The 52672-nt window shown below is 61.4% G+C and carries 48 protein-coding genes; 26 read left to right on the forward strand and 22 right to left on the reverse strand.

Features of this window, described 5'->3' with window-relative positions; all coding sequences use genetic code 11:
* Positions 1-142: 142 nt before the first annotated feature.
* From mpl to AC0IXA_RS19770, 3 genes are read left to right on the forward strand one after another with little or no spacing between them, the layout of a single operon-like run.
* Positions 143-1492, forward strand: coding sequence for a UDP-N-acetylmuramate:L-alanyl-gamma-D-glutamyl-meso-diaminopimelate ligase (mpl, locus tag AC0IXA_RS19760; RefSeq protein WP_016773007.1), 1350 nt, complete (start codon positions 143-145; stop codon positions 1490-1492).
* Positions 1489-2136: a flavin prenyltransferase UbiX gene (gene ubiX / locus AC0IXA_RS19765; RefSeq protein ID WP_016773008.1), complete on the forward strand. Its 648-nt coding sequence runs from the start codon at positions 1489-1491 to the stop codon at positions 2134-2136. Before mpl ends, ubiX begins: the two co-directional genes overlap by 4 nt.
* Entirely contained in the window at positions 2129-2413 is a 285-nt protein-coding gene (locus AC0IXA_RS19770; RefSeq protein ID WP_024014461.1) for a YceK/YidQ family lipoprotein, read from the forward strand. The genes ubiX and AC0IXA_RS19770 overlap by 8 nt, the downstream gene beginning before the upstream one ends.
* 134 nt (positions 2414-2547) lie before the next feature.
* On the opposite strand, the gene AC0IXA_RS19775 is transcribed toward AC0IXA_RS19770, so the two are convergent.
* The 3 genes from AC0IXA_RS19775 to AC0IXA_RS19785 all read right to left on the reverse strand — a co-directional run bounded on the left by AC0IXA_RS19775 (position 2548) and on the right by AC0IXA_RS19785 (position 5502).
* Positions 2548-3189 (reverse strand): oxidoreductase, encoded by a 642-nt coding sequence (locus AC0IXA_RS19775; protein WP_341639260.1) that lies wholly within the window; start codon positions 3187-3189, stop codon positions 2548-2550.
* Between the two features lie 27 nt (positions 3190-3216).
* Entirely contained in the window at positions 3217-4944 is a 1728-nt protein-coding gene (locus AC0IXA_RS19780) for a C13 family peptidase (RefSeq protein ID WP_071173707.1), read from the reverse strand.
* Between the two features lie 102 nt (positions 4945-5046).
* On the reverse strand, positions 5047-5502 hold the full coding sequence (locus tag AC0IXA_RS19785) for a MaoC family dehydratase (protein ID WP_016773011.1): 456 nt from the start codon (positions 5500-5502) through the stop codon (positions 5047-5049).
* Positions 5503-5696: 194 nt separating this feature from the next.
* Between AC0IXA_RS19785 and AC0IXA_RS19790 the strand changes: the two genes are divergently transcribed.
* The 3 genes from AC0IXA_RS19790 to AC0IXA_RS19800 are packed head-to-tail and all read left to right on the forward strand — an operon-like array spanning position 5697 to position 7376.
* Positions 5697-6059, forward strand: coding sequence for a CidA/LrgA family protein (locus AC0IXA_RS19790; RefSeq protein WP_016773012.1), 363 nt, complete (start codon positions 5697-5699; stop codon positions 6057-6059).
* Positions 6059-6775, forward strand: coding sequence for an LrgB family protein (locus AC0IXA_RS19795; protein WP_016773013.1), 717 nt, complete (start codon positions 6059-6061; stop codon positions 6773-6775). Before AC0IXA_RS19790 ends, AC0IXA_RS19795 begins: the two co-directional genes overlap by 1 nt.
* Positions 6776-6785: 10 nt before the next feature.
* Positions 6786-7376, forward strand: coding sequence for an LON peptidase substrate-binding domain-containing protein (locus AC0IXA_RS19800; RefSeq protein WP_071173706.1), 591 nt, complete (start codon positions 6786-6788; stop codon positions 7374-7376).
* Between the two features lie 87 nt (positions 7377-7463).
* On the opposite strand, the gene AC0IXA_RS19805 is transcribed toward AC0IXA_RS19800, so the two are convergent.
* The 4 genes from AC0IXA_RS19805 to AC0IXA_RS19820 form a co-directional block, all read right to left on the reverse strand.
* Positions 7464-10814 (reverse strand): calcium-binding protein, encoded by a 3351-nt coding sequence (locus tag AC0IXA_RS19805; RefSeq protein WP_471814364.1) that lies wholly within the window; start codon positions 10812-10814, stop codon positions 7464-7466.
* Between the two features lie 181 nt (positions 10815-10995).
* Positions 10996-12888: a hypothetical protein gene (locus tag AC0IXA_RS19810; RefSeq protein WP_471814365.1), complete on the reverse strand. Its 1893-nt coding sequence runs from the start codon at positions 12886-12888 to the stop codon at positions 10996-10998.
* A 402-nt stretch (positions 12889-13290) separates the two neighbouring features.
* Positions 13291-14607 carry a bifunctional DedA family/phosphatase PAP2 family protein gene (locus AC0IXA_RS19815; protein ID WP_016773020.1) on the reverse strand — a complete coding sequence of 439 codons (1317 nt, stop codon included), beginning with the start codon at positions 14605-14607 and terminating at the stop codon, positions 13291-13293.
* 126 nt (positions 14608-14733) lie between these two features.
* Positions 14734-15429 (reverse strand): DNA-3-methyladenine glycosylase, encoded by a 696-nt coding sequence (locus AC0IXA_RS19820; protein WP_471814366.1) that lies wholly within the window; start codon positions 15427-15429, stop codon positions 14734-14736.
* A 177-nt stretch (positions 15430-15606) separates the two neighbouring features.
* Between AC0IXA_RS19820 and AC0IXA_RS19825 the strand changes: the two genes are divergently transcribed.
* From AC0IXA_RS19825 to AC0IXA_RS19885, 13 genes are all read left to right on the forward strand, one after another.
* Entirely contained in the window at positions 15607-16878 is a 1272-nt protein-coding gene (locus AC0IXA_RS19825) for a glutamate-5-semialdehyde dehydrogenase (protein WP_471814367.1), read from the forward strand.
* Entirely contained in the window at positions 16847-17569 is a 723-nt protein-coding gene (nadD, locus tag AC0IXA_RS19830) for a nicotinate-nucleotide adenylyltransferase (protein WP_122506627.1), read from the forward strand. The genes AC0IXA_RS19825 and nadD overlap by 32 nt, the downstream gene beginning before the upstream one ends.
* Before the next feature lie 72 nt (positions 17570-17641).
* Positions 17642-18136, forward strand: coding sequence for a ribosome silencing factor (gene rsfS / locus AC0IXA_RS19835; RefSeq protein ID WP_016773024.1), 495 nt, complete (start codon positions 17642-17644; stop codon positions 18134-18136).
* A 9-nt stretch (positions 18137-18145) separates the two neighbouring features.
* Positions 18146-18613 carry a 23S rRNA (pseudouridine(1915)-N(3))-methyltransferase RlmH gene (gene rlmH / locus AC0IXA_RS19840; protein ID WP_011063671.1) on the forward strand — a complete coding sequence of 156 codons (468 nt, stop codon included), beginning with the start codon at positions 18146-18148 and terminating at the stop codon, positions 18611-18613.
* Between the two features lie 10 nt (positions 18614-18623).
* Entirely contained in the window at positions 18624-20519 is a 1896-nt protein-coding gene (gene mrdA, locus AC0IXA_RS19845) for a penicillin-binding protein 2 (RefSeq protein ID WP_071173699.1), read from the forward strand.
* A 31-nt stretch (positions 20520-20550) separates the two neighbouring features.
* Positions 20551-21654 (forward strand): rod shape-determining protein RodA, encoded by a 1104-nt coding sequence (gene rodA, locus AC0IXA_RS19850; RefSeq protein WP_051600793.1) that lies wholly within the window; start codon positions 20551-20553, stop codon positions 21652-21654.
* A gap of 17 nt (positions 21655-21671) precedes the next feature.
* Positions 21672-22682 (forward strand): lytic murein transglycosylase B, encoded by a 1011-nt coding sequence (gene mltB / locus AC0IXA_RS19855; RefSeq protein ID WP_471814368.1) that lies wholly within the window; start codon positions 21672-21674, stop codon positions 22680-22682.
* Entirely contained in the window at positions 22682-23692 is a 1011-nt protein-coding gene (locus AC0IXA_RS19860; RefSeq protein WP_471814369.1) for a septal ring lytic transglycosylase RlpA family protein, read from the forward strand. The genes mltB and AC0IXA_RS19860 overlap by 1 nt, the downstream gene beginning before the upstream one ends.
* A 187-nt stretch (positions 23693-23879) precedes the next feature.
* Positions 23880-25037 carry a D-alanyl-D-alanine carboxypeptidase family protein gene (locus AC0IXA_RS19865; protein ID WP_016773028.1) on the forward strand — a complete coding sequence of 386 codons (1158 nt, stop codon included), beginning with the start codon at positions 23880-23882 and terminating at the stop codon, positions 25035-25037.
* Between the two features lie 86 nt (positions 25038-25123).
* Complete coding sequence (locus AC0IXA_RS19870; RefSeq protein WP_076564274.1) at positions 25124-25399, forward strand: DUF493 domain-containing protein; 276 nt, start codon at positions 25124-25126, stop codon at positions 25397-25399.
* Positions 25399-26046, forward strand: coding sequence for a lipoyl(octanoyl) transferase LipB (lipB, locus tag AC0IXA_RS19875; protein WP_024014445.1), 648 nt, complete (start codon positions 25399-25401; stop codon positions 26044-26046). The genes AC0IXA_RS19870 and lipB overlap by 1 nt, the downstream gene beginning before the upstream one ends.
* 25 nt (positions 26047-26071) lie before the next feature.
* Positions 26072-27070, forward strand: coding sequence for a lipoyl synthase (lipA, locus tag AC0IXA_RS19880; protein ID WP_160768663.1), 999 nt, complete (start codon positions 26072-26074; stop codon positions 27068-27070).
* Between the two features lie 132 nt (positions 27071-27202).
* Positions 27203-28153, forward strand: coding sequence for a S66 peptidase family protein (locus AC0IXA_RS19885; RefSeq protein ID WP_471814370.1), 951 nt, complete (start codon positions 27203-27205; stop codon positions 28151-28153).
* 118 nt (positions 28154-28271) lie between these two features.
* Here AC0IXA_RS19885 and AC0IXA_RS19890 read toward each other — a convergent pair whose 3' ends face one another.
* The 5 genes from AC0IXA_RS19890 to leuS all read right to left on the reverse strand — a co-directional run bounded on the left by AC0IXA_RS19890 (position 28272) and on the right by leuS (position 34378).
* Positions 28272-29594: a lytic murein transglycosylase gene (locus AC0IXA_RS19890; protein ID WP_016773034.1), complete on the reverse strand. Its 1323-nt coding sequence runs from the start codon at positions 29592-29594 to the stop codon at positions 28272-28274.
* Positions 29595-29654: 60 nt separating this feature from the next.
* Positions 29655-29819, reverse strand: a complete 165-nt coding sequence (gene arfA / locus AC0IXA_RS19895; protein WP_341639254.1) for an alternative ribosome rescue factor ArfA — start codon at positions 29817-29819, stop codon at positions 29655-29657.
* Between the two features lie 181 nt (positions 29820-30000).
* A complete protein-coding gene (gene holA, locus AC0IXA_RS19900) occupies positions 30001-31038 on the reverse strand; it encodes a DNA polymerase III subunit delta (RefSeq protein ID WP_041477726.1) in 1038 nt (345 codons plus the stop codon).
* A 39-nt stretch (positions 31039-31077) separates the two neighbouring features.
* Positions 31078-31683: an LPS-assembly lipoprotein LptE gene (locus AC0IXA_RS19905; protein ID WP_341639253.1), complete on the reverse strand. Its 606-nt coding sequence runs from the start codon at positions 31681-31683 to the stop codon at positions 31078-31080.
* Between the two features lie 88 nt (positions 31684-31771).
* The gene (leuS, locus tag AC0IXA_RS19910; RefSeq protein WP_471814371.1) at positions 31772-34378 is read right to left on the reverse strand and encodes a leucine--tRNA ligase; all 2607 of its coding nucleotides are present in this window, start codon (positions 34376-34378) and stop codon (positions 31772-31774) included.
* Between the two features lie 255 nt (positions 34379-34633).
* Between leuS and AC0IXA_RS19915 the strand changes: the two genes are divergently transcribed.
* Both AC0IXA_RS19915 and AC0IXA_RS19920 read left to right on the forward strand, forming a co-directional pair.
* Positions 34634-34957, forward strand: a complete 324-nt coding sequence (locus tag AC0IXA_RS19915; protein ID WP_024014441.1) for a hypothetical protein — start codon at positions 34634-34636, stop codon at positions 34955-34957.
* 104 nt (positions 34958-35061) lie between these two features.
* A complete protein-coding gene (locus AC0IXA_RS19920; RefSeq protein ID WP_122610972.1) occupies positions 35062-35823 on the forward strand; it encodes a YdcF family protein in 762 nt (253 codons plus the stop codon).
* 116 nt (positions 35824-35939) lie between these two features.
* Here the strand turns inward: AC0IXA_RS19920 and lnt are convergent, their stop codons facing one another.
* From lnt to miaB, 5 genes are all read right to left on the reverse strand, one after another.
* Positions 35940-37463 carry an apolipoprotein N-acyltransferase gene (gene lnt, locus AC0IXA_RS19925; RefSeq protein ID WP_341639251.1) on the reverse strand — a complete coding sequence of 508 codons (1524 nt, stop codon included), beginning with the start codon at positions 37461-37463 and terminating at the stop codon, positions 35940-35942.
* Positions 37464-37477: 14 nt separating this feature from the next.
* Positions 37478-38317: an HlyC/CorC family transporter gene (locus tag AC0IXA_RS19930; RefSeq protein ID WP_007909641.1), complete on the reverse strand. Its 840-nt coding sequence runs from the start codon at positions 38315-38317 to the stop codon at positions 37478-37480.
* A gap of 5 nt (positions 38318-38322) precedes the next feature.
* On the reverse strand, positions 38323-38817 hold the full coding sequence (ybeY, locus tag AC0IXA_RS19935) for an rRNA maturation RNase YbeY (protein WP_016773042.1): 495 nt from the start codon (positions 38815-38817) through the stop codon (positions 38323-38325).
* The gene (locus AC0IXA_RS19940) at positions 38810-39802 is read right to left on the reverse strand and encodes a PhoH family protein (protein ID WP_016773043.1); all 993 of its coding nucleotides are present in this window, start codon (positions 39800-39802) and stop codon (positions 38810-38812) included. Before AC0IXA_RS19940 ends, ybeY begins: the two co-directional genes overlap by 8 nt.
* Before the next feature lie 181 nt (positions 39803-39983).
* Positions 39984-41312: a tRNA (N6-isopentenyl adenosine(37)-C2)-methylthiotransferase MiaB gene (gene miaB / locus AC0IXA_RS19945; protein ID WP_041477732.1), complete on the reverse strand. Its 1329-nt coding sequence runs from the start codon at positions 41310-41312 to the stop codon at positions 39984-39986.
* Positions 41313-41444: 132 nt separating this feature from the next.
* Between miaB and AC0IXA_RS19950 the strand changes: the two genes are divergently transcribed.
* Positions 41445-41774: a DUF1820 family protein gene (locus tag AC0IXA_RS19950; protein ID WP_016773045.1), complete on the forward strand. Its 330-nt coding sequence runs from the start codon at positions 41445-41447 to the stop codon at positions 41772-41774.
* Between the two features lie 190 nt (positions 41775-41964).
* Here the strand turns inward: AC0IXA_RS19950 and AC0IXA_RS19955 are convergent, their stop codons facing one another.
* From AC0IXA_RS19955 to AC0IXA_RS19970, 4 genes are all read right to left on the reverse strand, one after another.
* On the reverse strand, positions 41965-42519 hold the full coding sequence (locus AC0IXA_RS19955; protein ID WP_016773046.1) for a tetratricopeptide repeat protein: 555 nt from the start codon (positions 42517-42519) through the stop codon (positions 41965-41967).
* Positions 42520-42743: 224 nt separating this feature from the next.
* On the reverse strand, positions 42744-44027 hold the full coding sequence (hemL, locus tag AC0IXA_RS19960; protein WP_016773047.1) for a glutamate-1-semialdehyde 2,1-aminomutase: 1284 nt from the start codon (positions 44025-44027) through the stop codon (positions 42744-42746).
* Between the two features lie 15 nt (positions 44028-44042).
* A complete protein-coding gene (gene thiE, locus AC0IXA_RS19965) occupies positions 44043-44666 on the reverse strand; it encodes a thiamine phosphate synthase (RefSeq protein WP_024014437.1) in 624 nt (207 codons plus the stop codon).
* Positions 44667-44684: 18 nt separating this feature from the next.
* Positions 44685-45482, reverse strand: coding sequence for a hydroxymethylpyrimidine/phosphomethylpyrimidine kinase (locus AC0IXA_RS19970; RefSeq protein ID WP_122705986.1), 798 nt, complete (start codon positions 45480-45482; stop codon positions 44685-44687).
* A gap of 301 nt (positions 45483-45783) precedes the next feature.
* Between AC0IXA_RS19970 and AC0IXA_RS19975 the strand changes: the two genes are divergently transcribed.
* The 4 genes from AC0IXA_RS19975 to AC0IXA_RS19990 all read left to right on the forward strand — a co-directional run bounded on the left by AC0IXA_RS19975 (position 45784) and on the right by AC0IXA_RS19990 (position 52280).
* Entirely contained in the window at positions 45784-48135 is a 2352-nt protein-coding gene (locus AC0IXA_RS19975) for a 7TM diverse intracellular signaling domain-containing protein (RefSeq protein WP_471814372.1), read from the forward strand.
* Positions 48136-48230: 95 nt separating this feature from the next.
* Complete coding sequence (locus tag AC0IXA_RS19980; RefSeq protein ID WP_471814373.1) at positions 48231-49880, forward strand: acyl-CoA dehydrogenase family protein; 1650 nt, start codon at positions 48231-48233, stop codon at positions 49878-49880.
* A 192-nt stretch (positions 49881-50072) separates the two neighbouring features.
* Positions 50073-51572: an AMP nucleosidase gene (gene amn / locus AC0IXA_RS19985; protein WP_016773051.1), complete on the forward strand. Its 1500-nt coding sequence runs from the start codon at positions 50073-50075 to the stop codon at positions 51570-51572.
* Positions 51573-51644: 72 nt separating this feature from the next.
* Positions 51645-52280, forward strand: coding sequence for a pseudouridine synthase (locus AC0IXA_RS19990; protein WP_016773052.1), 636 nt, complete (start codon positions 51645-51647; stop codon positions 52278-52280).
* Here AC0IXA_RS19990 and AC0IXA_RS19995 read toward each other — a convergent pair.
* Positions 52275-52484 (reverse strand): DUF2788 domain-containing protein, encoded by a 210-nt coding sequence (locus AC0IXA_RS19995; RefSeq protein WP_341639246.1) that lies wholly within the window; start codon positions 52482-52484, stop codon positions 52275-52277. The two genes, AC0IXA_RS19990 and AC0IXA_RS19995, sit on opposite strands and share 6 nt — an antisense overlap.
* Between the last annotated feature and the right edge of the window lie 188 nt (positions 52485-52672).

Genomic DNA, 52672 nt, shown 5'->3' on the forward strand with positions numbered 1-52672 from the left:
CGCTTTGGGACGCAGAACGTCCCGTGCTGCATTCCCATGCAGAGCGTGGGAACGATCAGGTCGAACAGGCCCGCCCCTCAGCTAAAGAGTGCCATTTCCCCCTCCCTACGCTAACCTGCGGCCATGTTTTACGAGGTCGACTATGCACATTCATATTCTGGGTATCTGCGGGACTTTCATGGGCTCGATGGCGGTGTTGGCCAAAGAGCTGGGCCATCACGTCACGGGCTCCGACGCCAACGTCTATCCGCCGATGAGCACGCAGCTCGAGGCCCAGGGCATTCAGCTGACGCAGGGTTATGACCCGGCACAGCTCGATCCGGCGCCGGATCTGGTGGTGATCGGTAATGCCATGTCCCGTGGCAACCCGGCGGTGGAATATGTGCTGAACAAAGGCCTGCCGTATGTCTCCGGCCCGCAGTGGCTGGCCGATCACGTGCTGCAAGGGCGCTGGGTATTGGCCGTGGCCGGTACCCACGGCAAGACCACCACCAGCAGCATGCTCGCCTGGGTGCTGGAGCATGCCGGCATGAGCCCGGGTTTCCTCATCGGCGGCGTGCCGCAGAATTTCTCGGTGTCGGCGCGTCTGGGCGGTACGCCGTTCTTTGTCATTGAGGCTGACGAATACGACAGCGCCTTCTTCGACAAGCGCTCGAAGTTCGTCCACTACCGTCCACGCACCGCAATTCTGAACAACCTTGAATTCGATCACGCCGACATCTTCCCCGATCTGCCAGCGATCGAACGTCAGTTTCACCACTTGGTGCGCACCATCCCGAGCGAAGGGCTGGTCATCCACCCGACCACCGAGCCAGCGTTGCAGCGCGTGATCGAGATGGGTTGCTGGACCCCGGTGCAAACCACCGGCGCCGGCGGTCAGTGGCAGGTCAAGCTGCTCAGCGAAGACGGTTCGGCGTTCGAAGTGATGTTCGAAGGCGTGTCCCAAGGCACCGTCGAGTGGGAATTGACCGGTCAACACAACGTCGCCAACGCCCTGGCTGCTCTGGCCGCCGCGCGTCATGTTGGCGTGGTGCCGTCGATGGGCATCGCCGGGTTGAGCGCGTTCAAGAACGTCAAACGACGCATGGAGAAAGTCGCCGAGGTGCGCGGCATCACCATTTATGACGACTTCGCCCATCACCCGACCGCCATCGCTACCACCCTCGACGGCCTGCGCAAACGCATCGGCGACGCGCCATTGATTGCGATCATCGAGCCGCGCTCCAATTCGATGAAGCTCGGCGCCCACCGTGACGGTCTGCCGGACAGTGTGGTCGATGCCGATCAAGTGATCTGGTATGCCCCGGCCAACCTCGGTTGGGATCTCGGCGCCACCGCCGCATTGTGCACGGTGCCGTCGATTGTCAGCGATTCCCTGGAAGGCATCATCGAACGCGTGAAGAGCCAGGCGCAGCCCGGTACTCACGTGGTGATCATGAGCAACGGCGGCTTCGGCGGCCTGCACGGCAAGCTTGCCGAGGCACTGCAATGAACGCTTTTTCCCAGGCCGGCGGTCCGGAACGCATCACCTTGGCGATGACCGGCGCCTCGGGCGCGCAGTACGGCTTGCGCCTGCTCGATTGCCTGGTGCGCGAAGATCGCGAAGTGCACTTCCTGATCTCCAAGGCTGCGCAACTGGTAATGGCCACCGAGACCGACGTGTCCCTGCCGAACAAGCCGCAGATGATGCAGGCCTTTCTGACCGAATATACCGGCGCCGCTGCCGGGCAGATTCGCGTGTACGGCAAGGAAGACTGGATGTCGCCGGTAGCCTCCGGCTCCGGCGCGCCGGCAGCCATGGTGGTGGTGCCGTGTTCGACCGGCACGCTGTCGGCGATTGCCACCGGCGCCTGCAACAACCTGATCGAGCGCGCGGCGGACGTCACCCTGAAAGAGCGCCGTCAGTTGATTCTGGTGCCGCGCGAGGCGCCGTACTCGAGCATTCATCTGGAGCACATGCTCAAGTTGTCGAATCTGGGCGTGACCATTTTGCCGGCCTCGCCGGGCTTCTATCACCAGCCGCAGACCATCGATGATCTGATCGACTTCGTTGTGGCGCGGATTCTCAATCTGCTCGGCATCCCGCAGGACATGCTGCCGCGTTGGGGCGAGCATCACCTGAGCAGCGATGAATAAGCTGCTGGTGCTTGTGCTGGCGCTGCAATTGGCTGGATGCGCTACCGTGCGCACGCTGGATGCAGCCAAACCCGGCGCACCGGTGGTGTATGCCGGTACGCGCCTGGATTTGTATGCATTGAACGGCGGCTGCTGTGCGATGGACCGGTTCGGTGCCGAAGCGCCGAGCTATCCGGGCGTGGACCTGCCGGCCAGTGCGCTGCTCGATACGCTGTTGTTGCCGTTGTCGTTGCTCACCGTGATTGGCGTGGGCTTTCAGGCGACTGGTGGATTGTAGGGGGTCGCACAACCTCTGTGGCGAGGGGATTTATCCCCGCTGGGGTGCGAAGCGCCCCCCCCCAAAAAATTGTAAAAGCGACGACTGCTGCGCAGCCGAACGGGGATAAATCCCCTCACCACAAAGTCCCGGAGTTATTTGCCTAACTTGCGCAGCTCATCCGATTCGATCACCCGCACCCCATCCTGTTCTTCCAGCGCCAGGCGCCACATCGCTCGCGCCAACTGGCACGCTTCGATGCCGTGGTATTTGCCCGGAATCAGCTTCGACAACGGCCCGGCCAGTTGCTCGACCAGACGCGGTTCGGTGCGTTCGCCAAGCAGCAGCGAAGGTCGGCAAATGGTCAGTTGCGGCCAGTTCTGCGCGCGCAGGGCCTGTTCCATCTCGCCTTTGACCCGGTTGTAGAACACCGAGGAATCCGGATCGGCGCCAATCGCACTGATCACGATCAGATGCCGCGCGCCCATCTCCCGGGCGCGCTTGGCAAACGCCACGACCATGTCCAGATCCACCGCGCGAAAGGCTTCTTCGGAGCCGGCCTGTTTGATCGTGGTACCGAGGCAGCAGTAGGCGATATCGACCCGGCCACTGAGCTGCGGCAGAAACGCCTGCGGGTCGCCGACCGGGTTTTCCAGATGCGGATGCTCGGCCAGCGGCCGACGTGAAGGGGCGAGGACACGGGTAATCGTTGGCTCGTTGAGCAAACGGTCGAGCAGATGTTCACCGGTCAGTCCGGTGGCTCCGGCAAGCAATACGTGCTGAGGCGTCAAGTACATAGTGTCTCTCCCTTGATACTGTTCAGCTTAGTTGCCTTTTTTCGCCGCGTCGTTCAATGCGCTGCTTTGCAACGCTTTGCGCGCCTGCTGTTTTCGCAGCAGCTGCCAGTGCGACAGCACGGTTTTCGGCGCCCAGATCTGCGGCTCCGAGGCTTCGAAGCCGTCGGCCAGCTCACGTTCGGCGACGGTGGCCTTGGCCAGTTTGAAAGCCTGCTCCAGATCATCAGTCTGGTTAAGCGCCTGGGCGAACAGCGCGTCGCCGAAGTAGGTGAAGTTGGCTTCTTCCGAGCAACCGAACGACACCCGATCGGCGCGCGAGGCGGTCATGATCAGCGTGCGTTCGTCTTTCAGCGCCGGGATGAAACCGCCGGAATAGCAGGAGGAAATCACGATGACCTTGTCGCGATGCTTCAGCGGCGCGAGCACGGCGGCGAGTTCATCGGCGGGCAGATCGGCGAGTTCCATGCGCGGCTGATCGAGCACCAGTTCGTGCTCGGCGGTGCCGTGGCTGGTCAGATAAATGAACAGCAGATCTTCCGGCCCGCTGCGTTCGGCAAGGGCTTGCGCGGCGCGGCGCAGGTTTTCCCGGGTGGCCATCGGCCGGTCACCGAGATGATCGCGATGATTGACCAGACGAATCTGGCCGAAGGCGCCGAAGCGCGTGTTGAGCATGTTGGCGACGTAGTCTGATTCACGCAGGAACACGCTTTGCTTGCCGTCGCCGCCGAGTGTCAGGGTGTACAACTCGACTGCCGGAGTTGAAGCGGGGATCGCCGCCAGTGCGTCGTCCAGCAACCGGCCCTGGGCGAGCAAACCGAGTTCGAGGGTGTCGGGGAGCAATTTGCCGTCGGCGTCGCGCACGCGTTGGCCGTTGATCCAGGTGCCACTGAGCACGCTGCCATCGGTAAGCACCAGAGTGCCGCGTCCTGAATAGCTGTCGTTGTCGAAGCCGCCGATGTAGAAGCTGCCATCGGCCAGGTTCAAACGGCCCTGGCCGGTGAAGCGCCAGTCATTGAACACACCGATGTAATGGCTGCCATCCGCGCCGATCAATTCGCCCTTGCCGGTCAGCGCGCCCTCCTTGAACTGGCCGAGCCAGACGTCGCCGTCGGCGTTCTCGTAGCGGCCCTTGCCGTGCAGTTGATTGTTCTTGAAACCGCCGACGTAGATATCGCCGTCGGCGCTGTTGTAGGTGCCGTTGCCTTCCAGTTGGCCGTTGACGAAATGCCCGCTGAACGAATTGCCGCTGGCATCGCCGCGCTGGCCTTCGCCGTTGGGTTTGCCGTGGGCGAACTGGCCTTGATAGGAGCTGCCGTCGTCCATTTCCAGTCGGCCGAGGCCGGAATACTGGTCAGCCTTGAACTCGCCGCGATAGGTCATGCCGTTTTCTTTCAGCGTGCCTTCGCCATCGCGCCGGCCCTGCTTGAAGCCACCGGTGTAACTGCTGGCATTGGTGCTCAGGCTGCCCTGACCATCGAACAGCCCTTGCTGGAACTGGCCGCGATAGACCTCACCGTTGCTGCCATGCCATTCGCCTTGCCCGTGCCACTGACCCTTGTCGAACTCCCCGGCGTACCAGCTGCCGTTGGGGTAGTCGACGCGGCCCTGACCTTGCAGCAAGCCGTCGACCAGTTCACCGCGATAGCGACCGCCATCGGGCAGGCGCGCATCCGGCGGCAACAGCGATTCGCCGTCGCCGCAAGCGGTGAGCATCAGGGTCAGGGCAAGGGGTGCAAGTCGAGCGATTGAGCGCATAGCGGGATCCGGGCAATTAGGCGACCGAGTATGCCGCAGCTATGCGTCGCATATATACAGACGTGACGCGAAACAGCGTGCGCTGCTTCGCATCCGGGATGATCAGACGAAGCAGAGTGACAGCGGCTCGGCGATGTAGGCCGGTTTGTCCGAGCCTTCTATCTCCAGTGTCGCGGTAGCCTTGAGCAACCACTGGCCGGGTTTTTTCTCGGTGACTTCGACCATGTCGACCTTCAGTCGGACTTTTGAGTTGACCTTGACCGGCTGGATGAAACGCACGCTGTCCAGGCCATAGTTGACGACCATCTTCACGCCTTCGGGCAGCACGAGGATGTCTTCCATCAGTTTCGGCATCAGCGACAGCGACAGGAAACCATGGGCAATCGTGCTGCCAAACGGCGTTTGCGCAGCCTTGACCGGATCGACGTGAATGAACTGAAAATCACCGGTGGCTTCGGCGAACAGGTTGATGCGCTCCTGATCGATGGTGAGCCATTCGGAACGTCCAAGTTCCTTGCCGACATAATCTTTGAGCTCTGCAACGGGAACATAGGGCATTGAGACTCTCCTTGGGTTCATCGGTTTTATAGTTTTTCAGGGGGCGGATTTGACCGGCCTGCGAACCACTGTAGATCATCATGGCGATATGCTCAGGTCAACCGACCATGCTTTTGGCGAATGCCGGTCCATAGCGCCGGCATGCTTATAATGCCGAGCCCCTGCTGGCTGAAAATGTAAGACGGAGATGTCGGATGTTGTTACGTGGCCTGACCCTGCTGGTGCTGTTCCAATTGCTCGGCACCGCGCTCAATCATTTGCTGTTGCCGATATTGCCGGGGCCGATCATCGGGCTGCTGCTGTTGCTGGTGTTCCTGATCATTCGCGGTGAAGTCGGCGAGCCGCTGAATCAGGCGGCGGGCAGCCTGCTGCGTTATCTGCCGTTGCTGCTGGTGCCGCCGGCGGTGGGCGTGATGGTGTATGCCACGGCGATTGCTGCGGATTTCTGGGCGATTGTCGGCGCGCTGGTGGTCTCGCTGATCCTGTCGATGGCCTTTGCCGGCGTGCTCATGCAGCGGCTGGTCAAACGTCACGCGCCGCCGGCGGAGGAGTCCTGATGCTGTTTGACTGGCAAGGCGCGTGGGCGTCGGTGATTCATCATCCGCTGTTCGGCATCGGCATTACCCTCGGTGCCTATCAACTGGTGTTGGCGGCGTTCGAGAAAACCCGCTGGATCTTTCTGCAACCGGTGCTGGTCTCCATGTTGTTGGTGATCGGTGTGCTGGTCGGCTGCGGCCTGACTTACGCCGAGTACCGCAAGAGCACCGAGATCCTCAGCATCCTGCTGGGGCCGGCCACGGTGGCGCTGGCGGTGCCGCTGTATTTGAATCTGCGGCGCATCCGCCAATTGTTCTGGCCGATTTTTACTACGCTGGTGATAGGCGGGGTGGTCGCAACGGGCATGGGCGTGGCGCTGGGCTGGTGGTTCGGTGCCGATCACATGATCCTGATGACCATGGCGCCGAAATCGGTGACCTCGCCGATCGCCATGCTGGTCGCCGAGCAGATCGGCGGCGTGGCGGCGCTGGCCGCGGTGTTCGTGCTGATCACCGGGGTGATTGGCGCGATCTTCGGCCCGGCGCTGCTGACCCGCCTCGGCGTGCACAGCCCCGAAGCGCGCGGCATGGCGCTGGGCATGACCGCGCATGCGGTCGGCACGGCGGTGGCGATGCAGGAAAACGACGAGTGCGGCGCGTTCGCCGCGCTGGCAATGAGTCTGATGGGCGTGGCCACGGCGGTGTTCCTGCCGTTGGCGGTGTCGATGGTGGTGTAAGGATATGTCTATGAGTCTGCCGCTTTTCCCGCTGAACACGGTGCTGTTCCCCGGCTGCAACCTCGACTTGCAGATCTTCGAGGCGCGCTACCTCGACATGATCGGCCGCTGCATGAAGCAGGGCGTCGGTTTCGGTGTGGTGTGCATCCTTGAGGGCAGCGAAGTCGGTGTGGCACCAGAAGGTTTCGCAATGGTCGGTTGCGAGGCGCGGATCACCGATTTCCAGCAACAGGACAACGGCCTGCTCGGCATTCGCGTGCAAGGCGGACGGCGCTTCACTGTGCTGCGCACCGAAGTGCAGCGCGATCAACTGATTCTGGCCGACGTCGAGTGGCTGGACGATGAGCCCGAGCAACCGTTGCAGGACGAGGACGCCGACCTGGTCGCGCTGCTCAAGGCGCTGGCCGAACACCCGATGGTCGAGGCGTTGAACATGGGCACCGAAGCCGCCGGGCAACAGGCGCTGGCCAATCAGCTTGCCTATCTGTTGCCTTTTGCCGAAGAGGACAAGATCGATCTGCTGCAACTCGACGACCCACAGCAACGGCTGGATGCGATCCAGGCATTACTCGACGAGTTGCAGGGCGAACTGTTCGCCTAGTTTCACTTGGGAAACGCATGACTCAACGCGCAAACGAAGATCAGCGCAGGCCCACCCTGGCACGATGTTGAAACCGGCAGCGCACGGTCAGCTCATATTGACCGGGATGAACAGGCCTTCGCGGTCGACGCGCTCCAGCGGATCATTGAGCAGACTCCATTGATTGCTCACCGAGTTGTAAACCAGCGTGCCCGCTGTGTCGGCTTTGTAACCGATGTGGATGACGTAGACCCGTGCGGCCAGTTCGTGGCGTTGTTTGTGCTTGTCGATATCTGCCAGCAATGCCTCGACACTGGCGTAGCCACGAGCATCGATCACATACAGCTGCAACACCTCAAACAGCAGCGAGACTTCATAAATGTTGCCGGCTGACGTCACCACACAAATGGACTCCACCGGAGTGTCATCCAAGATGTCCGGCAACTCCACAGTGACGCTGGCAATGCGCAGGCGGTTGCCCTGGAACTGGATATCGGCGCGTGTGGCAGTTTCTGTCAGGGTACGGGTAAACAGATTCCATCTCGATGCATTGGCCGTTTTTGCCGCAGCGCCCGGTGTGGCCAGACGCAGGATACTGTTGCTGGCGAGATAAACGTCGTAAGTCGCGCTTTTGCCTTCGAGCAGATAAATCCCTGTGTGCGGCCGCGATTCGATGACCACTTTGCTGTTCTGGGTGCCCAGTGATGGTTTCTCGCTGACCAACGGACGGATGAATGGATATTTCCCGTTGCGCCGCTTCAACCAGCTCCGCGAGCTGAGCACACGGATGCCGGGATTTCTGGCGTCGTCCCGGTAACCGAGCGCGGGCACCTGCACGCGGTACGAAACGTCATCCTGCATGACCAGCACGATGTCCCGGGCCAGAAGCGGTGTCGTGACCTTCAGGCTGTTTTGGCCGCTGTAGCCCGTCGCAGCGGCAATCGTCTGGATCACGCCTTTGAAGGCCAGCACTCTGGAGGGCAGCAGGATCGACAGGCTGATGTTGTTGTAGGTCAGGTGCGTATTGCCCGAAACACCCTCGCGCACTTCCACGCCATAGCTGACCACCACGTCGACGATCTCGCTGTCCTGGTAATCCAGGTAAATGGTGTGGGCGCCGATAGCGTTGCCTGTGGCGACGAATTCGACCCTGTGCTCGGTACGTGCGATGAAGTGGCGCTGCACGCCCTGACCGTCCAGCGCCACCGTGCCAACGTTGACGATTGCCGGGGCGGGTGCCGGCCGTCCGCTGACGGTGACGGCAACCTCGATGTCCTGACTCAAGGCTTCACCTGGTCGAGTGGGCAGCTGCGCGCGCAGTTCATAGCCGTCGAGGGTGCGGAAGGCCCACTGAGCGTTATTCAATTGACGCTGACCGTTGACCGTTCGATAGACGTTTTCGAGGGTCAGCACATGGTCGGGGTCGCTGCCGTCCCTGCCGCGCAAGGAGTTGACCACCAGTGATGTACCGATGATTTGCCAGCGTTGAATGACCGCCATCGTCCAGCCGAATTCGATCAGGCTCGAATGTTCGCCACGCTCGATGATCGTTGTACGTGCATTGGTGTCGGCAATGTAATAGCGGTCTTCGCCGCCGCCGCCCTCCACCGTGCACTCGGTACCGAAAATTGCGATCGTGTCGTTGCCGTCGCCAGCGCTGATGCGGTCGTATCCGTTGGCGGAAATCTGGTTGGGCTGGTCATTGCCCGTGATAGTGCTCGTGCCTTTGCGCAAGGTCGCAACGTTTTCAATGGAGGTCAGATGGGCGACTTCGAGAGTGTCGTTCGCAGAGTCGGGGCCGCGAAGTGAGACCTTGCCGGTCTGCAGATTGACGTCGTGACCGACGTAACGCGTGTCGGTAATCGGACGGACGCCTTCGAACGCAACCAGATCGTAGCCCGAGCCGCCATCCAGCACATTGATGTGCGGCGGTCTGGTCGATCGATCCAGTTCCTGATCAGAGACTTCCTGGTAGAACGCATCATTTGTGTCGCCGCCGGTCAGTGCCTTGTGACCTTCGCGGTAGGTGAAGAGGTTGGGTCGCGCCTTGACGCCCACCACGCGGTCGTTGCCATCACCCAAGCGCCAGAACACGCCTTTGCCTTCGCCTGCACTGCCGTTGACTACGCCCTTGAGGTTGTCGGGTAATCCCTGGCTTGCGTCGATGACATCGTCGCCGCCGACGATCACCGCCTGGCTGTCGAGTCTGAACGGCAGCTGGCCGGCGCTTGCGTCCCACTGGTAACGCCACAGTTCGACAGGGCGCAATTCGGCGCGAAACGCGCCATTGACCACTTGGGCGATGGAGTCCTTGTAAGCGCCGGCAAGCATGTCTTTGGCGGACATTTCGAGCTGTTTCTCGTAGTCACTGGAAAGCCTGGACAGCTTGAAGCGATCCATCACCTCGGTGTCCAGTTCCTTGCCGGTGAAGGCGAACCATCCCGAGCGCAGACGCTCGAGTGTCGTCAGTTCGATGTAGTCGTCGATATCGTCGACGACCCTGGCGGCCTGATAAATCATCGACCCGCCGATGAGCAGCGCAGCGGCCGCGAGGCCGAGCGGGCCGGCAACGCTGCCGAAACCGGCCAGCGCGGCGACGCCCAGCACCAGGCTGATACCCGCGCCCGCGACACTCAGGGCACCGCTGAAATAATGATCCTGAGCCTCTTTGCCTGATGTCGCGGCGGCGGCGTTGAAGGATTTGATCGCGTCGACGATGTCGAACGGCAAGGTAATCGCGCTGGCGAACAGTCCCGCACCACGGCTCATGTATTTGCCGATCGAGGTCAGCGCAAAACCCTTCAGTACATTGCTGCCCTGAGTCAGCATCGCCTGGCCCGTTCTCGTCAGACCCTGCTCGATGATCAGCGAACCGAGTTCAGCAGCGATCGATCCGCCGTAAAACAGTATTTCCAGCGGCTCGCCTTTTTTGATTGCATCGGTCAGCGCCATGTAGCTGCTGTAGATGCCGAAGGCTTGCATGCCTACGCCTGCGCCGCTCATCAGATAGCTTTTGCTCTTGTTGATCCAGCCCGGCGTGTTTTCAAACGCGTCCGCACGGTGGATCTCCAGCTTTTGCGCAGCCTTGCCCAGCTTGTTGAGGCGATCCATGGCGCTGCCCGAAACCAGCGGCGTATCACTGACGAACAATGGGCCGGCATCGACCGAGCGCTTGCAGGCAATCTCATAGAACAGCAGTGCCGCCATGTCATTGTCGGGAAAGTCCACGGCTTGCAAGCGGGACTGCACCTTCGCGGACTCGAAATGGAGTCCGTCCAGAAAAGCCTGATCCACGCGCTTCATGTTGGCATTCGCCGGACTGACAGGTTGACCGTCTACGGTCGCCCCCAGCGCTTGCAACTCGACCCGACTGATCACGACCTCGCCGATACGCAGTGGGCCCAGGTGTTTGTCGATTGCCTTCAAAGTCTGGCGAAGGGATGGGGCGCTGTCAGGCACCTCGCCTGGCACCTCCGCTCGATCAGGCATGGGTGTGGACGGCGTATGGGGATTGGCCGAGGCGTCTATGGGGGTAACTTGAAGCGCGCGCACGTGGGCGACATGAGCCGCGGGGACGATGAGTTTCGACACGTATTAATCCTTTAATGGTGTGCATGAGGAGCCGGTTTCTCTGGCGGCTTTACTTGAGCATTTGAAGTTCGGGCCAGGCGATGTCATGGGCAAACTCTTCCTTGTTGCCTGAGAGCCTGAGTATCGGCAGGCCCGCCGTCTCCACCTGGTCGATCAACTGGTCGTATTCGAACCGGTTAAAGTGCCCGGCATGGGTGGCCGCTTCGATGCGATCAGCGTTTGCGCCAGCCTGCTCTTTGATGTCTTCGACCCTGGCGCCCTTGGTCAGGTCTGCGTTCAGTAACCAGACACGCTCGGCTGAAACTCCGCTGCGCGTGACCGAGATCAGCCCTTCGAAATCGTCGGAGGGGAACCAGGTCGGCGGGGTGTCACGCGCAGCGGAATTGAACATCATGTTTTCTTCGTGGGGGACGACCTCCAGACCGCGCGTGTCGAGCGCGTAGAGAAACATTTCCGTCTGCCGTGTGCGCGTGGACCGGTAGCCGCGCTCGTGATCCCATGCCACAGGGCTGTCAGCATCCGACCAGTCTGACGAGGAGTCACTCGGTGTATCACTGGCGTCGCTTGCGCCGCTTTCTGAACTGCTGTCGTCCGTGTCGCGTCCCGGGTATTTATTGGTCTGGCTGTTGAAGCGCAGGTATTCGGGATCAGGGGCGCTGGCATATTCCTGTCCTAGCTTGAGACTGAACGTCGCGCTGATCGGCTTGTGCGTGGTGGCGCCGGGTTCATGGTGATAGCGCGGCAGCATGGTGCCGTCGTTCGCCAGCTCGAACGGCGTGCGCTCGTCGCCGCGAAACAGCGCCGGAATGTCCGTGCGGTACAGGCAGTTGTTCTTGTTGCGCAGATAACCGAGCTGTTTCAACAGAGCCTCACGAACCTCAGGTGTGAGGCTGCTTTCCGGGTGATACCAGTCATGGCGGGCATTGCGCTTGAGATTGAGCTGCTCGACCGCATCGGCGAAAAATTGGTCGAGGCGTCGTGGGTTGGCGAGGTCATCGAGTTGACGCTTGTGCGCCAGCGCCCATGCCGGAATCGCCAGACGGCTGCGCAACTCCTGGTGCAAGCGCGTCAATTGATCCGGCAGCAGATTGAACGATTGCAGAAAGATTTCGCGCTCTGTCTGGCTCATGTGCGGGTGCAGCCAGCGCAACGAGTCGCGCAGCAGATCGGTGAACGGATTTTCCGTGGTTACCGGATCTGCCCAGTGAGGGGGCGTTCCGCTGGCCTGGGCTTCGGCACGAAAACGCGCGATGTCCCGGCCTTGCAAGCCATATAGCTTCCAGATTTCATGATCGGTCCATTGTTTGAGGTGGCTCGGCGTCGCCGCGAATCCACCCTCCGGAGGATCAACCGCTATGTAATTGCCATATGAATCCCGGAAGGCGAACAGCATGTTGTCTTTGCGTGAGCCAAACAGCGGATTCATTTCGTAATAGCCCTGAGCATCCGGCGAACGCCAGGATGGGCTGTAACGACTTTGATTGATGGGTATTGTCACGGGGGCGAGGCGCGGTCGCTTTGGCGCGGGTTGTTCGGTCAGGCGCCAGGTGGGGCTGTCTGCGTTTTTGTACAGGCGCGGTCCGGAGGGAACGCGCTCGGTGAGTAACTTGCTGCGCAACGCGCCGGTTTCATCCTCACCCACATGCGTGGTTTGCACAGCTCCCTGATATTCGACGTCTGCGAACTTTCTGCCAACGATCCAGCGAAACCCATCATTGTCGGCAGGCTGCATTCCACGCACAAAGGTCTCCGATAACCAGTAATCGTTTATTGAAGTGGAATGTTCCGAGCGATAAGCGCTGTGCGCCGGTAACTGAAAGATTTCAACCGCAGGCAACCTCGGATTCGCATCGGCAGGGGCGGTGCCGAAGTTTGTACTGTGCTGCGCAAGATCGGGGATGCCGGCTCTTGGCGATATTTCAATGCTGCTGACATCAAACATGGGCCGATGGGGCGTTGGTACGTTTGCATCAGTTTGATGCGTCGTTGTGACTGACGTCTTGCGGGGTATTTTTGGACTCATGAAAGACTCGATAAGAAATGGATTGTTGTATGACTCGGCAGAACTTCAATGCAGGGTTTGAATAAATATGGATGGCCAGCAAATGTCCGAGTCGGGCCCATCAATCTAACGGTTTTTCAAAAGCGCGAAACACTGAGCAGGCATGTTTCAACTTGAATATGTAACGCTAGTTTTGCGTCGGCCGGGAATGCGGAAATGTCGGTTTTATAACCAGGAAAGTTAACCGGGAGGGAGGAAGTTTGCGTAGGTTGCAAGCGCCGCTCTTGTCGGAATGTTCCGAAAGAGCGGCGTGTAAGAAATGTCGCTTGTAAATTGCCTGTTTCAGTAGGCGTAACGCAACAATGTATGTGGCAAGTGGCGCATAACGAAGAATCCGAACAGCGCGACCATGGACGGCAGGATCAGCCACCAGATCTTGAAAGGCATGGCGTTGAGCGGCGCCTGCCGCTGGTTTGACCACAGCATCGCGGCGCAGACGCAGCTGGCAAGCATTGCACCGGCCAATATGTCGGTTGGCCAGTGCGCGCCGAGATAGACCCGCGACAAAGCAATGGAGAATGCCGGGATGCAGGCAATCAGCAGCCACGTCAGGCGCATGCGTGGCGGCTGCCCGCGTCCGGCCAGGACACCCAGCGTCAGGAACAGGGCGAATGCGCCAGAAGCATGGCCGCTGGGCATGCTGTAGGTGGTCAATGGATCGCTGAGCACTTCCGGGCGTACCCTGGCGAAAAAATACTTGGTGCCGGTGTTGGCCATGGCGGTGATCAGCATGGTGGCGCCCGCGAACACTGCCTGGCGCCATTGCTTGCACAGCAACAGCAATATGACGAGCAGGGCGCTGAACAGCAGCATGTTGCGGAATTCGCCGATCAGCGTCAGCGTCACGGCGATTTCGTCCAGCGCTGGCTGGCGATGTTCCTGCACCAGGGTCATCACACCGTTGTCGAGCGCGGTGAGGTATGGATAGCCGATGAACAGCCCGATCAGGATCAACAGGCTCATGCCGCCGATCCAGATCGTCGCCCGACGATGGCGGCGCACGCTGCTGTTGACGCTCAGGCCGACCATCACCGCAATGCTGGCCGCGACAATTCCGGCTTCGAGCCAGAAACCTTCAGGCAATGGCAGGCGGAACGCCGCGCCCGTGGCCCAGCCCGGCAACAGATAAGCCAGGCTCCAGCCAGCAGCGGCCAGCAGGCTGACGGCGAAGAACCGCGGGAAGGGCATGTCGCACATCCCGGCGACCATCGGCAGCATCGGCCGCAGCGGGCCGATGAAACGCCCGACCAGCAGGCTGGCGATGCCATAGCGCTGGAAGTACGACTCGGCGCCGGCCATCCATTCCGGGTGATGGCGTAGCCCGGGGAGGCGGCGGATGTTCTGGTGGAAATGGCGGCCGAGGAAGTAGGAAATCAGGTCGCCAAGAATGCCGCCAAGAAAGCCCAGCAGCAGCGTTTCGCTCAATGACAGCGCGCCGCTGCCGGCCAGCACCGCCACGGCAAACAGCAACACCGTGCCCGGCACGATCAGCCCGGCGATCGCCAGACATTCCACGCACGCCACGATGAACACCGCTGCGGCCAGCCACTGCGGATTGGCGCCAAGCCATCCAGTGATGCTATCGAGCCATGGGCCCATACAGAAAAACTCCAGACTATTGAAGATTCCGGTAGGAGCTGCCGCAGGCTGCGATCTTTTGATCTTGTTTCTTTAAAGCAGAATCAAAAGATCGCAGCCTGCGGCAGCTCCTACAGGGGTAAGCGTTTACAGAAGGCAATAATCCCGGCCTTCGACCTGACCCCGTCGCAGCGGGTTCCGCGTGCACCATTGCGCATACGCAGCGTCAACGAAGCGATACATCAGGTGTTCGTCACGGCCCAGCGGGATGCCCAGCCGGGTGGTTTGAATAATCTGCGAGGGTGCCGGCCCCGTATCTTCGACCAGCAGCAATTCATGATCGAAACGCTTGGCGTCCCACATCGGTACTTTCAAACCCAATGCCTTGCACAACAACGTCTGCCCGGCGCAGAGCTTCTGCGTCGGACGCGGTCGCCCCTGAGCATCGGGATTGTTCAGCAGCATCTGCGCCAGGCTCGCCGGGCCGCTGACTTCGTCGACCCACGGATAGGCGGATTTGATCAGCACGGCATTGCCCGGACCTTGCGCACTGAAGTTCAGCGAATCACCGCCGCGGGCGTAATACATATAGATGTGGCCGCCATCCAGAAACAAAGCCTTACGCTTTTCTGTGTAACCGAGCGAGGCATGACTGCCTTTTTCCGCGAAGTAATAGGCTTCGGTCTCGATGATTCGCGCACTCAGCCACAGGTCACCGACGCGATGGCGGATGACTTTGCCGAGCAGCGCCTGCGCCAGAACCTGGGCGTCGCGGTCGAAAAAACTGTCCGGCAGGCCCACGGGCAGGCGCGCGGACTCGGGGCAAAGGGGCACGTTGGTCATGATGGGCAAGGTTTATCCAGGCTCAAGAGGTCGTGATGATAACAACGCTGAGCTTAATTACGTCTGAACGCCGGGCAAACGCAGCTCATTTCGACCATCCGCCCGTCACCGCTGTTAGTCCCGGGACGCGACAGCTATAATCTGCCGCTTTCCTCTTTGCCAAGACCCCAGCAGACCATGACTGAGTCCGTTCTTGACTACATGACCCGATTGGGTCGCGCCGCCCGCGCTGCCTCCCGGGTCATCGGTCGCGCCAGCACCGCGCAGAAAAACCGCGCCTTGCAGGCTGCCGCCAATGCTCTGGATGCTGCACGCGCCGAGCTGGCCGCAGCCAATGAGCTGGATCTGGCTGCCGGTCGCGCCAGCGGTCTGGAGCCGGCGCTGCTGGAACGTCTGGAACTGACCCCGGCACGCATCGACGGCATGATCGTCGGCTTGCGTCAGGTCGCTGCACTGGCGGATCCGGTCGGCGCGATCCGCGACATGAGCTTCCGTCCGTCGGGCATTCAGGTCGGCAAGATGCGCGTGCCGCTGGGCGTGATCGGGATCATCTACGAATCCCGTCCGAACGTGACCATCGATGCCGCCAGCCTGTGCCTGAAGTCCGGCAACGCGACCATCCTGCGCGGCGGCTCCGAGGCGATTCATTCCAATCGCGCGATTGCCGCGTGCATTCAGCGCGGTCTGGCCGAAGCCGAACTGCCCGCCGCCGTGGTGCAAGTGGTCGAAACCACTGACCGTGCCGCCGTCGGCGCGCTGATCAGCATGCCGGAATACGTCGACGTCATCGTGCCCCGTGGCGGTCGTGGCCTGATCGAACGCATCAGCCGCGATGCCCGCGTGCCGGTGATCAAGCATCTGGACGGCATCTGCCACGTTTACGTCAGCGAACACGCCGATCTGGCCAAAGCCCAGCGCATCGCTTTCAACGCCAAGACTTACCGTTATGGCATCTGCGGCGCGATGGAAACCCTGCTGGTCGATCAGGCTGTTGCCAAGGATTTCCTGCCGTCGATGGCTGCGCAGTTCCGCGACAAAGGCGTCGAACTGCGTGGTTGCGAGCGCACCCGGGCGATCATCGAAGCGGTCGCGGCCAGCGAAGACGACTGGCACACCGAGTACCTGGCGCCGATTCTGTCGATCCGCGTGGTCGGCGGTCTGGAGCAGGCGATCGAACACATCAACCATTACGGCTCCCATCACACCGACTCGATCGTCAGCGAAAACCTCGCCGACACCCGCCGGTTCGTGGCGGAAGTCGACTCGGCCTCGGTGATGATCAACACGCCGACCTGCTTTGCCGATGGATTTGAATACGGATTGGGTGCCGAGATCGGCATTTCTACTGATAAGCTGCACGCCCGCGGCCCGGTCGGGCTTGAAGGGCTGACCTGCGAGAAGTACATCGTGGTCGGCGATGGCCAGTTGCGCGGCCAGGCGACGGTCTGACTTGACCGACCTCGACCTGACAGCGCCGCACACCGGCAGCGAGTCGCGCCCGCAGCGCATTGGCGTGCTGGGCGGTACGTTCGACCCGGTGCATATCGGCCATTTGCGTGGCGCACTGGAAGTCGTCGAAGCGCTGGCGCTGGACGAGTTGCGCCTGATGCCGAACGCTCGACCGCCACATCGCGGGACGCCGCAGGTGTCGGCGCAGGAGCGGCTGGCGATGGTCGAGTGCGCGGTGGCCGGATTGCCGCCGCTGGTGGTGGATGCCCGCGAATTGCAGCGGGACAAACCGTCCTGGACCATCGATACCCTGGAGTCGCTGCGCGCAGAGATGCCCGCCGAGACCCAGGTTTTTCTGCTTTTGGGCTGGGACGCATTTTGCGGCCTGCCCACTTGGCACCGCTGGGAAGAGTTGCTCCAGCATTGCCACATCCTGGTGCTACAGCGCCCGGACGCCGACAGCGAACCGCCGGATGCCTTGCGCAACCTGCTGGCAGCGCGTTCGGTGAGCGACCCGTTGGCCCTGAAAGGGCCGAGCGGACAGATTGCATTCGTCTGGCAGACACCGCTCGCGGTTTCCGCCACCCAGATCCGTCAACTGCTGGCCAGCGGTAAGTCGGTACGTTTCCTGGTGCCCGACGCGGTCCTGGCCTACATCGATGCGCACGGTCTGTACCGTGCGTCGAACTGAACAAGGCGTGCTTCACCGATACGGATCACCGTATCCCCAAGCCGCCGAATACATGAGCAAAACGAGTTACATATGACTGATAAAGATCTACCGAAAGTAAAGCGCAAAGGCACGTTCAAGAGCGCACCACTGCCGGAAGCCGTCAACACCAACGAGCCGCTCAAGGGCGACGAACTGGTCAAGATTGCCGTCGCTGCGCTGGAAGACGTCAAGGCCCAGGACATCCAGATCATTGATGTGCGCGACAAGCAGAGCATCACTGACTACATGATCATCGCCACCGGTACCTCCAATCGCCAGATCAACGCGATGCTGGACAAGGTCCGTGAGGAAGTGAAAAAGCAGGGCGCCAAGCCGCTGGGCGAAGAAGGCAAGGGCGACAGCGACTGGGTTCTGCTCGACCTCGATCTGGTGATCGTGCACATGATGACTGCCTCGGCGCGTCAGTTCTACGACCTGGAGCGCCTGTGGGCCGGTGCCGAGCAAAGCCGTGCGGCCGATGCCAAGCACCACAGCCCGGAAAACACCCACGAGCATTTCACCAAGCTCAACAAAGACCAGTTCTAAGGGATCGCTGTGCGACTGCGCCTGATCGCCGTCGGTTCACGCATGCCCAAGTGGGTGGAAGAAGGCTGGCATGAATATGCCAAGCGTCTTCCGTCCGAGCTGGCGCTGGAACTGGTGGAAATTCCGCTCAACACCCGTGGCAAGAATGCCGACGTGGCCCGTTTCATCCGCCAGGAAGGCGAAGCCATGCTGGCCAAGGTCGGGCACAACGAGCGGATCGTCACGCTGGAGGTTCACGGCAAGCCGTGGAGTACCGAGCAACTGGCGGTCGAACTCGATCGCTGGCGCCTGGATTCGCGCACGGTCAACTTCATGGTCGGCGGCCCGGAAGGGCTGGCACCGGAAGTCTGTGCCCGCGCTGACCAGCGCTGGTCGTTGTCGCCGCTGACCTTGCCGCACCCGCTGGTGCGGATCCTGATCGGCGAACAGTTGTACCGTGCCTGGACCGTGTTGTCCGGCCACCCTTACCACAAGTAAGCCTGCCCTCATGTCTCAGCCGATCCGCATCAAGGACCACGAAAAGGACGCCCGTCTGGTGCGCAGCCGTGTCGTGTTCGGTGCGATCGTGATTGTGGCGCTGATCTGTGTGCTGATCGCGCGTCTGTATTATCTGCAGGTGATCCAGTACGAGTACCACTCGACCCTGTCGGAAAACAACCGCGTCCATGTGCAGCCGATTCCGCCGACGCGCGGGCTGATTTTCGACCGCAACGGCGTAGTCGTGGCCGACAACCGGCCGAGCTTCAGCCTGAGCATGACCCGCGAGCGCTCCGGCGACTGGCAGCAGGTGCTCGACGTCATCGTCGAGGTCCTGGAGCTGACGCCCGAGGACCGGGTGATCTTCGAGAAACGCATGCGGCAGGGGCGCCGGCCATTCGAGCCGGTGCCGATCCTGTTCGAGCTGACCGAAGAGCAGATCGCCCGGATCGCGGTGAATCAGTTCCGCCTGCCCGGGGTGGAAGTGGTCGCGCAACTGGTCCGGCATTACCCGCAGGGCGCGCATTTTGCGCACTCGGTGGGCTATATGGGGCGGATCAACGAGAAAGAGCTGAAAAGCCTCGATCCGGTCAACTACAGCGGCACCCACCACATCGGCAAGACCGGCATCGAGCGGTTCTACGAGCCGGAATTGCACGGTCAGGTCGGTTACGAGGAAGTCGAGACCAACGCCCGTGGCCGCGTGTTGCGGGTGCTCAAGCGCACCGATCCGATTCCCGGCAAGGACATCGTCCTGAGCCTCGACATCAAGTTGCAGGAAGCCGCCGAGGCCGCGCTGGGCGGGCGACGTGGCGCGGTGGTGGCGCTCGATCCGAAAACCGGCGAAGTGCTGGCGATGGTCAGTCAGCCGAGTTTCGACCCCAACCTGTTCGTCACCGGGATCAGCTTCAAGGCCTACGCCGAGTTGCGTGATTCCATCGACCGGCCGCTGTTCAATCGCGTGCTGCGCGGTCTGTATCCGCCGGGCTCGACGATCAAACCGGCGGTAGCGATTGCCGGTCTTGACGCCGGCGTGGTCACGGCTTCCAGCCGAGTGTTCGACCCGGGCTATTACATGCTGCCCAACTACGACCACAAGTATCGCAACTGGAACCGTACCGGTGACGGCTTCGTCGACCTCGACACGGCGATCATGCGGTCCAATGACACCTACTTCTATGACCTGGCGCACAAGCTCGGCATCGATCGGCTGTCGACCTATATGAACAAGTTCGGCATCGGCCAGAAGGTCTCGCTGGACATGTTCGAAGAGTCCCCGGGCCTGATGCCGTCGCGCGAATGGAAACGCGCGACGCGCAAACAGGCGTGGTTCCCGGGTGAGACCCTTATTCTCGGGATCGGCCAGGGCTACATGCAGTCGACGCCACTGCAACTGGCCCAGGCCACCGCGCTGGTGGCCAACAAAGGCATCTGGAATCGTCCGCACCTGGCCAAGTCCCTCGACGGGGTCAAGCCGGTGGATGAAAACCCGATGCCGAACATCGTCCTGCGCGACCCGTCCGACTGGAACAAGGTCAACCATGGCATGCAGCAGGTGATGCACGGTGCCCGTGGCACCGCGCGCAAAGCGGCGATCGGCGCGCAATACCGCATCGCCGGCAAGTCCGGTACCGCGCAGGTGGTGGCGATCAAGCAGGGCGAGAAATACGACCGCTCCAAGGTCCAGGAACGCCACCGCGACCACGCCCTGTTCGTCGGCTTCGCCCCGGCCGATGATCCGAAAATCGTCGTGTCGGTGATGGTCGAGAACGGTGAGTCCGGTTCCGGCGTTGCCGCGCCAGTGGTGCGCCAGGTCATGGACGCCTGGCTGCTCGACCAGGATGGCCACCTGAAAGCCGAGTACGCCAGCCCTATCACTGCGGAGGCCCCGGCCCGTGATGAATAATTTCGATCGCATGCTCTCCAGCGAGGATGTGATGCGTCGCCGCGCGACGTTGCTGCAAAGACTGCATATCGATGGCCCGCTGTTGATCCTGTTGCTGATCCTCGCCGCCGGCAGCCTGTTCGTGCTGTATTCGGCCAGCGGCAAGAGCTGGGATCTGCTCGGCAAGCAGGCCACGTCGTTCGGCATCGGTCTGGTGGCAATGATCGTCATCGCCCAGTTCGAGCCGCGTTTCATGGCGCGTTGGGTGCCGCTCGGTTACGTGATCGGCGTGGTCTTGCTGATCGTCGTCGACATCATGGGCCACAACGCCATGGGCGCCACGCGCTGGATCAACATCCCCGGGGTGATCCGCTTCCAGCCCTCGGAATTCATGAAGATCCTGATGCCGGCGACCATCGCCTGGTATCTGTCCAAACGCACCTTGCCGCCGCAGCTCAAGCACGTCGGCATCAGCCTGATGCTGATCGGCGTGCCGTTCATTCTGATCGTGCGCCAGCCGGATCTGGGGACTTCGCTGCTGATTCTCGCCGGTGGCGCCTTCGTGCTGTTCATGGGCGGTCTGCGCTGGCGCTGGATTCTCAGCGTGCTGGCGGCGGCGGTGCCGGTGTCGGTGGCGATGTGGTTCTTCGTCATGCACGACTATCAAAAGCAACGGGTCCTGACTTTCCTCGATCCGGAAAGCGATCCGCTCGGGACCGGCTGGAACATCATTCAGTCCAAAGCCGCGATCGGTTCCGGTGGCGTCTTCGGCAAAGGCTGGCTGCTCGGCACCCAGTCGCACCTGGACTTTCTCCCGGAAAGTCACACCGACTTCATCATTGCCGTGCTCGGTGAAGAGTTCGGTCTGGTGGGGATTTGCGCGCTGCTGCTGATCTATCTGTTGTTGATCGGTCGCGGGCTGGTGATCACCGCGCAAGCGCAAACGCTGTTCGGCAAATTGCTCGCCGGTGCGTTGACCATGACTTTTTTTGTTTACGTTTTCGTCAACATCGGTATGGTCAGTGGCCTGTTGCCGGTTGTGGGGGTGCCGTTGCCGTTCATTAGCTACGGAGGAACTTCGCTGGTGACGCTGCTGTCAGCGTTTGGGGTTTTGATGTCGATCCATACCCATCGCAAGTGGATCGCACAGGTTTGAATAAGGTGAAGAGTGCAATGCAAGTAATGCGTGGCTGGGCGACTCGATGCGCGCCGCTGGTTGGCCTGATGGGCCTGCTGGGGAGCGTGCAGGAAGCGCTGGCCGGCGACTATGAAGGCTCGCCGCAGGTGGCCGAATTCGTCGGCGAAATGACCCGCGACTACGGTTTCGCCGGTGAACAACTGATGGGTGTGTTCCGCGAGGCGCAACGCAAGCAGTCGATTCTCGACGCCATCTCCAAACCCGCCGAACGGGTCAAGCAGTGGAATGAATATCGCCCGATGTTCATCACTGACGCGCGCATCGCCCGGGGTGTCGACTTCTGGCGTCAGCACGAGGCGACCCTGGCCCGTGCCGAGCAGGAATACGGCGTGCCGGCACAAGTGATCGTTTCGATCATCGGCGTCGAGACCTTTTTCGGACGTAATACCGGTAATTTCCGCGTGATCGATGCTTTATCGACCCTCGGCTTCGACTATCCTCCCCGTGCCGAATTTTTCCGTAAGGAATTGCGTGAGTTCCTGTTGCTGGCCCGTGAAGAGCAGGTCGACCCGCTGACCCTGAAAGGCTCGTACGCCGGGGCCATGGGCCTGCCGCAGTTCATGCCGAGCAGCTTTCGCGCCTACGCGGTGGACTTCGACGGTGATGGCCACATCAATATCTGGAACAACCCGGACGATGCCATTGGCAGCGTCGCCAGTTACTTCAAGCGTCATGGCTGGGTTGCCGGTGAGCCGGTGGTCAACCGCGCCGATGTGCGCGGCGAGCAGGCCGATGAAGGCCTGACCACCGGTATCGAACCAGTGAAGACGGTCGCAGAGTTGCGGGCGCTGGGCTGGTCAAGTCATGATGCGCTGCGCGATGATATGCCGGTTACCGCATTTCGCCTCGAAGGCGACAACGGCCCTGAATACTGGATGGGCCTGCAGAATTTCTACGCGATCACGCGTTATAACCGCAGCGTGATGTACGCCATGGCCGTACATCAACTGTCTGAACAGCTGGTACAAGCACGGGGCGTCAAGTAATGCAGGCATTGCCTAACAATAAACCCCTGAAGCTGGTGGCTTTCGCTGCGTTGGCAGTCCTGGTCGCCAGTTGCACGACCAGCCGTACGCCGACGCAGAAAACCCCGTCCACCGCTGTCCGCGCCCAACCGGGCCTGGACATCAACCGCGCGCACAAAGACGGCGCGCCGTGGTGGGATGTCGATGTTTCGCGCATCCCGGATGCGACACCGACCCTGCACACCGGCCCGTACAAGGCCAATCCGTACACCGTGCTGGGCAAGACCTATTTTCCGTTGCAGGAATCCAAGACCTACGTGGCTTCGGGCACAGCGTCCTGGTACGGCACCAAGTTCCATGGCCAGAACACCGCCAACGGCGAAGTGTATGACCTGTACGGCATGAGTGCCGCGCACAAGACCTTGCCGCTGCCAAGTTACGTCCGGGTGACCAACCTGGACAACAACAAGACGGTGATCCTGCGCGTCAACGACCGTGGGCCGTTCTACTCCGATCGCATCATCGACTTGTCCTACGCAGCGGCGAAGAAGCTCGGCTATGCCGAAACCGGCACCGCGCGGGTCAAGGTCGAAGGCATCGATCCGCAGCAGTGGTGGGCGGCCAAGGGCCGTCCGGCGCCGCTGATGCTCAACGAGCCGCAAGTGGCGCAGAATAGCGCGCCAGTGATTACGGCTTCGGCCGGCACCGTCGAGCAATGGACACCGCCGCCGCAGCAACACGCCGCGGCCGTGGTGCCCGTGCAGATCGATGCAAAAAAAAACGCTTCTGCACCAGCGTCTGGCCAGTATCTGCAGGTGGGCGCGTTCGCCAACCCGGACGCTGCCGAACTGCTGAGGTCGAAGCTCAGCGGGATGGTGAGCGCGCCGGTGTTCATCAGCTCGATCGTGCGCAATCAGCAGACCCTGCACCGGGTACGCCTGGGGCCGATCGGCTCGCCGGGTGAGATCGCCCAGGTGCAGAACAGTGTGCGGCTGGCCAATCTGGGTTCGCCCAGCGTGGTCAGCGAGTAACACGTAGACCTTGATTGACGGTTCACTTGCGGTATTCGGGGGGTGAACCAGGTTGTTGGCTCGTCGAAGAATAAAAGCCCGGCAAGGGTGACTGGAGTGAGCAACTGAACACGCGATGGCCCGTTAGAAGGCTGTCTGAATAAGTTTTGCCTTCGGGCAAGTTTCCATTAGCGATTTCGAGAGACGGATGAACATCACCACCTTTGCCAAACGCCTGTGTCTGCTAGTCCCGCTGCTCCTCTCGCCAGCCGCCTTCGCGGCCGAGATGATGCCGTCGCCACCACAACTGGCCGCCAAGGCCTATGTTCTGATGGATGCCAGCAGCGGCAACGTGCTGGTCGAGAACAACGGCGACCAGCGTCTGCCACCGGCCAGCCTGACCAAGCTGATGACCGCGTACATCGCGACCCTGGAAATCCGTCGCGGCCAGATCGGTGAAAACGATCCGGTGACCGTCAGCGAAAACGCCTGGCGCACCGGCGGTTCGCGGATGTTCATCAAGGTCGGTTCGCAGGTCACTGTCAGCGACCTGCTGCACGGCATCATCATCCAGTCCGGTAACGACGCCAGCGTCGCCCTGGCCGAGCACATCGCCGGCAGCGAAGACGCCTTCGCCGACCTGATGAACAAGACCGTCACCGAACTGGGCATGACCAATACCCACTTCATGAACCCGACCGGTCTGCCAAACCCTGAGCACTACTCGTCGGCGCACGATATGGCGATTCTGGCCCGTGCGATCATCCACGAAGACCCGGCTCACTATGCGATCTACTCGCAGAAAGAGTTCTTCTGGAACGGCATCAAGCAGCCTAACCGCAACCTGCTGCTGTGGCGCGACAAGACCGTTGACGGTCTGAAAACCGGCCACACTGATGAAGCCGGCTACTGCATGGTGTCCTCGGCGGTACGTGACGGCCAGCGTCTGATCGCCGTGGTGTTCGGCACCAACAGCGAAGTAGCCCGCGCCGCTGAAACCCAGAAGCTGCTGACCTACGGTTTCCGCTTCTTCGAAACCCAGACCTTCTATCAGAAGGGCACTGAGCTGGCGCAGGCGCCGGTATGGAAAGGCACCACCAGCCAGGTCAAGGCCGGCCTGGCGCAAGACCTGACCATGACTCTGCCGAAAGGCCAGCTGAAAAAGCTCGCTGCCAGCATGACCATGAACCCGCAACTGGTTGCGCCAATCGCCAAGGGCGACGTGATCGGTAAAGTCGAAGTCAAACTGGAAGACAAGGTGGTGCACAGCGCTGACCTGATCGCTCTGGATGGCGTCGAGGAGGGTGGTATCTTCCGCCGCATGTGGGATAGCATCCGTCTATTCTTCTACGGCTTGTTCAACTGATTTAGTGTTGACCTGCATGGCCCCGCCCCGATCCGGCGCGGGGCCATGTGCGTTACCACGGCTTGCGCTATAGAGGCCGTTACGCCATGACCGATACCGAAGTACAGGCGCCAAAAATCGAATTTCCCCAGACTGATTATCCGATCAAGGTGATCAGCGATACGGGCGTCGGCCGCAAGGACGAAATCATCGAGATCGTCAAGAAACACGCGACCATCAATGACGAGCGCATCGACGAGCGTCAGAGCAGCACCGGCAAATACACCACCATCCAGCTTCACATCGTCGCTACCGACCAGGATCAGCTGTACAACATCAACAGCGAACTGCGGGCGACCGGCTTCGTGCACATGGTGTTGTGATGCACGGCACGCTGGGCTTTCGCGAGCTGGGCCAGATGGCTTACGAGCCGGTCTGGCATGCCATGCAGCGCTTTACCAACGAACGCGGCAATGCTGCCGCCGACGAAATCTGGCTCGTCGAACACCCGCCGGTGTTCACCCAGGGCCAGGCCGGCAAGGCTGAACACCTGTTGCTGCCGGGAGATATTCCGGTGGTGCAGGTCGATCGTGGCGGCCAAGTGACTTATCATGGCCCCGGGCAACTGGTGGCTTATCTGTTACTGGATGTACGCAAGCTGGGTTTCGGCGTGCGTGATCTGGTCAGCCGTATGGAAGCCTGCCTGATCGAACTGCTGGCCAGCTACGGCGTCACCGCCGCCGCCAAGCCAGATGCTCCCGGCGTATACGTCGATGGAGCGAAAATCGCTTCTCTGGGTTTGCGCATTCGCCACGGTTGTTCCTTTCATGGCCTGGCCCTGAACGTGGATATGAACCTGGAACCGTTTCGACGGATTAATCCCTGCGGCTACGCCGGGCTGGCCATGACCCAGCTGAGCGATCACGCAGGATCGATTGAATTTGCCGAGGTAAGTGCCCGGCTGCGCGCGCAGCTCGTCAAACACCTCGACTATGCTGAGCAGACGACCCTCACGGGCGGAATCGACTGATATGACTACTGATGCAGTGCAAACCATGATCCCGACGCTCGACGTGACCGAGCGCCCGGCCCCGCGTCCCAAGGTTGAAGCCGGCGTCAAGCTGCGCGGCGCCGAGAAGGTTGCACGCATCCCGGTCAAGATCATTCCGACCACCGAACTGCCGAAGAAACCCGACTGGATCCGCGTGCGCATCCCGGTTTCGCCGGAAGTCGACCGCATCAAGAGCCTGCTGCGCAAGCACAAGCTGCACAGTGTCTGCGAAGAAGCGTCCTGCCCGAACCTCGGCGAATGCTTCTCCGGCGGCACCGCAACCTTCATGATCATGGGCGACATCTGCACCCGTCGCTGCCCGTTCTGCGACGTTGGCCACGGTCGTCCGAAGCCACTGGACGTCAACGAGCCGGAAAGCCTGGCCATCGCCATCGCCGACCTCAAGCTCAAATACGTGGTGATCACCTCGGTTGACCGTGACGACCTGCGTGACGGCGGTGCACAGCACTTTGCTGACTGCATCCGCGAAATCCGAAAACTGTCGCCAAACGTGCAGCTCGAGACCCTGGTCCCGGACTACCGTGGGCGCATGGACATCGCCCTGGAAATCACCGCTGCCGAGCCGCCGGATGTGTTCAACCACAATCTGGAAACCGTGCCGCGCCTGTACAAGGCTGCGCGTCCAGGCTCGGACTACCAGTGGTCGCTGACCCTGCTGCAACGCTTCAAGCAGATGATGCCGCATATCCCGACCAAGTCCGGCCTGATGCTGGGTCTGGGCGAGACCGACGAGGAAGTCATCGAAGTCATGAAGCGCATGCGCGAACACGACATCGACATGCTGACCCTCGGGCAGTACCTGCAACCGTCGCGCAGTCACTTGCCGGTGCAGCGTTTCGTGCACCCGGACACCTTCGCCTGGTTCGCCGAAGAAGGTTACAAGATGGGCTTCAAGAACGTCGCTTCGGGCCCGCTGGTACGTTCCTCGTACCATGCCGACGAGCAGGCGAAGCTGGTCAAGGCCGAGCTGCTGGGTTCCTGATTCACTGCTGATGTAAAAATGCCCGCCGAGGACGGTTCCTCGGCGGGCATTTTTTTGCCTTAGACAAGGGGCTTTTGTTTGTCTCTTCAGCTGACTACTGTGTGTGCATGACTTTACCGCTGGAGCCCAAGGATGACCGTTCGACCGAGCCACACCCTGATTGCCCACCGACCCGTACCGGCACTGCCCTCCGAAGGGACGATTGGCGTCATCGCGCCTGCCGGCCCCGGCGCCCTCGATACTGAAAAAGCGCTGCAATGGATGCGCGCGCGCGGCTATGGGCTGAAGGTGTTTCCGGGTGTCTATGAGAAGGACGGCTATCTGGCTGGCAGTGACGACGTACGTTTGCGCGATCTGCACGCGGCGTTCGCTGACCCCGGAGTCGACGCGATAATTTGCCTGCGCGGCGGCTACGGCACGCCGCGTCTGCTCGACCGAATCGATTACGACCTGCTCAGTCGGCATGCCAAGCCGTTTGTCGGCTATAGCGACATCACCGCGCTGCACCTGGCCATCAGTCGCTACGCCGGGTTTGTGACCTTTCACGGCCCGCTGCTCAATGCCGACCTGCTCGGCGACAAGGAGCCGCCTACCGTCACGTCATTCTTCGCCATGCTGCGCGGGCAAATGAAGTCAGGGAGTGTACTGAGCCATCCGGCGGCTTATCCGTTATCCACCGTCAAACCGGGCATCGCTCACGGGCGTTTGCTCGGCGGCAACCTGGCGATGATTGCTGCAACCCTTGGCACGCCCTACGAGATTGATGTCGAAGGCGCAGTTCTGTTCATCGAGGACATCAACGAGCCGCTGTATCGGATTGATCGCCTGCTGACCCAGATGCGTCTGGCCGGCAAGTTGGCCCGACTGCGCGGTGTGCTGGTCGGAGATATCGCCGGGGTGGAGGTCGACGCGCTGAATCGGCTGCTCAAGCAAACCTTTGAGCCGTTGCGGATTCCGGTGTTGTCGGGTTGGCGCAGTGGCCATTGCGACCCGAACCTGACGCTGCCGTTGGGCGCGCTGGTGCGCCTGGATGCGGGGAAGCAGGAGTTGCTGCTGGAGCAGGATGTGGTGATCAAAGTCTAGAAATTGGTCGCCTGACAGTCATTCATCGCGGGCAAGCCCGCTCCCACAGGTTTTGAGTCGGATACACAATTGTGTTTCAACCAGAACCCCTGTGGGAGCGGGCTTGCCCGCGATGCTTTTATTGGGCGCGCAGGCTCTCAAGCAACTTGTGCGTCGGATACCCATCCGCCGGCCAGCCCAGCGCCTGCTGGGCACTGCGAATGGCCTTGCGGGTATTGGCGCCGATAATTCCGTCCGCCGTGCCGGCGTCATAATTACGCGCACTCAATAGCGTCTGCAGTTCGATGCGCTCGGTGCGGCTCAGCGGCAGATCATCTTTCGGCCAGTCGCCATTGATCAGGCCCGCGCCTTCAAAGCGCTCGGACAGCAGGCTCACCGCCAGCGCATACGACGACGAATTGTTGTACTTGAGAATCGCCCGGAAGTTGTCGAGGATCAGGAACGCCGGGCCGCGATAACCGGCCGGCAGCAGCAGGGCGGCCGACAGTTGTTCGGAACCGGCTGGCACCTGCGCGCCATTGGGCAGGTTCACGCCCAGTTGCCGCCATTCGGCGACGCTTTTGCGAATCGCGCCATCGGCCAGGGTGTAGTTGAAGCCGCTCGGCAATTGCACTTCGAAACCCCACGGCTGGCCACGCTGCCAGCCCGAGCTTTGCAGGTAATGCGCGGTCGAGGCCAGCGCATCGGCCGGGCTGCCCCAGATGTCGCGGCGACCGTCACCGTCAAAGTCCACGGCGTGGGTGTTGTAAGTGGTCGGAATGAACTGGGTCTGGCCCATCGCGCCGGCCCAGGAACCGAGCATTTTCTCCGGGGTGATATCGCCCTGCTGCAGAATCTGCAGGGCGGCAATCAATTGCGCGTGAGCAAAGCCAGGACGACGGCCTTCGTAGGCGAGAGTGGCCAACGAGTTGATCACCGACTTGCTGCCCTGAAACTGACCGAAATTGCTTTCCATGCCCCACACCGACACCAGCGCCTGGCGATCAACGCCATAACGCTGCTCGATGCTTTGCAGAATGTCGGCGTACTGATTGATCAACGCCTGGCCCTTGCGGACGCGCAATGGCGACAGCGCACCATCGAGGTATTCCCACACCGGGCGGGAAAACTCCGGCTGACTGCGATCGGCACGGATCACGCTGGCATCGAAGCTGATATTGGCAAATGCCTGATCGAACAGCTCGGGGCGAATCCCGGCGGCGAGGGCGTCCTTGCGGAAGCCCGCCTGCCATTCGGCAAAGGTCTGGGTCGGTTGAATATCGAGCGGGTCGGCGGACGGCACTACCGGCGGAATAATCGCTGGGGCCGTGGTAACCGGGGCGGCTTGAAGCGGTTGTGCATCGGCGGCGGTGGGTTTTTCCGCGCAGGCGACAAGCAGAATGAAGCTGGAGGCAGCGATCAATTGGCGCACGGGCCAACGACGGGAAAGACTTGGGGGCATGCACAGTTCCAGGGAAACGAATCAGGTGCAGACCTTAACATGAGCGAGGGGTAGTGCGCTTCAGGCAGCCAGAAAGTAAAAAGCCTCCCGGTTGTCAGACCGGAAGGCTTCGCGGCGGTAGCTGCCTTTACCCTTGATTGGTCGTTCCTGGCGACTGCGGAACAGGGGCTGGGCGACGATGGATTTGGCCTTGTTTGGGCCATGCTTTGCTGGCTTTTTGCTCATGAGGGTTCTCTCGGTGTGGTGGTTTTGCGCCGGGAATAATCTGCCGATGTGGCGCGTCTGTCCAGTAGCTCATGCGTAGGAATATTCTGGCGCTTTCGCGAGCAGGCTCGCTCCCACATTGGTACGCGGTCACCTGTGGGAGTGAGCCTGCTCGCGAATGGACGCTGCGCGGTCGACTGCCTTATTCGGCAGGCAAAGACAGTCGCTGGCCAGCCATCAACAACGCCAGACGACTCAAGCTCATCCACGGCGAACCCGCCGCCTGGCCCTTGATCTGCGCGTCGATACGCTGCGCTTCGAGCAGCAATTGCGCCCAGCGTTGCGCCGAGTAGCGTTGCAAAGCCTTGCTCATCAGCGGCTTGCGCTTGTCCCAGACCGGCGGTTTCGACTGGCTGAAACACTTGTCCAGTGGCGTGCCCTGGCTGTATTGCAGGGAAATGTTGGCCAACAGGCGCAACTCCCGCGCCAGTGCCCAGAGGATCACCGGCGGTTCGACGCCTTCGCCGCGCAAACCTTCGAGCATGCGCAAGGCGTGGGCCGGTTCGCCGTTGAGCACCGCGTCGGTCAGGCCGAACACGTCAAACCGCGCACTATCGGCCACGGCGGCTTGCACGGTTTCGACGGTGATCTGCCCACCTTCGGCCATCAACTTGAGCTTTTCGATTTCCTGGGCAGCGGCGAGCAGGTTGCCTTCGACACGTGCGGCAATCAATTCGACCGCGTCCTGACTGGCCGATAGACCGGCCTGGGACAGGCGCTGACGAATCCAGCTCGGCAGCTGATTGGCATCCACCGGCCAGATCTGCACGAACTGGGTTTGCTGGCCTTCGACCAGCGCCTTGCCCCACTTGGTTTTCTGCGCGCTGCCATCGAGCTTCGGCAAGCTGATCAGCAGGACAGTGTCTTCAGCAGGGCGTGAGCAGTATTCGATCAGCGCGGCGGCGCCTTTGTCGCCAGGCTTGCCCGACGGCAGGCGCAGCTCCAGCAGGCGTTTTTCAGCGAACAGCGACATGCTCGCGCCGGCCTGCAGCAACGTACCCCAATCGAAATTGGCGTCGGCGGCGAAGACTTGGCGTTCGTCGAAACCTTGCTGGCGGGCAGCGGTGCGGATGGCGTCGGCGGCTTCCTGACACAGCAGCGGGTCATCGCCGCTGATGATGTAGACCGGCGCGAGTGCGCCTTGCAGGTGTTTGCCGAGTTGCGCGGGAGCGAGCTTCATAAGAAAGGGCGAACGGGGCGCCTGGGCGCCCCGGCCGTCTTACTGCTGCGGGATTTCGAGCGGCGACTGACGAGGAGTTTCCGCCTCAGCCTTCTGTGCCGCTTCCAGCGCATCGGCTTCAGCCTTGGCGCGGTCATTGGCGGTTTGCTGCAGTTGCTGCAACTGGCCCGGGGTCAGCTGCGACAGGCGCAGCATCATGCGCTGCACCAGCTCGCGACGGATTTCATGACGGGCGTCGTTGGCTTCCTGATCGGAGCCGACGAGGTTGTTGCCGTCGTGAATGAACACCTTCTGCACTTCGAGCTTGTCGCTGATCAGCGACAGGTCTTTCTCGCCGCGGATGTCATAGCTCAGCACAGTGCTGACCTGATACTCGCCTGTGCGCCCGGCACCGGCATAGCTGAGGATGCGCTGGCTTTCCTGCTCGTCAGCCAGATACAGCTTGTACGGCGCGCCGCTGTAAACCTTGACGCCGCTGGACTCCAGCGTCTGACGCAGCTGTGTCACGGTTTCGCCGTAAGCGTTACGCGCGCTCAGGTCGATTTCCTTGATCGACAGTTCGTTGGTGCCGGTACCACGCAACTGGAAACCGCAGGCGCTCAGCAGAACGGCGAGGCCCATCACCAGCAGATTGCGTTTGATCATTGTGTTGCTCCCCTTGAAACCAGGTGAGCCGACTCTGCGGCCCGAAAGGTTTTACTGGCTGCCAGGCGAGCCTGGCAGCCGATCCAATTTAGCTGGCGACGATGTTGACCAGTTTGCCCGGCACCACGATCACTTTGCGAATGGTCAGGCCGTCGACGAAACGCAGCACGTTTTCGTTGATGCGCGCGGCGGCTTCGATCTCTTCGCGGGTGGCGCTGGCCGGCATTTCGATCTGCCCGCGCAGCTTGCCGTTGACCTGAATGACCAGGGTCAGGTTGTCCTGCACCAAGGCACTTTCGTCCACGGCCGGCCAGCCTGCATCGATCACCGCATCGGCGTGACCCAACTGCTTCCACAGTTCGTGGCTGATGTGCGGGGTGATTGGCGCCAGCAGCAGGGTCACCGCTTCCAGACCTTCATGCAGCAGCGCGCGGTCCTGTTCGGTGCCTTGGGCTGCTTTTTCCAGCACGTTCATCAGCGTCATCACCTGAGCGATGGCGGTGTTGAATTTGTGGTTCTGGCCGACGTCATGGCTGGCCTGCTTGATCGCCAGGTGGATCGCACGACGCACGGTTTTCTGCTCGTCGCTCAACGCGGCGATATCCAGTTTGCCCGGCAGGCCCTGGGTGACGTGGGCTTGCGCCAGACGCCAGACGCGCTTGAGAAAACGGTGCGAACCTTCAACGCCGGAGTCAGACCATTCCGCGCTCATGTCAGGCGGCGAGGCGAACATCATGAACAGGCGGCAGGTGTCGGCGCCGAACTGGTCGATCATCGACTGCGGGTCGACGCCGTTGTTCTTCGACTTGGCCATCTTCTCGGTACCGCCGATTTCCACCGGCAGGCCGTCGGATTTCAGCTTGGCGCTGATCACCTTGGCTTTGCTGTCACGCTCAAGTTCCACGTCTGCCGGGTTGAACCAGGTGTAGGCACCGTTGGCTTCGCGACGATAGTAAGTCTCGGCGATCACCATGCCCTGGGTCAGCAGGTTCTTGAACGGCTCGTTGGAGCTGACCAGACCTTCGTCGCGCATCAACTTGTGGAAGAAGCGTGCGTAGAGCAGGTGCAGAATGGCGTGTTCGATACCACCGATGTACTGATCCACCGGCAGCCAGTGATCGGCAGCGGATTTTTCTACCAGGCCGCCTTCAAAGTGCGGCGAGGCGTAGCGGGCGTAGTACCACGACGACTCGACGAAGGTGTCCATGGTGTCGGTTTCACGCTTGGCCGGCGCGCCGCATTTCGGGCAGCTGCATTCGTAGAACTCGGGCATGCGCGCCAGCGGCGAACCGGCGCCGTCCGGCACCACGTCTTCCGGCAGAACGACAGGCAGTTGATCTTCCGGCACCGGCACGTCGCCGCAGGTGGCGCAGTGGATGATCGGGATCGGGCAGCCCCAGTAGCGCTGGCGGCTGATGCCCCAGTCGCGCAGGCGGAACTGGGTGCGCGAGGCGCCGAGTTCTTTCTTGATCAGCGCCACTTCCATGGCGTCGAACGCGCCGGCGAAGTCGAGGCCGTCGAACTCACCGGAGTTGATCAGCGTGCCGTGCTCGCCGTAAGCGTCCTGCCACGGCGCCGGGTTGCTGTCACCGGAGCTGGTGCGCACCACCGATTTCACCGGCAGGTTGTACTTGTGAGCGAATTCGAAATCGCGCTCGTCGTGCGCCGGAACCGCCATGACCGCGCCGTCGCCGTAATGCATCAGCACGTAGTTGGCGACCCACACCGGCAGCTTCTCGCCGGTCAGCGGGTGCTCGACGAACAGGCCGGTCGGCAGGCCTTTCTTTTCCTGGGTGGCGACATCGGCTTCAGCGACGCTACCGCCCTTGCATTCAGCGATGAACGCTTGCAGCTCGGGATTGTTCTGCGCGGCCAGGGTGGCCAGCGGGTGCTCGGCAGCGACTGCGACATAGGTCGCACCCATCAGGGTATCCGGACGGGTGGTGAAGACTTTCAGGGTGCCGGCTTCGCCGATCGAATCGACGTTGTACGGGAACTGCACTTCCATGCCACGGGACTTGCCGATCCAGTTGCGCTGCATGGTCTTGACCTGTTCCGGCCAGCCAGTCAGTTCGTCGAGGCTTTCCAGCAGCTCGTCGGCGTAAGCGGTGATCTTGAAGTAGTACATCGGGATTTCGCGCTTTTCGATCAGCGCGCCGGAGCGCCAGCCACGGCCGTCGATGACTTGCTCGTTGGCCAGAACGGTCTGGTCGACCGGGTCCCAGTTCACGGTGCCGTTTTTACGGTAGATCACGCCTTTTTCGAACAGGCGCGTGAACAGCCATTGTTCCCAGCGGTAGTAGTCCGGCTTGCAGGTGGTCACTTCACGGGACCAGTCCACCGCGAGGCCGAGGCTGCGCAGTTGCGACTTCATGTAGGCGATGTTCTCGTAGGTCCACTTGGCGGGCGCTACGTTGTTTTTCATTGCGGCGTTTTCCGCCGGCATGCCGAACGCATCCCAACCCATGGGCTGCAGAACATTCTTGCCCTGCATGCGCTGGTAGCGCGAGATCACGTCGCCGATGGTGTAGTTGCGCACGTGGCCCATGTGCAGCTTGCCGCTGGGGTAAGGGAACATCGACAGGCAGTAGTAGGTTTCCTTGCCTGGCTGTTCACTGACTTCAAAGGACTTTTGCTCATCCCAGAACGACTGGGCGGCGGCTTCGATCTCACGTGGCTGATATTGTTCGTGCATGGCTACTTTTGTACTGGATAGGGGTGGCCTAATCCTCTTCGACGGCGGCATCCGGGATGGCCCGGGTGCGCTGGAAGTGGAATGACAGGAAGCGCCGTAGCATACATGACCGCGCTTGGCCGAGGGAAACCCTGATTACAGCTGTTTGCCAGAGCTTTTGGACGACGAGGGCCGTTGGTCGCGGCGTGTAGCCGGTTCGTGCAGCGAAGCTAAGCTCTAATTGGGGAGTGAGTCTTATCTTCAATGAGGTGAGGGATGGTGGAGCAACGGAAAAAGAACGTAACGAAACCCGAGTTGTATGAAAGGTTGATCGATCGTCTGGGCATGGCGCTGGACGCCGTGAAAACCGCTGACCGGCTGCGCGACGAGCGCCCCCTGGAACTGGAATTGCGTGGCTTGAGTCCCGCCGAGTTCAAACTGGTCAAGGCCTATCTGGATCGCAGTGAACGTGAAACGCAGGGATGCCTGTCTCAAGCAGTGAAGCAGCTCGATGCAGCACATTCGGCCAAGGTCATCTGGCTCAAGGACAAGGCGCCGCGCAGAGACACCGGCAAGGTGCGTTCTGTGCAGGCCAAGTAAGCGCATGGCAGGTCATGAAACGGATCTTTTGCAACCGGATCCGGCCTACTGGTTGTAACGCGTAATCAACACTCTTAGGCTTCGGGCATCTTTGGAGATGCCCGATGCCCTTTCGCTATTTCATCAAACAACTTTTACTGCCGCCCGGCATTCTTTTGCTGCTGTTGCTGGCCGCCTGGTGGCTGCGCCGCTCGCGGCCGCGTCTGGCGGGTGTGTGTTTTGCCCTCGGCTTTGGCGGCCTGTGGCTGATGAGCCTGCCGGTGGTAGTGCAGTGGAGCGCCAAGGCGCTGGAACGAGAGCCGCCGCTGGCGCGGCAGGAATGGGCAACGCTGGCGCAACGCGCCGATGCGATCGTGGTGCTGGGCTCGGGGCGTGAGCGCGGTGATCTGGCCTGGGGCGAAGACCAGCCGACCGGCGTCGGCCTTGAGCGTCAGCGTTACGCCGCACGCCTGGCCAAGGCCTCGGGCCTGCCGATTCTGACCAGCGGCGGCCTGCATTACGGCACGCCCCCGACCGAGGCGAAGTTGATGGCGGATTCGTTGCGTGATGACTTCGACGTGAGCGTGCGCTGGCAGGAAGGCGAGAGCCGTACCACATGGGAGAACGCGAAGATGACGGCAGATATCCTCTTGCCCCAGGGGATCAAGCGGGTTGTCGTGGTGACGCAGGCGTGGCACATGCCGCGTGCGGTGTGGAGCTTTGAGCAGGCGGGATTCGAAGTGGTGCCGGCGCCGGTGGGTTTCCTCGGTACCGATAATGCCCGGCCGTTCGGAGGCTGGCTGCCGGAATTCAAGTCGATCTGGCAGAGCGGGCAATTGCTCAATGAGGCGGTGGGGCAGGTAGGGTATTCGTTGTTTTACCGCTGAAGATCATTGTGGCGAGGGGATTTATCCCCGAGGGGGCGCGTAGCGGCCCCTCTCTTACCTTCAGAAGAGGGGTCTGCTGCGCACTCCAGCGGGGATAAATCCCCTCGCCACATTTCTCAGAGGGTCTTCGACATGCGGCTGGCCATCAACGCCCAGCCAAACAGCAGCAGGCACAACACGATCAGCGGCCACGAGCGCCATTGCAGGTACGGCGTCAGGTCGTGCATCGGTACCACTTCGCCATACAACACGCCTTGTTCGAACTGCGGAATCTGCTCGGTGATCTGCCCGAACGGGTTGATCAGGCCGGTGACGCCGTTGTTGGTCGCGCGGATCATCCAGCGTCCGGCTTCCAGCGCGCGCATCTGCGCCATTTGCAGGTGTTGCAGCGGGCCGATGGACGTGCCGAACCAGGTGTCGTTGCTGATCGTCAGCAGCAGATCACTGCGTGCCGACAGGCCGGCGGCGAATTCCGGATAGACCACTTCGTAGCAGATAAACGGTGCGATCTGGTAACCCTTGGCTTGCAAGAGCGCTTGATCCGACGGGCCGCGCGCGAAGTCCGACATTGGCAGGTCGAAGAACGCGATCAAGCCGCGCAACACGTCCTGCAACGGCACGTACTCGCCGAACGGCACCAGTTTCTGCTTCAGATAAGTGCCGTCGCCTTCGCCGACCACGGTGATGCCGTTGAAGAAGCGCCGTTCGTGATGCACGGTCTGGCGGATCGGCACACCGGTGATCAACGCTGACTTACGCTCGGCGGCGAAGTTGCCCATCATCGTCAGGTAGCCCTCGGCGGACTCCTTCAACACCGGCACGGCGGTTTCCGGCCAGATCAGCAGATCGACCGGTTTGGAGCGGAAGCTCAGATCACGGTACAGCGCCAGTTGCGCGTTGAGCTCGGCCGGGTCCCATTTCATGCTTTGCGCGACATTGCCCTGAATTGCGGCCACGGTCAGCGGTGCGCCGGACGGGCTGGTCCACGCGTGGCCTTTGAGGGCGATACCTGCTACCCAAGGCCCCGCCAGAAGTACCACACCGGCCGCGATGAAAACCTTGCGACGAGCGTGCAACAAGCGCGGCGCGTTGTAGATCAGCGCTGCGGTCAGTGCCAGAACAAACGACACCAGCCACATGCCGCCCACCGGCGCGAGCCCGGCCAGCGGGCCATCGAGCTGGCTGTAACCGGAATAAAGCCATGGGAAACCGGTGAGGAACCAGCCGCGAAAGGCTTCCTGGCCGACCCACAACGCCGCAAACGCCAAGGCATCCGCCAGCGGTGCTTCGTTACGCCGCAACCAGCGCGCCCAAAGCCACGCGGGCAGGGCAAAGAACCAGGCAATCGCCGCGGTGAACAGCAGCATCAAGAACCCGGCGAGCAACACCGAAGCGCCGCCGAAATGATGAATGCTGTAATAGATCCAGCTGGTGCCGGCACCGAACAGGCCGAAGCCGAAGCACCAGCCACGGCCGAGCGCCTGACGCGGGCTCAGCTCACGCAAACCGGCGTAGAAAAAACCGACCGCGAGCAAAGCTAGCGGCCAGATGTTGAACGGGGCGAGAGCGAAGGTGGTAATTGCACCGGCCGCCACGGCCAGCAGGTTACCGGGCCAGCCGGGGCGGGTTGTCCAGCGCATTTCAGTCCTTAGAATTAACGAGCAATTGGCGTCAGACGCAGCAAATGAATCCGACGGCTGTCGGCGTTCAGGATGCGGAAGCGATAGGCGCCGATTTCAGTGATTTCGTTGCGTTTTGGCAAGTGGCCGAACGCGCTCATCACCAGACCGCCGACGGTGTCGAACTCGTCGTCGGAGAATTCGCTGTCGAAGAACTCGTTGAAGTTCTCGATCGGCGTCAGCGCCTTGATCAGGAAATCACCGCTGGGCAGGGGTTTGATGTAGCTGTCTTCTTCGACGTCGTGCTCGTCTTCGATGTCGCCGACGATCTGTTCCAGCACGTCTTCGATGGTCACCAGGCCGGCCACACCGCCGTACTCGTCGATCACGATGGCCATGTGGTTGTGGTTGGCGCGGAATTCACGCAGCAGCACGTTCAGACGCTTGGACTCCGGCACGAAGGTGGCCGGGCGCAGCAGATCTTTGATGTTGAAGCTGTCGCCGTTCTCCTTGAGGATCAGCGGCAGGAGATCCTTGGCCAGCAGCACGCCCATCACGTCGTCATGGCTTTCGCCGATGACCGGATAGCGCGAGTGGGCCGAGTCGACTACGGCAGGGAGGAATTCGCGGGGTGTCTGGGTCGCCTTGATGCTGATCATCTGCGAGCGCGGCACCATGATGTCGCGCACTTGCAGGTCAGCCACCTGAATGGCGCCTTCGACGATGGCCAGCGCTTCGCTGTCCAGCAGTTTGTTCTGATGTGCATCACGCAGCAGCTCGAGGAGCTCCTGACGGTTCTTCGGCTCGTGGGCAAAAGCCTGGGTCAGTTTACCCAGCCATGACTTCTGCCCGTTGCTCGATCGATCTTCGCTCATAGCGATTACTCTGAATCCTTTGTTGTAACGATGGGGGAGTGTTCGGTTTCGTCGTCCGCGTACGGATCGGGATAGCCCAGTTCAGCAAGCAACTCGCGTTCCAGTGCTTCCATTTCTTCGGCTTCGTCGTCATCTATATGGTCGTAACCCAGCAGATGCAAGCAGCCGTGAATGACCAGATGTGCCCAGTGGGCCTTTAGTTCCTTGCCCTGCTCGGCGGCTTCGCGTTCGACCACGGCCACGCAGATCACCAGATCGCCGAGCAGCGGGATATCGAGAAACTCGTCAGGCACTTCCGCCGGGAACGACAACACATTGGTCGCGTAGTCCTTGTGGCGCCAGGTGTGATTGAGCTCGCGGCCTTCTTCCTCGTCGACCAGACGAATGGTCATTTCCGAATCAGCGCTGCGCTGGCGCAGGGCCAGTTCGCACCACTGACGGAACTCGGCTTCACTCGGCGCGCTGGCCTCGGTGGCGATTTGCAGATCCAGCTCAAGCATCGCGCGAGGCTTCCTTCGCAGCTTCGGCACGGGTCTCGAAGCGCTCGTAGGCCTCGACGATCCGCTGCACCAACGGGTGGCGCACGACGTCTTTGGGCTGGAAATGGGTGAAGCTGATGCCCGGCACGTCTTTGAGCACTTCGATCACATGGTGCAAGCCGGACTTGGTGCCGCGCGGCAGGTCGACCTGGGTGATGTCGCCGGTGATCACGGCGGTGGAGCCGAAGCCGATGCGCGTGAGGAACATCTTCATCTGCTCGACGGTGGTGTTCTGGCTCTCGTCGAGAATGATGAAGCTGTTGTTCAGCGTACGACCGCGCATGTAGGCCAGCGGTGCGACTTCGATCACCTGTTTCTCGATCAGCTTGGCGACGTATTCGAAACCGAGCATTTCGTACAGCGCGTCGTAGAGCGGGCGCAGGTACGGGTCGATCTTCTGTGACAGGTCGCCGGGCAGGAAGCCGAGTTTTTCCCCCGCTTCGACCGCCGGACGCACCAGCAGGATGCGGCGGATCTGCTCGCGCTCCAGTGCGTCAACCGCGCAGGCCACGGCCAGATAGGTCTTGCCGGTACCGGCTGGGCCGATGCCGAAGTTGATGTCGTTACCGAGGATTTCCTTCACGTAGCGTTGCTGATTCAAGCCGCGCGGGCGAATCATGCCTTTCTTGGTGCGCAGGGCGACGGTCGCTTCGGCAGGGGCCGGGTTGTCGATATCTGCTGATTCCTGAATGAACAGGTGCACCAGGTCTGGCGACAGCTCGGTACCCTTGGTTTCCCGGTACAGGCGGCGCAGCAGGTTTTCTGCGGACGTGGTGAGTTTTGGATCGCCAATCAACTCGAACTGGTTTCCGCGATTGCGGATCTCGATGGCCAGGCGCTGTTCGATCAAGCGCAAATGCTCGTCGAATTGCCCGCACAGATTGGCGAAGCGGCGAGCCTCAAAAGGCTCGAGGAGAAAACGATGTGGTTCGATGGGTGCGTTCAAGGTCGTATTTAGCCGCCCTGGGGCAATTAGGATGAAATCAAGGATAACGCCAGTGACGTGGGTGCGAAAGCTCTTAAATATCGAGGCTGCTTTGCAACCCATTCTCTGTGGCTGGCGGGGTCTTTTGTGGTGAGGGGATAAATCCCCTCATCACAGAAGCCCCATCCACAATGCGATGGTGTTATTGAACCAGCGAGCCACGCAGTGAGTGCGGTTGCGCGGCGTCGATGTGCACGTCGGCGAACTGACCGATCAGGGTGGGATTGTCGCAGCGGAAGTTGACGATACGGTTATTCTCGGTACGGCCCTGCAGCTCGCCCGGGTCTTTCTTCGAGTAATCGGTCACCAGAATGCGCTGGATCGAGCCGACCATTTGTCGGCTGATCTCGAAGCCCTGCTGATTCAGACGATGTTGCAGCGCGTTCAGGCGTTCTTTCTTCAATTCTTCCGGCGTGTCGTCGGCCAGATCGGCAGCGGGCGTGCCCGGGCGCTGGCTATAGACGAACGAGTAGGAGAAATCGAAGCCGACATCGGCAATCAGCTTCATGGTCTGTTCGAAGTCCTTTTCGGTTTCGCCGGGGAAACCGACGATGAAGTCCGAACTGATGCAGATCCCCGGTACGGCGGCGCGCAATTTGCGCAGCTTGGATTTGTACTCCAGCGCCGTGTGGTTACGCTTCATCGCCGCGAGAATCCGGTCCGAGCCCGACTGCACCGGCAAGTGCAGGTGCTTGACCAGTTCCGGCACTTCGGCGTGGGCCTGGATCAGGCTGTCGGAGAACTCCAGCGGGTGCGAGGTGGTGTAGCGGATGCGGTCTATGCCATCGACAGCGGCGACCACGCGGATCAGTTCGGCCAGATCGGCCAGACGACCGTCGTGGGTCTGGCCGCGATAGCCGTTGACGTTCTGCCCGAGCAAGGTCACTTCACGCACGCCGTGTTCGGCCAGGTGAATGATTTCCGCGATCACGTCGTCGAACGGTCGGCTGACCTCTTCGCCACGAGTGTACGGCACCACGCAGAACGTGCAGTACTTGCTGCAACCTTCCATCACCGACACGTAGGCACTCGGGCCGTCGATACGCGGCTCCGGCAGGTGGTCGAATTTTTCGATTTCCGGGAACGACACGTCGACCTGCGGCAGCTTGCTGCTGCGCGCGGCGTCGATCATTTCCGGCAGACGGTGCAGGGTCTGCGGGCCGAACACCACATCGACGTACGGCGCGCGATCGCGGATCGCCGCGCCTTCCTGACTGGCCACACAACCGCCGACGGCGATGACCATGTCCGGGTTGGCCAGCTTCAGTTCGCGCCAGCGGCCGAGTTGCGAATACACGCGGTCTTGCGCGCGTTCGCGGATCGAGCAGGTGTTGAGCAGAATCACGTCGGCGTCTTCCGCGCGAGCGGTGACTTCCAGGGCCTGATGTTCGCCCAGCAGATCGACCATGCGCGAGCTGTCGTACTCGTTCATCTGGCAACCGTGGGTTTCGATGTAAAGCTTCTTGGCCATGGATTCGGGTCGTCACGTGATTCAAAGAACCGCGCATTATAGGGAACAAGCCGTCAGGTTCCTACCGCTGTGCGTCCGGTGGCTATGCTATAGTTCGCGCCCTCATTTTTACCCCGATGTTATCCGCCCGCCATGACCAAACGCGAAGCTCCAATCTACAAGGTGATTTTCCTCAACCAGGGCCAGGTGTTCGAAATGTACGCCAAGCAGATCTATCAAAGTGATCTGTGGGGTTTCCTGGAAGTTGAAGAATTCGTCTTTGGCGAGCGTACGCAAATGGTCGTCGACCCGAGCGAAGAAAAGCTCAAGGCGCAATTCGAAGGCGTGGTGCGCAGCTTTGTACCGATGCATTCGATCGTGCGCATCGACGAAGTGGAACGTCTGGGCACGCCGAAAATCAGCGAAGCCCGGGGCGCGGTCGGCAATGTCATGCCGTTTCCGATGCCGATGCCTGAGAAGTAAGCACAGCTTTGGATTTGGAATGATGTTGTGGTGAGGGGATTTAGCGAAACGTCGCACCGCCCCGCTCGGCTGCGAAGCAGTCGCAATCCATCCAGCAATATGTGTCAGACAGAACCGGGTTGCAGGGTTTGGGGCTGCTTCGCAGCCCAACGGGGATGAATCCCCTCGCCACAGGTCATCTCCACAGCCTTTAGGGCAGTGGGGAGAATGGCGTGCGCCCATCGGCGTTCTGCAGTTCCATCAGGTATTTGCGGAAAATCTGCCCGAGCACCTGAGTGGCGGTTTCGAGATCTTCGCGGGACATTTTTTCCGAGACTTCGTCAGCCGTGTCCAATGCCTCTTCAGCACCGTTGACCGCTGCCATCTTCAGCACGATGTAGGCCTGGATATTGTTGGCCTGCACGCCTTCGCCGTGGAAGAACATGCTGCCGAGCTTGAATTGCGCCTGGGCGTGGCCTTGCAGCGAGGCCTTTTCGAAATAGCTCAGGGCTTGATTGAGGTCGCGCGGCGCGTTCTTGCCGTCGTAGTAGAACTCACCCAACTCGTATTGCGCTTGCGCGTCCCCTTCGTCCGCCGCTTTCTGGCAGGCGGCCAATGCCTGCGTGACGTCTTGCGGCTGAGTATTGAGGGTGCAACGACCCATCGCCGGGATCAACAACGAGTTGCCGCCTGCTTGTGCATGCGCGAGCAGGGGCTGAAGGAGCAACAGGCAGCCCAATGCAAGGGTGCGGCCGGTGCGGTTCATGGGAATCGACTTACCTCTGAAGGGCACGCGGACCCGTCGAGGGATCCAATAAGCGCGCATTATGAAATAAGCAGGGCCAACCTTACAAAGTCTTTACTCGTTTTTCTGCTGCGTGGGGAATATATCGCCCGATTCAGGCAGGATTTTCGCAGACGCGTCGGAAAAACCGAGCGGATGTAGGCGAAAGCTGACGCTGGCCATAGCCAACGTCAGCGGTACGGCGATTATTTCAATGCGGCGAAGGCACGCTCGGCGGCGTCCAGCGTCAGTTGCAACTCGGCTTCGCCATGGGCGATCGAGGTGAAACCGGCTTCGAAAGCGCTCGGCGCCAGGTACACGCCACCTTCCAGCATCAAGTGGAAGAAGCGACCGAACATTGCTGCGTCGCTGGCCATCACGTCGTCGAAGGTGACGATGTCGTCGGCGCCGCTGAAGTACAGACCGAACATGCCGCCGGCCTGAGTGGTCACGAACGGGATGCCCGCAGCATCGGCACGCTGCTGCAGACCGTCGAGCATGCGCGCGGTGTAGTCGGTCAGTTCGGCGTGGAAGCCCGGGCGGCTGATCAGGCGCAGGGTCGTCAGGCCGGCAGCCATCGCCAGCGGATTGCCCGACAACGTACCGGCCTGATACACCGGACCGAGCGGGGCGATGCGCTGCATGATCTCGCGTTTACCTCCGAAGCAGCCCACCGGCATACCGCCGCCGATGATCTTGCCGAAAGTGGTCAGGTCCGGCGTCACACCGTAGTGCGCCTGGGCACCGCCGAGGGCGACGCGGAAACCGGTCATCACTTCGTCGAAAATCAACACCACGCCGTGCTTGTCGCACAGCGAACGCAGGCCTTCGAGGAAGCCCGGCGCTGGCGGCACGCAGTTCATGTTGCCGGCGACCGGCTCGACGATGATGCACGCCACGTCCTCGCCCACTTCGGCGAGCATCGCTTCAACCGCGTCGATGTCGTTGAACGGCAGGGTCAGGGTGTGTTTGGCGAACGCTGCCGGCACGCCGGCCGAGCTCGGTACGCCCTGGGTCAGAGCGCCGGAACCGGCCTTGACCAGCAGGCTGTCGGAGTGGCCGTGGTAGCAGCCTTCGAATTTGATGATGCTGTCGCGCCCGGTGTAACCACGGGCCAGACGGATCGCACTCATGGTCGCTTCGGTGCCGGAGCTGACCATGCGCACCATGTCCATCGACGGCACCAGCGAGCAGACCAGATCGGCCATCTCGGTTTCCATCGACGTCGGCGCGCCGTAGGACAGGCCGTGTTGCAGCTGATTGCGCACCGCGTCGAGCACGTCCGGATGGCTGTGGCCAAGGATCATCGGGCCCCACGAACCCACGTAATCGACATAGCGCTTGTCATCTTCGTCGGTGACGTAAGCGCCTTCGGCGTGTTTGAAGAACAGCGGGGTGCCGCCGACGCTCTTGAACGCGCGCACCGGCGAGTTGACGCCGCCGGGGATGTGTTTCTGAGCATTGGCAAACAGGGTTTCGGAACGAGACATGATCGGGCTCTCAAATCAGATTTTCAGAAGTTCGTTGAAGGCGCGGGCGCGGCGGGTCACTTCGGCGCTGCTCTCGGCGCCGAACAAACCGTGGATCACGGCGAGCAGATCGACACCGTGCTCGACCAGCGGCGCGGCGTTATCGAGGGTGATGCCGCCAATCGCGCAGACCGGCAAGTGCAGCGTGCGTTTGGCTTCGTCGAGCAAGTCGAGGCTGCAACTCGGCGCACCGGGTTTGGTGGTGGAATTGAAGAAGCGGCCGAAGGCAACGTAACTCGCGCCTTCTTTGGCAGCCTGTTCGGCCAGAGCGATTTGCCCATGGCAGGTCGAGCCGATGATGGCTTTCGAACCGAGCAGGGCGCGGGTCGGCGACAGCGGGCCGTCGGTCTGCCCGAGGTGCACGCCGACGTTGAGGCGTGCGGCCAGCTCGGCGTCATCGTTGATGATCAGTTGCGTCTTGTAGCGCTCGCACAGGTTGCGCAACGCTTCGGCCTCGCGCAGACGGCGGGCCTCGTCGCTGCTCTTGTCGCGGTATTGCAGCAGGGTGACGCCGCCGTCGAGCGCCGCCTCCACGTAAGACAGAAACTTGCCGGCCAGCAACTGGCTGTCGGTAATGGCATACAGGCCACGTAGTTTCATCGGGCAGACCTCACGACGTTACGAGCAGAAATCCAGCGGCAGGCGACGCGGCACGAACTGGCCTTTGCCCAGTTGTTCGGCATCGCGCAGCGTCCGCCAGGTGTAATCCAGCGCACTGCGCACGGCACTGGCCAGGTGCTCGCCCTGGGCCAGGCGACCGGCCAAAGCGCTGGCCAATGTGCAACCGGAGCCGTGATAGCTGCCCGGCAGGCGCTGGCAGATAAAGGTTTCGCGCAGGCCGTCGCGGCTGTACACGCGGTTGTGGATTTCAGTTTCGTCGCCATGTCCGCCGGTAATCAGCAGGTTTTTGACGAATGGCAGGAGTTTTTCCGCGCACTCGTCGGCCGTGCCTTCGGGCAGTTCGGCGAGGATGCGCGCTTCAGGAAGATTGGGCGTGGCAATGATCGACAGCGGCAGCAGACGCTCGCGCATCGCGTAGCCGACCTCGTCCTTGCCCAGGCGTCCGCCGCCGCCGGCACGCAGCACCGGGTCGCAGACCACCGGCAGATGCGGGTGCGCCGAGAGCAGTTCGACGACCGTGTCGACCATATCCAGAGAACCGAGCATGCCCAGTTTCACTGCGGCGACTTCGGAGTCGTTGAGCACGGCGTTGGCCTGGGCCAGTACCCACTCACGGTCGAGGACGCGAAAGTCAGTGACGTTGACCGTGTCTTGCACGGTCAGGGCGGTGACGGCCGGAGCCGCATGGCAACCCTGCGCGAGCAAGGCTTCGATATCTGCCTGCAAGCCGGCGCCACCACTGGGGTCGTGGCCGGAGAGACAGAGGACAACGGGGCGGGAGCTGTAGATATTCATGGTGCGCGAGCTTACCACCAAAGCTGATTTTGGGGTGTGGGTGGCAGAGCAAGATAAATGCAGGAGCTGCCGGAGGCTGCGATCTTTGACGTTCCTGACCATTCCAACAGCTCTATCTCGGTGCTTTGCCCTGGAACGCCCGTTCTAGAGCCGTTGTAGGAAAAATTTCCATGGTGCTCAATGGCCATCAACGGCTATGCTAGGCTGGATCCAAACAATCACAGGTAATACCGGTTTTACGTCTACTCAAAGGGAATGGGGGGCTTCCTGACACAACCGGACGAGCCACGCTGGGGCTTCAATGCGCTATTTGCTGATGTTGCTGTTCTGCTTGCCCCTCATGGCGAGCGCCGTCGAATTCGACGAATTCACCCAGAGCCTGCCACTGGGCCGATCGCTGCAAGTGTTCGAAGACCCGAGCGGTCAGGCGACGATTGCCGACGTCCGCGCGCAAGATGCCGCCGGCCAGTTCAAAACCCACGACAAAGCCACGCTCAACGCCGGTTACTCGCGCTCGGCGTTCTGGCTGAAGATCGACCTGCATTACCGCCCGAGCAACCCGGCCGCCCAGCGCACCTGGCTGCTGGAGCTGGCGTATCCGCCGCTTGATCACCTCGACCTTTACTTGCCCGACGCCAGTGGCGCCTACCGACTGGTGCGCCAGACCGGCGATGCCTTGCCTTTCGCGAGTCGCGAGATCCGCCAGAACAACTACCTGTTCGACCTTCCCTTCAAGCCGGATCAACAGCAGGCGCTGTACCTGCGACTGGCCAGCGAAGGCTCGATCCAGGCGCCGGTGACGTTGTGGTCGAGCACCGCGTACCTCGAAGACCAACCGGTGCGCCTGTATGTGCTCGGCATCATTTATGGCGTGCTGCTGGGGATGCTGGTCTACAACCTGTTCATCTACCTGAGCGTGCGCGACACCAGTTACCTCTATTACATCTTCTATATCGGCTCGTTCGGCCTCTATCAATTGTCGGTGAATGGCGCGGCGGTCGAGTATTTCTGGCCGGACAACCCATGGTGGGCCAACGCCGCGACGCCATTCTTCATCGGTTGCGCCGGGCTTTTCGGCAGCCAGTTCGCCCGCAGTTTCCTGCAGACCAAGACCCACAGCCCTTGGCTGGATCGCTTGCTGATCGGCCTGATTGTCTTCAGTGCGCTGGTGATCGGCCTGTCGCTGATGACCAGCTACGCCCTGGCCCTGCGCCTGGCGACCACGCTGGCGCTGACCTTCACCGTGGTGATCTTTGCCGCCGGGATTCTTGCCTGGTGGCGCGGCTTGCGCGTGGCGCGTTACTTCATCATCGCCTGGTCGGCGTTCCTGCTCGGCGGCATCGTCAACACGCTGATGGTGCTGGGCCTGCTGCCCAACGTGTTCCTGACCATGTACGCCAGCCAGATCGGCTCGGCGATCGAGGTGGCGCTGCTGTCGCTGGCGCTGGCCGATCGCATCAACGCCATGCGCGAACAACAGGCGCAGACCTTGTTCGACGCCGGGCAGAAACTCGAAGTGCTCAACCAGCAACTGGCCCACAGCAACAAGCTCAAGGATGAATTCCTCGCCACGCTGACCCACGAACTGCGCACGCCGATGAACGGCGTGATCGGTTCGCTGGAGCTGATGCAGACCGTCGACCTCGATCCCGAGCTTGAGCAATATCAACAGACTGCCGCCGGTTCCGCCCGCGACATGATGCGCATGGTCAATGGCATCCTCACGCTCACTGAGTTGCAGGCCGGCAAGCTCAAGGCGACGCCGGGCAGTTTCAGCCTGCGCGGCGTGATCGAAGCGTTGCGCGTGCAGTTCGAAGGCAATGCAGCGAGCAAGTCGCTGGACTTCAAGGTCGAGGTGCTGCCGACCCTGCCGGATCGCTTGCTCGGCGACAGCGCGAAACTGGCGCAGTGCCTGGAATGCCTGCTGGACAATGCGATCAAGTTCACCCGCGTCGGCGGGTTGGCGCTGCGCGTCACCGGGCGGCCGTCGGCGGATGAGCGCATGGCGCTGTCGTTTGCGGTGATCGACACCGGCATCGGTTTCACTGATCTGGGCGAGGCCACGCTGTATCAGCGTTTCTTCCAGCTCGACGGTTCGATGACTCGAGAATACGGCGGCCTGGGGGTGGGTCTGGCGATCTGCCGGCAACTGGTCGAATTGCTCGGCGGCAAACTCACCCATCGCTCCGAGCCGGGACGCGGCAGCCGCTTCCAGCTTGATGTCGAATTCGAACTGCCGGTGATCGAAGCGCCTGCGGATCAGCCGACCCGCGATTGCATTCGTGCGCCGCAGGACTGCACGGTGCTGCTGGTGGACGACAACAGCGTCAACCAACTGGTGATGCGTGGCATGTTGCTCAAGCTCGGTTTCCGCGTGCGCAGCGCTGATAACGGCGCCGCGGCGCTGGACTGCCTGCAACGGGAAAGCTTCGATGCGGTGCTGATCGATTGCCAGTTGCCCAGCCACGAAGGCGCATCGCTGTGCTGCCAGATCCATGCATTGCCAGGCTGCGCGCATTTGCCAGTGTTCATGTTGGCGCTGAGCGCTGACCGCGAGCAATGCGCCCCGGGCGCGCCTATCGACTATCTGCACAAACCGGTGAAATTCGAGGATCTGCAGGCTGCGTTGCAGCGCCGCGTGCTCAGTTGCTGATGGGGTAAAAGCGCCGCAAAAACGGCGCCTATGACACTTTGTTCAAAAAAGCACCAGTGCTTAACTGGTGCCATTGCTGAACACGGAGCGCCGTCATGAACCTGCATCAGTTCGCCGAAACCCACGAAGTCACCAATCAGCCGCCGTCGCTGGACGGCAGCAACCTGTACCGCATCGACCTGCCGCTGCGGGAGTGGTCGCGGCGTTTTGGTGCCGGTTGGGCCGAGTCGCGCATCGATGCCTATGGCGCACTCGCGGGTGGGCCTTTGATGGAGGCGGGGTTTCTCGCCAACCAGAACAAACCGGTGTTTGCCAGCCATGATCGCTACGGCCATCGCATCGATCTGGTCGAGTTTCACCCGGCTTACCACGAGCTGATGCGCACGGCGATCGAACATGGCCTGACCTCGCTGCCTTGGGCACACCCGCAGGACGGCGCGCATGTCGCCCGCGCTTCGATGACCTATCTGCACAGCCAGGCCGAGGCCGGCAGTGGTTGCCCGCTGACCATGACCTTCGCCAGCGTGCCGGCCCTGCGCTTGCAGCCGGAGCTGGCTGAGCAGTGGCTGCCGAAAGTCCTCGCCACCGAATACGATCCACGCAACGTCGGCATGGCGCACAAGGCCGGCGTGACCATCGGCATGGCGATGACCGAGAAGCAGGGCGGCACCGATGTCCGCGCCAACACCACCAAGGCTTACCCGGTCGGCGCCAGCGGCCCGGGTCAGGCCTATGAACTGGTCGGGCACAAGTGGTTCTGCTCGGCGCCGATGTGCGACGCCTTCCTTACCTTGGCGCAAACCGACAAGGGCTTGAGTTGCTTTCTGCTGCCGCGCCATCGCCCGGACGACACGCGCAATCAGTTCTACATCCAGCGTCTGAAAAACAAACTCGGCAACCAGTCCAACGCCTCCAGCGAAGTGGAGTTTCGTGGGGCGCTGGCATGGATGATCGGCGAAGAAGGGCGCGGCGTGCCGACCATTATCGAAATGGTGGCGATGACTCGCTTCGATTGCATGGTCGGCTCCAGCTCGCTGATGCGCCAAGCGCTGACCCAGGCCAGCCATCACTGCGCGCACCGCAAGGTCGGCGGCAAATTGCTCAGCGAGCAACCGCTGATGCAAAACGTACTCGCCGATCTGGCCCTGGAAAGCGAAGCGGCGTTGGCGCTGAGTCTGCGCATGGGCAAGGCGCTCGATCATCTGGATGATCGCCACGAAGCGCAATTCGCGCGGCTGGTGACGGCAGTGGGCAAATACTGGATCTGCAAGCGCGCGCCAGGAATGATCAACGAAGCCGCCGAATGCATGGGCGGTGCTGGATATGTCGAGGACAGCATCCTGCCGCGCCTGTACCGCGAAGCGCCGGTGAATTCGACGTGGGAAGGGTCGGGGAATGTGCAATGTCTCGACGTGCTGCGCGCGTTGTCGAAGGAGCCGGGTGTGTTGGATGTGCTGTTCAGCGAACTGGGCGACGGCCATGGCGACAAGCGTCTGGCCGCGCACATTCAGCAGTTGCAGGCGCAGTTCAAGGACACCAGTGACATTCAGTATCGGGCGCGGCAGTTGACCGAAGACATTGCCCTTGGATTGCAGGCCAAACTGTTGCTGGAGGCTGGGAATTCCGTGGTCAGCGATGCCTTCATTGCCAGCCGTCTGAGCGGTGGCGGCCGCGTCTACGGCGCGTTGCCGCGTGGGCTGAACGTCGAAGCGATCGTCGCACGCTCGACTCCACAGCTTTTCTGACCGCAATTTTCCCGACACCACAAAACCCTGTGGGAGCTGGCTTGCCAGCGATGGCGGTCTGTCAGTCAACATCGATGTTGAATGTGACGGCCTCATCGCTGGCAAGCCAGCTCCCACAGGGATTCGGGTTACCTGAAAGATTTCGGTACACCCACAACGCCACTGTTCCCGTGCGTCCACGATGCAGGCAAGATGAAGCTCTGCAAGTCAGAACACAGGAAGCTGATCGTGACCGAAGCGTTTATTGTCGTTCAAACCGCCGAACAAGCCGTGGATCGTCTGGCCGAGTTGCATGAGCGGGCCACCACTGCGCTGAATTCTGCCCTCAAGCGTTACCTCAAGGACCGCGTCGAGCCCGACGCCGAACAGCGTGCCCTGTTTCGTTATCCCGAACTGCGTCTGACCTACCACTGCCAGGGCGAAGTGCCGCAGACCACCCGCGCTTACGCCAAGGTGCAGTTGCCCGGTACTTACAGCGTCACCGTCACCCACCCGGCGGCGTTTCGCAAATACCTGCTCGAACAACTGACGCCGTTGATGCACGACTTCACCGTGACCGTCGAAGTCGGCGTCAGCCAGCAGAACATTCCGTATCCGTATGTGGTCGAGCAGGGCGATGAACTGGCCGGTTCCGGCGTCACTGCAGCGGTGCTGGCGCGGGTGTTCCCGAGTACTGACCTGTCCGCCGCTACCGATGGCATTGCCGACGGCCTCTACGACTGGGAAAACACCGATCCGCTGCCACTGGCGCTGTTCGACGCCGCGCGCGTGGATTTCTCGCTGCGCCGTCTGGTGCATTACACCGGCAGTGACTGGCGCCATGTGCAGCCGTGGATTCTGCTGACCAACTATCACCGCTACGTCGATCAGTTCATCGTTCATGGTCTGGAGCAGTTGCGCCGCGACCCGCGTTTCGTGCGCATGGTCCTGCCGGGCAACGTGATCATCGAGAAGAGCATGGACCACGGCGAAGCCTCGGCGATTGCCGCCGGTGTGGTCTGGCACCGTTACCAGATGCCGGCCTATCACCTGATCGCCAGCGATGGCCACGGCGTGACGCTGGTCAACATCGGTGTCGGCCCGTCCAACGCCAAGAACATCACCGATCACCTGGCCGTGCTGCGCCCGCATTGCTGGCTGATGATCGGCCACTGCGGCGGCCTGCGTCAGTCGCAGACCATCGGCGACTATGTGCTGGCTCACGCCTACATGCGTCGCGACGGCATTCTTGATCGTGTGGTGCCGCCGAATATTCCCATCCCGGCACTGGCCGAAGTGCAGCTTGCTCTGCAGCAGGCGGCGGCGAATGTCACCGGCGAGAAGGGCGACGACCTGAAGAAACGCCTGCGCACCGGCACGGTTCTGACCTACGACGACCGTAACTGGGAACTGCGCTGGGCTCAGGAACGGCCGCTGATCAACCTGTCCCGCGCGGTGGCGGTGGATATGGAAAGCGGCACGATTGCAGCGCAAGGTTATCGCCTGCGTGTGCCTTACGGCACGTTGCTCTGCGTTTCGGACAAACCACTGCACAGCGAAATCAAACTGCCGGGCTCGGCCAACGCCTTCTATGAACGTGCGGTCAGCCAGCATTTGAAAATCGGCATCGAAGCGGTGGATCTGCTGCGTACCGAACTCAACTCGCTGCACTCGCGCAAACTGCGCAGCTTCGACGAGCCGCCGTTCCGTTAACGGTTAGTCGTGGTCATTTGGCGGTCGGGGCACTAGCATTGTCAGCCCTGATCGCTAAATGTTCTGTCTCTTATGTCCCGTCCCCCGCGTCCACCTTCCCGCCGTCCCGGCGTGAAGCCTCAGTCTTCTGCCCCGCGCCGTGTTGCCAAAGCACCACCGGCCGAGCCGAAACTGATCCTGTTCAACAAACCCTTCGATGTGCTGACGCAATTCAGCGACGGTGAAGGGCGGGCGACACTCAAGGATTACATCGATGTGCCGGGGATTTACCCGGCCGGACGTCTGGATCGCGACAGCGAAGGTTTGTTGCTGCTGACCAACGACGGCCAGTTGCAGGCGCGCATCGCCGATCCGAAACACAAACTGGCGAAGACTTATTGGGTGCAGGTGGAGGGCGAGCCGACGGCCGAGCAGTTGCAGCGCCTGCGCGATGGCGTCGAGCTGAATGACGGCATGACTCTGCCCGCCGAAGCGCGGCAATTGGCTGAGCCGCAATTGTGGCCGCGCAATCCGCCGGTACGCTTTCGCGCGACCATACCGACTTCGTGGCTGGAACTGGTGATTCGCGAAGGGCGCAACCGTCAGGTGCGGCGCATGACGGCGGCGGTCGGATTGCCGACGTTGCGGCTGGTGCGGGTCAGGATTGGCGACTGGACGATTGAAGGGCTCGATCAGGGCCAGTGGCAGGAAGTGCCGGCGCGCTTATAAGGCGCCGGATTCGATCAGGCCGATCACCACACTCTTGATGATGAACGCGGCCACGCCCAGGCCCAGCACGAAAAACAGAATGAACGAGCCGAACCGCCCGGCCTTGGACTTCTTCGCCAGATCCCAGACGATGAAACCCATGAAAACGATCAGGATGCTGACCAGACCGGTCATCATCCACTCTTCGAACAGTGCTGGATCCATTGGCGATCTCCGGCGCGGACAGGGCTGAAAGGGCGGCGGCGAGTATACGCCATGGTCGGATGGCGGGGCATTGATCTGCGTCGCCTGTGCCGGCCCCTTCGCGAGCAGGCTCGCTCCCACAGGTTGAAATGCATTCCCCGGTGGGAGCGAGCCTGCTCGCGAAAGCGATTTCAGCGACGCAAATGAGT

Source organism: Pseudomonas sp. AC083 (assembly GCF_979253165.1).

Bases quoted from the DNA above. Each gene is read 5' to 3' on its own strand.
- AC0IXA_RS19820 (WP_471814366.1), bottom strand. From the start codon at position 15,429: ATGACCAACGTGCCCCTTTGCCCCGAGTCCGCGCGCCTGCCCGTGGGC.
- nadD (WP_122506627.1), top strand. From the start codon at position 16,847: ATGGCCAGTTGCGCGGCCAGGCGACGGTCTGACTTGACCGACCTCGAC.
- AC0IXA_RS19890 (WP_016773034.1), bottom strand. From the start codon at position 29,594: ATGCCCCCAAGTCTTTCCCGTCGTTGGCCCGTGCGCCAATTGATCGCT.
- AC0IXA_RS19865 (WP_016773028.1), top strand. From the start codon at position 23,880: ATGAACATCACCACCTTTGCCAAACGCCTGTGTCTGCTAGTCCCGCTG.
- AC0IXA_RS19790 (WP_016773012.1), top strand. From the start codon at position 5,697: ATGTTGTTACGTGGCCTGACCCTGCTGGTGCTGTTCCAATTGCTCGGC.
- AC0IXA_RS19970 (WP_122705986.1), bottom strand. From the start codon at position 45,482: ATGAATATCTACAGCTCCCGCCCCGTTGTCCTCTGTCTCTCCGGCCAC.
- AC0IXA_RS19975 (WP_471814372.1), top strand. From the start codon at position 45,784: ATGCGCTATTTGCTGATGTTGCTGTTCTGCTTGCCCCTCATGGCGAGC.
- AC0IXA_RS19950 (WP_016773045.1), top strand. From the start codon at position 41,445: ATGACCAAACGCGAAGCTCCAATCTACAAGGTGATTTTCCTCAACCAG.
- arfA (WP_341639254.1), bottom strand. From the start codon at position 29,819: ATGAGCAAAAAGCCAGCAAAGCATGGCCCAAACAAGGCCAAATCCATC.
- AC0IXA_RS19955 (WP_016773046.1), bottom strand. From the start codon at position 42,519: ATGAACCGCACCGGCCGCACCCTTGCATTGGGCTGCCTGTTGCTCCTT.
- miaB (WP_041477732.1), bottom strand. From the start codon at position 41,312: ATGGCCAAGAAGCTTTACATCGAAACCCACGGTTGCCAGATGAACGAG.
- AC0IXA_RS19810 (WP_471814365.1), bottom strand. From the start codon at position 12,888: ATGTTTGATGTCAGCAGCATTGAAATATCGCCAAGAGCCGGCATCCCC.
- AC0IXA_RS19780 (WP_071173707.1), bottom strand. From the start codon at position 4,944: ATGCGCTCAATCGCTCGACTTGCACCCCTTGCCCTGACCCTGATGCTC.
- leuS (WP_471814371.1), bottom strand. From the start codon at position 34,378: ATGCACGAACAATATCAGCCACGTGAGATCGAAGCCGCCGCCCAGTCG.
- AC0IXA_RS19920 (WP_122610972.1), top strand. From the start codon at position 35,062: ATGCCCTTTCGCTATTTCATCAAACAACTTTTACTGCCGCCCGGCATT.
- lipB (WP_024014445.1), top strand. From the start codon at position 25,399: ATGCACGGCACGCTGGGCTTTCGCGAGCTGGGCCAGATGGCTTACGAG.
- AC0IXA_RS19930 (WP_007909641.1), bottom strand. From the start codon at position 38,317: ATGAGCGAAGATCGATCGAGCAACGGGCAGAAGTCATGGCTGGGTAAA.
- AC0IXA_RS19905 (WP_341639253.1), bottom strand. From the start codon at position 31,683: ATGATCAAACGCAATCTGCTGGTGATGGGCCTCGCCGTTCTGCTGAGC.
- AC0IXA_RS19770 (WP_024014461.1), top strand. From the start codon at position 2,129: ATGAATAAGCTGCTGGTGCTTGTGCTGGCGCTGCAATTGGCTGGATGC.
- lnt (WP_341639251.1), bottom strand. From the start codon at position 37,463: ATGCGCTGGACAACCCGCCCCGGCTGGCCCGGTAACCTGCTGGCCGTG.
- AC0IXA_RS19815 (WP_016773020.1), bottom strand. From the start codon at position 14,607: ATGGGCCCATGGCTCGATAGCATCACTGGATGGCTTGGCGCCAATCCG.
- mrdA (WP_071173699.1), top strand. From the start codon at position 18,624: ATGTCTCAGCCGATCCGCATCAAGGACCACGAAAAGGACGCCCGTCTG.
- holA (WP_041477726.1), bottom strand. From the start codon at position 31,038: ATGAAGCTCGCTCCCGCGCAACTCGGCAAACACCTGCAAGGCGCACTC.
- AC0IXA_RS19990 (WP_016773052.1), top strand. From the start codon at position 51,645: ATGTCCCGTCCCCCGCGTCCACCTTCCCGCCGTCCCGGCGTGAAGCCT.
- AC0IXA_RS19775 (WP_341639260.1), bottom strand. From the start codon at position 3,189: ATGTACTTGACGCCTCAGCACGTATTGCTTGCCGGAGCCACCGGACTG.
- AC0IXA_RS19980 (WP_471814373.1), top strand. From the start codon at position 48,231: ATGAACCTGCATCAGTTCGCCGAAACCCACGAAGTCACCAATCAGCCG.
- rsfS (WP_016773024.1), top strand. From the start codon at position 17,642: ATGACTGATAAAGATCTACCGAAAGTAAAGCGCAAAGGCACGTTCAAG.
- AC0IXA_RS19860 (WP_471814369.1), top strand. From the start codon at position 22,682: ATGCAGGCATTGCCTAACAATAAACCCCTGAAGCTGGTGGCTTTCGCT.
- rodA (WP_051600793.1), top strand. From the start codon at position 20,551: ATGCGTCGCCGCGCGACGTTGCTGCAAAGACTGCATATCGATGGCCCG.
- ybeY (WP_016773042.1), bottom strand. From the start codon at position 38,817: ATGCTTGAGCTGGATCTGCAAATCGCCACCGAGGCCAGCGCGCCGAGT.
- AC0IXA_RS19870 (WP_076564274.1), top strand. From the start codon at position 25,124: ATGACCGATACCGAAGTACAGGCGCCAAAAATCGAATTTCCCCAGACT.
- AC0IXA_RS19800 (WP_071173706.1), top strand. From the start codon at position 6,786: ATGAGTCTGCCGCTTTTCCCGCTGAACACGGTGCTGTTCCCCGGCTGC.
- hemL (WP_016773047.1), bottom strand. From the start codon at position 44,027: ATGTCTCGTTCCGAAACCCTGTTTGCCAATGCTCAGAAACACATCCCC.
- mpl (WP_016773007.1), top strand. From the start codon at position 143: ATGCACATTCATATTCTGGGTATCTGCGGGACTTTCATGGGCTCGATG.
- AC0IXA_RS19825 (WP_471814367.1), top strand. From the start codon at position 15,607: ATGACTGAGTCCGTTCTTGACTACATGACCCGATTGGGTCGCGCCGCC.
- thiE (WP_024014437.1), bottom strand. From the start codon at position 44,666: ATGAAACTACGTGGCCTGTATGCCATTACCGACAGCCAGTTGCTGGCC.
- AC0IXA_RS19915 (WP_024014441.1), top strand. From the start codon at position 34,634: ATGGTGGAGCAACGGAAAAAGAACGTAACGAAACCCGAGTTGTATGAA.
- mltB (WP_471814368.1), top strand. From the start codon at position 21,672: ATGCAAGTAATGCGTGGCTGGGCGACTCGATGCGCGCCGCTGGTTGGC.
- AC0IXA_RS19885 (WP_471814370.1), top strand. From the start codon at position 27,203: ATGACCGTTCGACCGAGCCACACCCTGATTGCCCACCGACCCGTACCG.
- lipA (WP_160768663.1), top strand. From the start codon at position 26,072: ATGATCCCGACGCTCGACGTGACCGAGCGCCCGGCCCCGCGTCCCAAG.
- AC0IXA_RS19795 (WP_016773013.1), top strand. From the start codon at position 6,059: ATGCTGTTTGACTGGCAAGGCGCGTGGGCGTCGGTGATTCATCATCCG.
- amn (WP_016773051.1), top strand. From the start codon at position 50,073: ATGAAGCTCTGCAAGTCAGAACACAGGAAGCTGATCGTGACCGAAGCG.
- ubiX (WP_016773008.1), top strand. From the start codon at position 1,489: ATGAACGCTTTTTCCCAGGCCGGCGGTCCGGAACGCATCACCTTGGCG.
- AC0IXA_RS19995 (WP_341639246.1), bottom strand. From the start codon at position 52,484: ATGGATCCAGCACTGTTCGAAGAGTGGATGATGACCGGTCTGGTCAGC.
- AC0IXA_RS19785 (WP_016773011.1), bottom strand. From the start codon at position 5,502: ATGCCCTATGTTCCCGTTGCAGAGCTCAAAGATTATGTCGGCAAGGAA.